Origin of the sequence: Mesorhizobium sp. M0954, from assembly GCF_040319155.1 — a bacterium.
GTDB lineage: Bacteria > Pseudomonadota > Alphaproteobacteria > Rhizobiales > Rhizobiaceae > Mesorhizobium.
This window is the reverse complement of sequence record NZ_JAMYNR010000010.1, coordinates 1-55,890: the sequence shown is the minus strand read 5'-3', so window position 1 is coordinate 55,890 and position 55,890 is coordinate 1. Positions and strand designations below refer to the sequence as shown.

General features: G+C 62.9%; 54 protein-coding genes, 1 other RNA gene and 1 pseudogene (1 of these 56 only partly in view). 16 read left to right on the top strand and 40 right to left on the bottom strand.

Annotated elements, in window-relative coordinates; translation table 11 throughout:
• The 12 genes in view from murB to mraZ are tightly spaced (at most 54 nt apart) and all read right to left on the bottom strand, a layout consistent with a single transcriptional unit that may run on beyond the window.
• Positions 1-358, bottom strand: partial view of a UDP-N-acetylmuramate dehydrogenase gene (gene murB / locus NKH93_RS15650; protein WP_352471562.1) — the 5' portion only. 608 nt of this gene lie to the left of the window's left edge; the window shows 358 of its 966 coding nt (coding positions 1-358); the start codon lies at positions 356-358; its stop codon lies off the left edge, out of view.
• Positions 355-1,761 (bottom strand): UDP-N-acetylmuramate--L-alanine ligase, encoded by a 1,407-nt coding sequence (gene murC, locus NKH93_RS15645; protein WP_352471560.1) that lies wholly within the window; start codon positions 1,759-1,761, stop codon positions 355-357. The genes murB and murC overlap by 4 nt, the downstream gene beginning before the upstream one ends.
• Positions 1,758-2,885 (bottom strand): undecaprenyldiphospho-muramoylpentapeptide beta-N-acetylglucosaminyltransferase, encoded by a 1,128-nt coding sequence (murG, locus tag NKH93_RS15640; RefSeq protein WP_352453155.1) that lies wholly within the window; start codon positions 2,883-2,885, stop codon positions 1,758-1,760. The genes murC and murG overlap by 4 nt, the downstream gene beginning before the upstream one ends.
• A gap of 1 nt (position 2,886) precedes the next feature.
• On the bottom strand, positions 2,887-4,038 hold the full coding sequence (gene ftsW, locus NKH93_RS15635; protein ID WP_352456168.1) for a putative lipid II flippase FtsW: 1,152 nt from the start codon (positions 4,036-4,038) through the stop codon (positions 2,887-2,889).
• Complete coding sequence (gene murD / locus NKH93_RS15630) at positions 4,038-5,438, bottom strand: UDP-N-acetylmuramoyl-L-alanine--D-glutamate ligase (protein WP_352831208.1); 1,401 nt, start codon at positions 5,436-5,438, stop codon at positions 4,038-4,040. Before murD ends, ftsW begins: the two co-directional genes overlap by 1 nt.
• An 8-nt stretch (positions 5,439-5,446) precedes the next feature.
• Positions 5,447-6,529, bottom strand: coding sequence for a phospho-N-acetylmuramoyl-pentapeptide-transferase (gene mraY / locus NKH93_RS15625; protein WP_023676767.1), 1,083 nt, complete (start codon positions 6,527-6,529; stop codon positions 5,447-5,449).
• Between the two features lie 24 nt (positions 6,530-6,553).
• Complete coding sequence (locus tag NKH93_RS15620; protein WP_352471557.1) at positions 6,554-7,987, bottom strand: UDP-N-acetylmuramoylalanyl-D-glutamyl-2,6-diaminopimelate--D-alanyl-D-alanine ligase; 1,434 nt, start codon at positions 7,985-7,987, stop codon at positions 6,554-6,556.
• On the bottom strand, positions 7,984-9,438 hold the full coding sequence (locus NKH93_RS15615) for a UDP-N-acetylmuramoyl-L-alanyl-D-glutamate--2,6-diaminopimelate ligase (RefSeq protein WP_352614293.1): 1,455 nt from the start codon (positions 9,436-9,438) through the stop codon (positions 7,984-7,986). Before NKH93_RS15615 ends, NKH93_RS15620 begins: the two co-directional genes overlap by 4 nt.
• Positions 9,439-9,492: 54 nt before the next feature.
• Positions 9,493-11,220 carry a peptidoglycan D,D-transpeptidase FtsI family protein gene (locus NKH93_RS15610; RefSeq protein WP_352471555.1) on the bottom strand — a complete coding sequence of 576 codons (1,728 nt, stop codon included), beginning with the start codon at positions 11,218-11,220 and terminating at the stop codon, positions 9,493-9,495.
• Positions 11,221-11,234: 14 nt separating this feature from the next.
• A complete protein-coding gene (ftsL, locus tag NKH93_RS15605) occupies positions 11,235-11,612 on the bottom strand; it encodes a cell division protein FtsL (RefSeq protein WP_352501064.1) in 378 nt (125 codons plus the stop codon).
• A 4-nt stretch (positions 11,613-11,616) separates the two neighbouring features.
• The gene (gene rsmH, locus NKH93_RS15600; protein WP_352501065.1) at positions 11,617-12,648 is read right to left on the bottom strand and encodes a 16S rRNA (cytosine(1402)-N(4))-methyltransferase RsmH; all 1,032 of its coding nucleotides are present in this window, start codon (positions 12,646-12,648) and stop codon (positions 11,617-11,619) included.
• Entirely contained in the window at positions 12,645-13,103 is a 459-nt protein-coding gene (gene mraZ, locus NKH93_RS15595) for a division/cell wall cluster transcriptional repressor MraZ (protein WP_352456172.1), read from the bottom strand. The genes rsmH and mraZ overlap by 4 nt, the downstream gene beginning before the upstream one ends.
• Positions 13,104-13,507: 404 nt before the next feature.
• Between mraZ and NKH93_RS15590 the strand changes: the two genes are divergently transcribed.
• Entirely contained in the window at positions 13,508-14,623 is a 1,116-nt protein-coding gene (locus tag NKH93_RS15590; RefSeq protein WP_352831211.1) for a cystathionine gamma-lyase, read from the top strand.
• Positions 14,624-14,631: 8 nt separating this feature from the next.
• On the opposite strand, the gene NKH93_RS15585 is transcribed toward NKH93_RS15590, so the two are convergent.
• The 7 genes and pseudogenes from NKH93_RS15585 to NKH93_RS15555 all read right to left on the bottom strand — a co-directional run bounded on the left by NKH93_RS15585 (position 14,632) and on the right by NKH93_RS15555 (position 18,639).
• Positions 14,632-14,934, bottom strand: coding sequence for a type II toxin-antitoxin system RelE/ParE family toxin (locus NKH93_RS15585; RefSeq protein WP_352831213.1), 303 nt, complete (start codon positions 14,932-14,934; stop codon positions 14,632-14,634).
• A complete protein-coding gene (locus NKH93_RS15580; protein ID WP_352831214.1) occupies positions 14,931-15,206 on the bottom strand; it encodes a type II toxin-antitoxin system ParD family antitoxin in 276 nt (91 codons plus the stop codon). Before NKH93_RS15580 ends, NKH93_RS15585 begins: the two co-directional genes overlap by 4 nt.
• A gap of 153 nt (positions 15,207-15,359) precedes the next feature.
• An RNA gene (rnpB, locus tag NKH93_RS15575) (RNase P RNA component class A) lies at positions 15,360-15,758 on the bottom strand.
• Between the two features lie 59 nt (positions 15,759-15,817).
• A complete protein-coding gene (locus NKH93_RS15570; protein ID WP_352471549.1) occupies positions 15,818-16,567 on the bottom strand; it encodes a lytic transglycosylase domain-containing protein in 750 nt (249 codons plus the stop codon).
• Positions 16,568-16,751: 184 nt separating this feature from the next.
• Positions 16,752-17,519, bottom strand: a pseudogene (locus tag NKH93_RS15565) (N-acetylmuramoyl-L-alanine amidase).
• Positions 17,516-18,235: a TerB family tellurite resistance protein gene (locus NKH93_RS15560; protein ID WP_352471547.1), complete on the bottom strand. Its 720-nt coding sequence runs from the start codon at positions 18,233-18,235 to the stop codon at positions 17,516-17,518. The pseudogene NKH93_RS15565 and the gene NKH93_RS15560 overlap by 4 nt, the downstream one beginning before the upstream one ends.
• A 197-nt stretch (positions 18,236-18,432) precedes the next feature.
• A complete protein-coding gene (locus tag NKH93_RS15555) occupies positions 18,433-18,639 on the bottom strand; it encodes a hypothetical protein (RefSeq protein WP_023676780.1) in 207 nt (68 codons plus the stop codon).
• Positions 18,640-18,820: 181 nt separating this feature from the next.
• Between NKH93_RS15555 and NKH93_RS15550 the strand changes: the two genes are divergently transcribed.
• From NKH93_RS15550 to NKH93_RS15530, 5 genes are all read left to right on the top strand, one after another.
• On the top strand, positions 18,821-22,774 hold the full coding sequence (locus tag NKH93_RS15550) for a hydantoinase B/oxoprolinase family protein (protein ID WP_352919563.1): 3,954 nt from the start codon (positions 18,821-18,823) through the stop codon (positions 22,772-22,774).
• An 82-nt stretch (positions 22,775-22,856) separates the two neighbouring features.
• Positions 22,857-24,101 (top strand): BtaA family protein, encoded by a 1,245-nt coding sequence (locus tag NKH93_RS15545; RefSeq protein WP_352919565.1) that lies wholly within the window; start codon positions 22,857-22,859, stop codon positions 24,099-24,101.
• Entirely contained in the window at positions 24,101-24,766 is a 666-nt protein-coding gene (locus NKH93_RS15540; RefSeq protein WP_352919567.1) for a class I SAM-dependent methyltransferase, read from the top strand. Before NKH93_RS15545 ends, NKH93_RS15540 begins: the two co-directional genes overlap by 1 nt.
• A 135-nt stretch (positions 24,767-24,901) precedes the next feature.
• On the top strand, positions 24,902-25,198 hold the full coding sequence (locus tag NKH93_RS15535) for a type II toxin-antitoxin system RelE/ParE family toxin (protein ID WP_352919570.1): 297 nt from the start codon (positions 24,902-24,904) through the stop codon (positions 25,196-25,198).
• A 12-nt stretch (positions 25,199-25,210) separates the two neighbouring features.
• A complete protein-coding gene (locus tag NKH93_RS15530; protein ID WP_352453138.1) occupies positions 25,211-25,519 on the top strand; it encodes a HigA family addiction module antitoxin in 309 nt (102 codons plus the stop codon).
• A 24-nt stretch (positions 25,520-25,543) separates the two neighbouring features.
• On the opposite strand, the gene NKH93_RS15525 is transcribed toward NKH93_RS15530, so the two are convergent.
• On the bottom strand, positions 25,544-26,923 hold the full coding sequence (locus tag NKH93_RS15525) for a serine hydrolase domain-containing protein (RefSeq protein WP_352919573.1): 1,380 nt from the start codon (positions 26,921-26,923) through the stop codon (positions 25,544-25,546).
• Positions 26,924-27,328: 405 nt separating this feature from the next.
• Between NKH93_RS15525 and NKH93_RS15520 the strand changes: the two genes are divergently transcribed.
• Positions 27,329-28,126: a glycoside hydrolase family 25 protein gene (locus tag NKH93_RS15520; RefSeq protein ID WP_502896455.1), complete on the top strand. Its 798-nt coding sequence runs from the start codon at positions 27,329-27,331 to the stop codon at positions 28,124-28,126.
• Between the two features lie 80 nt (positions 28,127-28,206).
• Complete coding sequence (locus tag NKH93_RS15515) at positions 28,207-29,379, top strand: lytic murein transglycosylase (RefSeq protein ID WP_352471540.1); 1,173 nt, start codon at positions 28,207-28,209, stop codon at positions 29,377-29,379.
• Positions 29,380-29,499: 120 nt separating this feature from the next.
• On the opposite strand, the gene NKH93_RS15510 is transcribed toward NKH93_RS15515, so the two are convergent.
• Entirely contained in the window at positions 29,500-30,720 is a 1,221-nt protein-coding gene (locus NKH93_RS15510) for an alanine racemase (protein WP_352919576.1), read from the bottom strand.
• Between the two features lie 225 nt (positions 30,721-30,945).
• On the opposite strand from NKH93_RS15510, the gene NKH93_RS15505 reads away from it, so the two are divergent.
• Entirely contained in the window at positions 30,946-31,863 is a 918-nt protein-coding gene (locus NKH93_RS15505; RefSeq protein ID WP_352767723.1) for a DMT family transporter, read from the top strand.
• A 36-nt stretch (positions 31,864-31,899) separates the two neighbouring features.
• Here the strand turns inward: NKH93_RS15505 and NKH93_RS15500 are convergent, their stop codons facing one another.
• From NKH93_RS15500 to NKH93_RS15485, 4 genes are all read right to left on the bottom strand, one after another.
• On the bottom strand, positions 31,900-32,415 hold the full coding sequence (locus NKH93_RS15500) for an RES family NAD+ phosphorylase (RefSeq protein ID WP_352970819.1): 516 nt from the start codon (positions 32,413-32,415) through the stop codon (positions 31,900-31,902).
• Between the two features lie 174 nt (positions 32,416-32,589).
• Positions 32,590-33,027: an antitoxin Xre/MbcA/ParS toxin-binding domain-containing protein gene (locus tag NKH93_RS15495; RefSeq protein WP_352501077.1), complete on the bottom strand. Its 438-nt coding sequence runs from the start codon at positions 33,025-33,027 to the stop codon at positions 32,590-32,592.
• Between the two features lie 605 nt (positions 33,028-33,632).
• Complete coding sequence (gene metF, locus NKH93_RS15490; protein ID WP_023676795.1) at positions 33,633-34,550, bottom strand: methylenetetrahydrofolate reductase [NAD(P)H]; 918 nt, start codon at positions 34,548-34,550, stop codon at positions 33,633-33,635.
• Positions 34,550-35,572: an ArsR/SmtB family transcription factor gene (locus NKH93_RS15485; RefSeq protein ID WP_352501078.1), complete on the bottom strand. Its 1,023-nt coding sequence runs from the start codon at positions 35,570-35,572 to the stop codon at positions 34,550-34,552. The genes metF and NKH93_RS15485 overlap by 1 nt, the downstream gene beginning before the upstream one ends.
• 142 nt (positions 35,573-35,714) lie before the next feature.
• Between NKH93_RS15485 and tsaA the strand changes: the two genes are divergently transcribed.
• Together tsaA and NKH93_RS15475 are read left to right on the top strand one after the other, a co-directional pair.
• Positions 35,715-36,233: a tRNA (N6-threonylcarbamoyladenosine(37)-N6)-methyltransferase TrmO gene (gene tsaA, locus NKH93_RS15480; RefSeq protein WP_352769080.1), complete on the top strand. Its 519-nt coding sequence runs from the start codon at positions 35,715-35,717 to the stop codon at positions 36,231-36,233.
• Entirely contained in the window at positions 36,233-36,544 is a 312-nt protein-coding gene (locus NKH93_RS15475; protein ID WP_352769083.1) for a DUF2293 domain-containing protein, read from the top strand. Before tsaA ends, NKH93_RS15475 begins: the two co-directional genes overlap by 1 nt.
• 293 nt (positions 36,545-36,837) lie before the next feature.
• Here NKH93_RS15475 and NKH93_RS15470 read toward each other — a convergent pair whose 3' ends face one another.
• Complete coding sequence (locus NKH93_RS15470; RefSeq protein WP_352681828.1) at positions 36,838-37,455, bottom strand: MOSC domain-containing protein; 618 nt, start codon at positions 37,453-37,455, stop codon at positions 36,838-36,840.
• Between the two features lie 206 nt (positions 37,456-37,661).
• Between NKH93_RS15470 and NKH93_RS15465 the strand changes: the two genes are divergently transcribed.
• Positions 37,662-38,228 (top strand): methyltransferase family protein, encoded by a 567-nt coding sequence (locus tag NKH93_RS15465; RefSeq protein WP_352471529.1) that lies wholly within the window; start codon positions 37,662-37,664, stop codon positions 38,226-38,228.
• 85 nt (positions 38,229-38,313) lie between these two features.
• Here the strand turns inward: NKH93_RS15465 and NKH93_RS15460 are convergent, their stop codons facing one another.
• The 6 genes from NKH93_RS15460 to ettA all read right to left on the bottom strand — a co-directional run bounded on the left by NKH93_RS15460 (position 38,314) and on the right by ettA (position 42,995).
• Positions 38,314-39,435: a beta-ketoacyl-ACP synthase III gene (locus NKH93_RS15460; protein WP_352919582.1), complete on the bottom strand. Its 1,122-nt coding sequence runs from the start codon at positions 39,433-39,435 to the stop codon at positions 38,314-38,316.
• Positions 39,436-39,556: 121 nt separating this feature from the next.
• The gene (locus NKH93_RS15455; RefSeq protein WP_352970816.1) at positions 39,557-39,892 is read right to left on the bottom strand and encodes a hypothetical protein; all 336 of its coding nucleotides are present in this window, start codon (positions 39,890-39,892) and stop codon (positions 39,557-39,559) included.
• A 108-nt stretch (positions 39,893-40,000) separates the two neighbouring features.
• Complete coding sequence (tam, locus tag NKH93_RS15450) at positions 40,001-40,792, bottom strand: trans-aconitate 2-methyltransferase (protein ID WP_352919588.1); 792 nt, start codon at positions 40,790-40,792, stop codon at positions 40,001-40,003.
• Positions 40,789-41,133, bottom strand: coding sequence for a type II toxin-antitoxin system RelE family toxin (locus NKH93_RS15445; protein ID WP_352919590.1), 345 nt, complete (start codon positions 41,131-41,133; stop codon positions 40,789-40,791). Before NKH93_RS15445 ends, tam begins: the two co-directional genes overlap by 4 nt.
• Entirely contained in the window at positions 41,054-41,287 is a 234-nt protein-coding gene (gene relB / locus NKH93_RS15440) for a type II toxin-antitoxin system RelB family antitoxin (protein WP_352471524.1), read from the bottom strand. Before relB ends, NKH93_RS15445 begins: the two co-directional genes overlap by 80 nt.
• A gap of 58 nt (positions 41,288-41,345) precedes the next feature.
• A complete protein-coding gene (gene ettA / locus NKH93_RS15435) occupies positions 41,346-42,995 on the bottom strand; it encodes an energy-dependent translational throttle protein EttA (RefSeq protein WP_352453385.1) in 1,650 nt (549 codons plus the stop codon).
• A 344-nt stretch (positions 42,996-43,339) separates the two neighbouring features.
• Between ettA and NKH93_RS15430 the strand changes: the two genes are divergently transcribed.
• The gene (locus NKH93_RS15430; RefSeq protein WP_352919593.1) at positions 43,340-44,635 is read left to right on the top strand and encodes a GGDEF domain-containing protein; all 1,296 of its coding nucleotides are present in this window, start codon (positions 43,340-43,342) and stop codon (positions 44,633-44,635) included.
• 27 nt (positions 44,636-44,662) lie between these two features.
• On the opposite strand, the gene NKH93_RS15425 is transcribed toward NKH93_RS15430, so the two are convergent.
• From NKH93_RS15425 to NKH93_RS15410, 4 genes are all read right to left on the bottom strand, one after another.
• Positions 44,663-45,277 carry a hypothetical protein gene (locus NKH93_RS15425; protein WP_352820350.1) on the bottom strand — a complete coding sequence of 205 codons (615 nt, stop codon included), beginning with the start codon at positions 45,275-45,277 and terminating at the stop codon, positions 44,663-44,665.
• Between the two features lie 73 nt (positions 45,278-45,350).
• Positions 45,351-46,364 carry a ribonuclease T2 family protein gene (locus NKH93_RS15420; protein WP_352919596.1) on the bottom strand — a complete coding sequence of 338 codons (1,014 nt, stop codon included), beginning with the start codon at positions 46,362-46,364 and terminating at the stop codon, positions 45,351-45,353.
• A 120-nt stretch (positions 46,365-46,484) separates the two neighbouring features.
• A complete protein-coding gene (locus NKH93_RS15415) occupies positions 46,485-46,934 on the bottom strand; it encodes a MarR family winged helix-turn-helix transcriptional regulator (protein ID WP_352681842.1) in 450 nt (149 codons plus the stop codon).
• A complete protein-coding gene (locus NKH93_RS15410) occupies positions 46,931-47,716 on the bottom strand; it encodes an alpha/beta fold hydrolase (protein ID WP_352539492.1) in 786 nt (261 codons plus the stop codon). The genes NKH93_RS15415 and NKH93_RS15410 overlap by 4 nt, the downstream gene beginning before the upstream one ends.
• 267 nt (positions 47,717-47,983) lie before the next feature.
• Here NKH93_RS15410 and NKH93_RS15405 point away from each other — a divergent pair, with 267 nt between their 5' ends.
• From NKH93_RS15405 to NKH93_RS15395, 3 genes are all read left to right on the top strand, one after another.
• Complete coding sequence (locus NKH93_RS15405; RefSeq protein ID WP_352539491.1) at positions 47,984-48,919, top strand: alpha/beta fold hydrolase; 936 nt, start codon at positions 47,984-47,986, stop codon at positions 48,917-48,919.
• Positions 48,920-48,997: 78 nt separating this feature from the next.
• Entirely contained in the window at positions 48,998-50,173 is a 1,176-nt protein-coding gene (locus NKH93_RS15400) for a CaiB/BaiF CoA transferase family protein (RefSeq protein ID WP_352505567.1), read from the top strand.
• Positions 50,170-51,819, top strand: coding sequence for a thiamine pyrophosphate-binding protein (locus NKH93_RS15395; RefSeq protein ID WP_352919599.1), 1,650 nt, complete (start codon positions 50,170-50,172; stop codon positions 51,817-51,819). Before NKH93_RS15400 ends, NKH93_RS15395 begins: the two co-directional genes overlap by 4 nt.
• Before the next feature lie 40 nt (positions 51,820-51,859).
• Here the strand turns inward: NKH93_RS15395 and NKH93_RS15390 are convergent, their stop codons facing one another.
• The 4 genes from NKH93_RS15390 to NKH93_RS15375 form a co-directional block, all read right to left on the bottom strand.
• Positions 51,860-52,303 carry a CHRD domain-containing protein gene (locus NKH93_RS15390; protein ID WP_352851539.1) on the bottom strand — a complete coding sequence of 148 codons (444 nt, stop codon included), beginning with the start codon at positions 52,301-52,303 and terminating at the stop codon, positions 51,860-51,862.
• Between the two features lie 147 nt (positions 52,304-52,450).
• Positions 52,451-53,422, bottom strand: a complete 972-nt coding sequence (locus NKH93_RS15385) for an ABC transporter substrate-binding protein (RefSeq protein ID WP_352471510.1) — start codon at positions 53,420-53,422, stop codon at positions 52,451-52,453.
• Between the two features lie 40 nt (positions 53,423-53,462).
• Complete coding sequence (locus NKH93_RS15380; protein ID WP_352851540.1) at positions 53,463-54,599, bottom strand: ABC transporter permease; 1,137 nt, start codon at positions 54,597-54,599, stop codon at positions 53,463-53,465.
• Positions 54,596-55,474: an ABC transporter permease gene (locus NKH93_RS15375; RefSeq protein ID WP_352919603.1), complete on the bottom strand. Its 879-nt coding sequence runs from the start codon at positions 55,472-55,474 to the stop codon at positions 54,596-54,598. The genes NKH93_RS15380 and NKH93_RS15375 overlap by 4 nt, the downstream gene beginning before the upstream one ends.
• Positions 55,475-55,890 lie beyond the last annotated feature (416 nt).

Sequence of the window (55,890 nt, the reverse complement as noted above, 5' to 3'; positions counted from 1 at the left end):
AGGCAACGGCCGCAAGGCGCTTGTCGGGTGTCGCGGCGCCCGCCTTGATCGTGGTCGGCGCAATCACTTCGGTCTCGGCAAAACCCTTGGCCGAAAGCCGGATGACAAAGCCCGCAATGCCGCCGTCACGGACAAGCAGGTTCGAGCCGACGCCGACGATGGTCAGCGGAATTTCCTCCGGCACCGCCTTCAGGAACGTGGCAAGATCGTCCTCGTCGGCCGGCTGGAACAATGCGTCCGCCAGCCCGCCGGCTCGAAACCAGGTGATCTTGTCCATCTCGGCATTGGGCATGATGCGGCCGCGCAGTCCGGCAAGCCGGTCGCCGAGCTTCTCGATCAACGCCTGGCCGCGCATCATGAGATGGTCCCACCGAGTTCCCTGGGCAGCGCATAGGCCCATTGCGTGATGTTGCCGGCGCCGAGGAAGACGACGAAATCGCCCGGCTTCGCCACCTCGCGCACAATCGGCGCAATCGCCGCCGGACCTTCGATGTAGCGTGCGTCGCGATGGCCGCCGGAGCGGATGCGCGACACCAGTGCGTCGGACGTAACGCCGTCGATCGGCTCCTCGCCGGCCGCATAGACGGGCGCCACCATTACCGTATCGGCATCGTTGAAGCAGACGGAAAACTCGTCGAACAGATCGCGCAGCCGGGTGAAGCGATGCGGTTGGGTAACGGCGATGATGCGACCCTTGGTAGCGCTGCGCGCAGCCTTTAGTACCGCCGTGATCTCGACCGGATGATGGCCGTAATCGTCGAACACATCGACACCGTTCCACGAACCGGTATGGGTGAAACGGCGCTTGACGCCGGCGAAGGACGACAGGCCCTTCTTGATTGCCTCAGCCGAAAGGCCGAGCTCATGCGCGACGGCAATCGCCGCCGTCGCATTGGAAACATTGTGGCGCCCGGGCATAGGCAGCCGCAGGCCTGATATCGTTATCTGGCCGTGCGTCTTGCGGTCGCGGATCACCACGTCGAATTCCGAGGTCGGGCCGTCCATGCGGTGATTGGTGAAGCGCACGTCGGCCTGCGCATTTTCGCCATAGGTGATGACGCGCCGGTCCTCGATGCGGCCGACCAGCGCCTGCACCTCGGGATGGTCGGTGCACATCACACCGAAGCCGTAGAACGGCACATTCTCGACGAACTGACGAAACGCTTCGCGCACTTTGTCGAAGGAGCCGTAATGGTCGAGGTGCTCGGGGTCGATATTGGTGACGACGGCAATCTCGGCCGGCAGCTTGAGGAAGGTGCCGTCGCTCTCGTCGGCCTCGACCACCATCCATTCGCCGTCTCCCATGCGGGCATTGGTGCCATAGGCATTGATGATGCCGCCATTGATTACCGTCGGGTCGAGCCCGCCGGCTTCGAGTAGCGTCGCCACCATCGAAGTCGTCGTCGTCTTGCCATGCGTGCCGCCGATCGCCACCGCTTGCCGGAAGCGCATCAGTTCGGCCAGCATTTCGGCGCGCCGCACGATCGGCAGCAACTTCTCTCTCGCCGCCTTCAGCTCCGGATTGGATTTCTTGATTGCGGTGGAGACGACGACCACTTCGGCCTCGCCGAGGTTTTCGGCCTGATGGCCGACGAAGCATTCGATGCCTTTGTCGCGCAGCCGCTGCACATTGGCGCTGTCGGCCTGATCGGATCCCTGCACCTTGTAGCCGAGATTGTGCAGCACCTCGGCGATGCCGCTCATGCCGATGCCGCCAATGCCGATGAAATGCACGAGGCCGATCGTCTGTGGCATCTTCATGCGTGCGTCTCCTTCCTGAATTCCGAAACGGATTTCCTGGACGCAATAGCCTCTGTCAGATCGGCGAGCAACCGCGCGGCATCCGGTTTTCCGGACGATTTCGCCGCCGCGGCCATTGTCGCCGCCTTGCCTGGATCATCCATCAGCCCGCCGACAAGCACGGCGATCCGCTCCGCCGAAAGCGTGGATTGCGGATGCACCTCGGCGCCGCCCGCTGCCGCAAGGGCCGCCGCATTCGCCGCCTGGTCGTGGTCGAGCGCGTGCGGATAAGGCACCAGCAGCGCCGGCCGGCCGATCACCGCGATTTCCGATACGGTCGATGCGCCGGAGCGCGACATCACCAGATGCGCCGCCGCCAGCCGCGCCGCCATGTCGGTGAAGAAGGGCGACACCTCGGCCTCGATGTCAAGCGTGGCATAGGCCGCTTTCACCCGCGCCACATCGTCGGCGCGCGCCTGCTGGGTGATCGCCAGCCGCCTGCGCTGTGCATCGGAAAGCCGGGCGATCGCCGCCGGCACCGCATCGGAAAAGAACTGCGCGCCTTGGCTGCCGCCAAACACCAGAAATCGGAACGGCTCTTCACCGGCCGATGCGGCATAAGGCGTCTTCGCCGCTTCCAGCACTTGCGGCCTGACCGGATTGCCGGTGGTCACCGTCTTGACGCCTGTAGCACTTGTGTCTTCCGGTAGGAAACCACCGGCAATAGCGTCGACGCGGCCGGCGAGCGCCCGGTTGGCACGGCCCATCACAGCGTTCTGCTCGTGGATCAGCGTCGGCACCTTGCGCCGGGTCGCGGCATAGAGCGGCGGCAGCGTCGGATAGCCGCCGAAGCCGACCACGATGGCGGGCTTGACGCTGGCGATGACGGCCGATGCCTGCCGCACCCCGCGCCAGATTTTCCAAAATGCGGCGAGCACGGCAAAAGGATTTTTCGACCCCATCGTCGCCGACTGGATCGGATGGATGGCGGCCGCCGGGAACTGCCCGGCAAAGCGCTCGGCGCGTTCGTCCGTCGCCAGGTGCACCGCCCAGCCGCGCCCGGTCAGTTCGTGCGCCAGCGCCTCGGCCGGGAACAGATGTCCGCCGGTTCCGCCTGCCGCCAGAAGGATGACCCCCTTCGCCATCTCACTCCGCCGGCATCGCACGCGGCGACGGCATGAAGCCCAGCTGCTTGCGCTTTTCCGGGCGCTTGCGCGTCAGCGCCAGCACCATGCCCATCGAGATGGCGATCGCGATCTGCGAGGAGCCGCCGTAGGAGATGAACGGCAGCGTCATGCCCTTGGCCGGCATCAGCTGCAGATTGACGGCCATGTTGATGACCGACTGCAGGCCGAAGACCGTGACCAGGCCGCCAACCGCGTAGCGGGTGAAATCGTCCTGCTCCCTGAGCGCCGTGTTGAGACCGCGCAGCACGATGAAACCGAAGATGGACATGATGAAGAAACACATGATCAGCCCGAATTCCTCGCCGGCGACGGAGAAGACGAAGTCGGCGTGGCTGTCGGGGATGACCCGCTTGACAGTACCCTCGCCCGGCCCGACGCCGAACCAGCCGCCATTGATCAGCGCCTCGCGGCCCATGTCGACCTGGAACGTGTCGCCCTCGCCGGTCATGAAGCGGTCGATGCGGCCGGCAACGTGCGGGAACACCGCATAGGCAGCGAACACGCCGCCGACGCCGGCAGCACCCAGCGCGACGATCCACAGCCACGGCAACCCGGCCATGAAGAACATCACCCCCCAGGTGCCGAGCACCAGCATGGTCTGCCCAAGGTCAGGCTGCGCCACCAGCAGCGAGATGACCAGCGCAAGCAGCAACATGGCGAACAAATTGCCCGGAATGTCCGGCTGGCGCTTGTGCTCGGCGAACAGCCAGGCGCAGATGATGACGAAGGCCGGTTTCAGGAACTCGGACGGCTGGATCGAGAGGCCGGCAAGCGACACCCAACGCCGCGCGCCCTTCACCTCGACGCCGATATAGAGCACGGCCACCATCAAAAACAGCATGATGCACAGCATGACCAGCGCCATGCGCCGGATCTGCCTGGATTCAAGGAACGAGACGGCCAGCATCACCCCAAGTGCCGGAATGGTGAAGATAATCTGGCGCGTCGCGAAGTGGAAACTGTCTAGCCCGATGCGCTCGGCCACCGCCGGGCTTGCGGCGAAAGACAAAACGATGCCGAGCCCCATCAGCGACAGGAACGCCGCCAGGAACCACCGATCGATCGTCCACCACCAGGTCGCCACAGGGCTTTTGTCGAGACGGCTTTGCATTATCGTGTCCCTCCGATGGGCTTCACGCCATCAATGGCGGTTGCGGCTTGCCTGAACGCCTCGCCGCGGACTTCGAAATTCTTGAACTGGTCGAAACTGGCGCATGCCGGCGACAGCAGCACCACTGCCTCGCCGCTACTATCCCTGGCCGCATCGCGGGCGGCGTGTTCGACTGCCGCCGCCAACGTGCCTGATATCTCGTAGCGCACCGCTTCGCCCAGCGTCGCCGAAAAGGCCGGTGCGGCTTCGCCGATCAGATAGGCCTTGGCGATGCGCGGGAAGAAGCCGCGTAATGGCTCGATGCCGCCCTCTTTCGGCAGGCCGCCGGCAATCCAGTAGATACGCGCAAAGCTCGACAGCGCCGGTGCAGCGGCATCGGCATTGGTCGCCTTGGAATCGTTGACGAACAGCACATGCCCTTTGCGGCCGACCTGCTCCATGCGGTGCGCCAGCCCAGGGAAACTCTCCAGTCCGGATTGGATCTCGCCGAGCTCGAGCCCGACCGTGAGGCAGGCGGCGGCGGCGGCCAGCGCGTTCTGCGCATTGTGCTGGCCGCGCAACGAGCCGATGCCTTCGAGGAAGGCGACACGGCTGTAGCGGCCGTGCACGGCTTCCATTAAGTTGGTGCCGTCAGCGAAATAGCCGTCGGTCAGCGGCAGCCGCTTGGAGATGCGGATGACCTGCCGGCCGGCCCGCTCCAGCCGATCGGCGATCTGGGCGCACCAGGAATCGTCGACACCGATGATTGCCGTCTCGCTGCCGGCCACCAGCCGCTCCTTGATCGAGGCGTAGTGTTGCATCGTGCCATGGCGGTCGAGATGGTCCGGCGTCAGGTTGAGCAGCACACCGGCCGTCGGGTTGATCGAAGGGGCAAGATCGATCTGGTAGGAAGAGCACTCAACCACATAATGCCGTTCAGGCTGCGGCGGATCGAGCGTCATCACTGCGCGGCCGATATTCCCGCCCATCTGCGTGTCGCGCCCAGCCGATTTTAGGATGTGCGCCGTCAGTGCCGTGGTCGTCGACTTGCCGTTGGTGCCGGTAATGGCAATGAAAGGTGCTGCCGGTGCCAGCAGCATCCGCTCGCGGCAGAAAAGCTCGATGTCGCCGATGATCTCCACGCCTGAGCCCCGCGCCAACTCGACGGTCCAGTGTGGCTTGGGATGCGTCAGCGGCACGCCGGGCGACAGCACGAAGGCGGAAAACCTCGCCCAGTCCGCACCGCGCAGGTCCGCTGTCGTGATGCCGACCGCGCCGGCCTTGGCGACGCTGTCGGGATTGTCGTCCCAGGCCAGCACATCCGCGCCGCCCTCGATCAGCGCGCGCGCCGTGGCAATCCCCGAGCCACCGAGCCCGAAGAGCGAAACGCGCTTGCCTGAAAAGGATGCGGCGGGGATCAAGCGGCCTCCTATCTGAGCTTCAGGGTCGACAGGCCGACCAGCGCCAGGATGACGGCGATGATCCAGAAGCGGATCACCACCTGGCTTTCGGTCCAGCCGAGCTTTTCGAAATGATGGTGGATCGGCGCCATCAGGAAGACGCGCTTGCCGGTCATCTTGAAGTAGCCGACCTGGATGATGACCGAGAATATCTCGACGACGAACAGACCGCCGACGATGACCAGCACGATCTCGTGCTTGGTCGCCACCGCGACCGTGCCGATCAGCCCACCCAGCGCCAGCGAGCCGGTGTCGCCCATGAAGATCGCCGCCGGCGGCGCATTGAACCAGAGGAAGCCGAGACCGGCGCCGATCACCGCTCCAAGGACCACCGCAAGTTCGCCGGTGCCGGGCACGAAATGGATCTGCAGATATTCGGCGAACACCGCGTTGCCAGAGAGATAGGCGATGACGCCGAAGGATGCGGCCGCGATCATGATCGGCACGATCGCCAGCCCGTCGAGACCGTCGGTCAGGTTCACCGCATTGCCGGCGCCGACGATGACGAAGCACGAGAACGGGATGAAGAACCAGCCGAGATTGACGAGAAACTCCTTGGCGAAAGGGAATGTCAGCGATGACGAGAACGGCGCCTGGCCGTTATGCATGATCACCCAGGCGGCGATGCCGGCGATAACGAATTCGAGCCCCAGCCGCGCCTTGCCGGAAAAGCCGAGATGCGATTGCTTGGTTACTTTGAGATAATCGTCGTAAAAGCCGATCGAGCCGAATCCCAGCGTCACCAGCAGGACCACCCAGACGTAGATGCTCGACAGGTTCGCCCACAGCAGCGACGAACCGACGATGCCGGACAGGATCATCAGTCCGCCCATTGTCGGCGTTCCCGCCTTCTTGAAATGCGTCTGCGGCCCGTCGGCACGGATCGGCTGGCCCTTGCCTTGCCGCAGCCGCAGCGAATTGATGATGGTCGGTCCGAAGATGAACACGATCAGCGCCGCTGTGATCAGCGCTCCGCCGGTGCGGAATGTTATGTAGCGGAAGACGTTGAAGACCGAGATCTTGTCCGCAAATTCGACGAGCAGTGTTAGCATGCGCTTGCGTCCCCCGGACCGATCCTAGGTCTGTCTGCTGGTTGTGGCTTCCGCCGGAAACTTGCCGAGCAACGCCTCGACCAGCTTTGAAAAGCCTATGCCCTTCGACGATTTGATCATGACCACGTCGCCGGGCTTCAATTCCGATAGAAGAACCGGTTTCAGATCTTCCGCACCGGCGCGGTATTCCGTCTTGATCTCGTCGGGCAAAACGTCGGCCAGCGCCCGCATTTCCGGGCCGCCGAGAAAGACCGTGCGCGTGTCGGTGCCGACGATCAGACCGGCAAGCGCGGCATGCAATTTCGCCGAATGGCTGCCGAGCTCGAGCATATCGCCGAGCACGGCAATGCGCCTGCCCTCGCCCGACACCGGCGTCGTGTTGAGCAGTGCCATTGCAGCGCTCATCGACGCCGGATTGGCGTTGTAGCTCTCGTCGATCAGTGTGATCGGCCCGTTGGGGTGACGCAACACATAGCGCTTGCCGCGTCCGCGTTCGGGCGAAAGATCGGCCAGCGCCTGCGCAACCCTGTTAACGTCGGCACCGACCAGATGCGCGGCACCAAGCACCGCGAGCACGTTCTGCACCATATGGCGGCCCGGCGCGCCGATCCTGGCGACAATCTCGTGCCCGCCAATCTTGGCGGTGATGACCGAGTGATCGGCATTGAGCTCGCATTTGATCAGTTTGAAGGTCGCCCGGGCATTCTCGCCGAACCCGTAGACATGCTCGACGCCGGCCTCTTTGGCCATCTTCTCCAGCAGCTTCCAGCGCGCATCGTCGCGGTTGAGAAGGGCGGCGCCACCGGGCTCCAATCCCTCGAAAACCTCTGCCTTGGCCTTGGCGATCTCGTCCAGGTTGCGGAAGAAGCCGAGGTGAGCGGCCGCGATCAACGTGACGATGGCGACATGCGGCCGGACCATCTTGACCAGCGGCCGGATCTCGTCGGGATGGTTCATGCCGATCTCGAAGACGGCATAGTCGCAATCCTGCGGCATGCGCGCCAGCGTCAGCGGCACGCCCCAGTGATTGTTGAACGACTGGGCCGATGCATGCACCGTACCGACCGCGGAGAGAGCGTGGCGTAGCGCTTCCTTGGTGGTGGTCTTGCCCGCCGATCCGGTCACGGCAATGACCCTGGCCTTTGAGCGTGCGCGCGCCGCAACGCCGAGCTTTTCCAGAGCGACAAGCACGTCCTCCACGACGATCATCGGTGCCGTCAGCCGCCCCAGCGACGGCAGCTTGCCCTCGGCGACGACCAGCACGCCGGCGCCCGCCTTGATAGCGGCGGTGACGAAATCATGGCCGTCCATGGCCTCGCCCTTGATGGCGAAGAAAGCGTCTCCCGGCTGCAGGCTGCGGCTGTCGATGGAAATGCCGGCGATGGCTTCAGGCATCGGACCGAGCGGCCGGCCATCCATGGCGGCAACCAGCGCCTCGGAGGTCCACAGATAGCTCACGCCGCTTGCTCCCGCAGCGCCGAGCGAACTTCCTCATGATCGGAAAAATGCAGCGTCTCGGTGCCGATGGTCTGGCCTTCCTCATGGCCCTTGCCGGCCACGATCAGCGTGTCGCCAGCGTGAAGCATCCCGACCGCCTCGTGGATGGCCTTGCGCCGGTCGCCGATCTCGATGGCGCCAGGTGCGGCTTCCAGGATCGCGGCGCGGATCGTCTCGGGTACTTCCGAGCGGGGATTGTCGTCGGTGACGATGACCACGTCGGCCAGTCTTGTGGCGATCTCGCCCATGATCGGCCGCTTGCCTCGGTCCCGGTCGCCGCCGCAACCGAATACGACGATGACGCGGCCGGTGGTAAAGGGGCGCACCGAAGCCAGCACGTTTTCCAGCGCATCCGGCTTGTGCGCGTAGTCGACATAGACCGGCGCGCCGTTGGCGGCCGTCCCGACAAGGTCGAGCCGTCCCGGCGCGCCCTTCAATTTCTCCAGCGCCATCAACGCTTTGGCAACAGATGTTCCAGTCGAAATGGCGAGTCCGGCCGACACCAGCGCATTTGCAATCTGGAAGTCGCCGGCCAGCGGCAAGTCGACTTCGTGGAGAACGCCGTCCGCTTCGACCTCGGCGCGCTGGCGGTGGCGCTCGTGCTCGACCCGCTTCAGCCGCAGGAAATCGCCGTGGCGGCCGACCGTCAGCACGTTCAGTCCCGCTGCCCGCGCCGCCTTGATCGTCGGCTCCGACCACGGGTCGTCGGCAAAGATGACCGCCGGCGCGCCCTTCGGCAGCAGCGCGTCGAACAGACGCAATTTGGCGCGATGATACTCCTCGACCGTCGGATGATAGTCCATATGGTCGCGGCCGAGATTGGTGAAGCCGCCGGCCGCGAGCTTGACGCCGTCGAGCCGGCGCTGGTCGAGGCCATGGCTGGACGCTTCCATCGAGGCGTGGGTGACGCCGGCCTCCGCCAGCTCCTTGAGCAGCCTGTGCAGTGCCACCGGATCCGGCGTGGTCAGCGAGCCATATTCGTTGCGGCCCGGCGCCACCACGCCGGTCGTGCCGATCGAGGCGGCGGCAAAACCCGCCTGCTCCCATATCTGCCGGGTGAATGCGGCGACCGAGGTCTTGCCGCTGGTTCCGGTCACCGCGACCATGGTTTGCGGTTGCATGCCGAAAAAACGTGCAGCACTCAGCGCCAGTGCAAGGCGCGGATCGTCTACGACAAGAACCGGGACTGGCAGCCCGGCGACCGCACTGCCTTTGCCGACCACGATCGCTGCAGCGCCGCGGCTTGCGGCATCGGCTGCGTAGGCTGCGCCATCCGCCTTGGAGCCGGTGAGCGCGAAAAAGACGACGCCCCGTGTTACCTGGCGGGAATCCGACGAAATCCCTGTAACCTCCATGTCGAAGGAAGCTGTCCCCTCGACAGGCAGGATACCGGCTAGATTTTTCAGCTTCATCGAACCCCGTTCATCGCAACAAAATAGCGCGCAGTTGCCGGCGCGCCCCAAGAATCACTGATAGGAAACCAGCGTTGCACCATTTTCATGGCTGAAATCTGGCTTCACGCCAAGCATGGAAGCCGCACGTCGGATGATGTTTGCAGCCATGATGCCCGCGTTCGAGGCGGCCGTACCACCCATGCCGGGCTTTTCCGGCTTCGGTTCGTCGGCGATCGTAAGCACTATGTATTGCGGATCGTCCATCGGAAAAGCCGCAACGAAGGCATTGAAATTCTTTTCCTTCGAGTAACGGCCGTTGACAACCTTCTCCGCCGTTCCCGTCTTGCCGCCCACCCGGTATCCTGGCACCCGTGCATTGCGGCCGGATCCCTTTTCGGCATTGAGGGCATAGAGATAGCGCATGCCCTCGACCGTCTTGTCGCTGACCACTTTCTTGGCCACCGCCATCGCCTGCTCCTGCGTGCGCGGCAGGAAGGTCGGGTCCATCAGATAGCCGCCATTCATCAGCGCGGCGCAGCCGACCGCTGTCTGCAGCGGCGTCGTCGACACACCGTGGCCGAAGGCGATGGTGATCGAATTGACCTGCTTCCAGACCTTGGGCTCGGTCGGCCGAGCCACTTCCGGCAGTTCGGTCTGCATCTTCTCGAGGATTCCCAGGCGATGCAGGAATTCGCGGTGTCCGTCGATGCCAACCGCTTCGGCTTCCTTGGCAGAGCCGATATTGGAGGAGTAGATGAACACTTCCGGCACCGACAGTACCCGGCCCTTGCCATGGAAATCATGGATGGTTTGATGGCCGATCCTGATCGGGCGCGACGCGTCGAAGCGGCTTTGCAGCGTTATCTTGCCGGAATCGAGCGCCATAGCGGTGGTGAAGCTCTTGAAGGTCGACCCCATTTCATAGAGGCCGGCCGACATACGGTTGAGCCTGTCCTTGTCCTGCGCGTTATAGGGGTTGTTCGGATCGAAATCCGGAACCGACGCCATCGCCAGCACCTCGCCGGTCTTGACGTTGAGCACGACGGCGCCCGCCGCGATCGCGTGGTACTTTTCCATACCGGTGGCGACCTCATCGCGCACGATATGCTGGACGCGCAGGTCGATCGAGAGCTGCACCGGCTTCAAATCCTTGGCCACCGCCAGACCCGACGCCTGAAGGTCGCTCAAGCCTTGTTCGTCGATGTATTTCTCCATGCCGGAGATGCCCTGATTGTCGATGTTGGTGAGGCCGACAATGTAGGACGAGGTTTCGCCGGCCGGATAGAACCGGCGCTTTTCGGTGCGAAAGCCGAATCCGGGGATGCCGAGTTGCATGATGTCGGCCTGCTGCTTCGGCGTCAGTTGCCGCTGCAGCCAGACGAACCCGGCGCCGCTCTTCAGCTTGTTGTATGTCTGCTCGTAGTCGATCTCGGGAAGCACCGTCGACAGCTTTTCGATCGCCTCGTCGGCATCGACGATGCGGCGCGGTTCGGCAAACAGCGACGCGGTCTTGATGTCGGTCGCCAGCACTTCGCCGTTACGGTCGACGATGTCGGGTCGCGATGCCGTCACCCGGCTCTGCGGGCCGCCCGACAGGTCGGGATTCTGGAAACCCAGATAGACCAGCCGCCCGGCAATGGTCGAATAGATGCCGAAGAACACTGCCATCGTCATGACGATGCGGGTCCTGCCCTTGCCACCGGTCGCCTTGCGGGCACCTTCGACCACGATTGATCCGCCTGCACCGGGCTTCGAACCGCGCTTCAGCAGCCTGCCAATCTTTGGAAATCTGGCAGCCATTGGAAATCCGGTGATCATTGGACGACGCCTCCGGTCACCACGGGATCCTTGCCGCCGATATCGGCCATGCCGCCCAGCCGCTGCGATGAAAGGTCCTCGATATTGACGGGTTTCGCCGGCAGATCGTCCAGCCCGACGATCTGCCGCGCATTGACCGGCTCGAGTCCGAGTTGCGATTTGTAGATTTCGGTGAGCTTCTGCAGGCGCGACGGCTGGGTAAGCAGGCTCCAGTCCGCCTTGAGCAGGTCGATCGTGTCCTCCTCATAACGGATCTGCGCCTGGATCTTGTGCACTGCCGCCAGTTGCTCCTCGGCCTCGCGCTTGGTCTTGTAGGTCAGGGCGGCCGCCGAAACCATCACGGCGATCAGGACTATGTCGCTGGTACGAAACACGTGCTCACCTCTCTCCCGGTCGATCGGCGCCGGGAAGCTTTGGGCCAGGCAGTTTTGGCAGGCCGAAAATCGAAAAATCGCCGGCGCGCGCCGGCGCCTCTGTACGGATCGCAGCGCGCAGCCTTGCCGAGCGCGCCCGCGGATTTGCCGTTATCTCGGCATCGCCAGGCGTTACGCCGCCGCCCTTCTTGGTGAAGGTGGCGGTGCGCGCCTGCGCCTCGGGCAGGTGCCGCGATCCGGTCGCTGAATCGGCTCTGTCGGCGATGAAGCGCTTGACGATGCGGTCCTCCAGGGAATGGAAGGTCACCACGACAAGCCGCCCGCCCGGTTTCAGCACGCGCTCTGCGGCAAACAGTGCCTTGGCCAGTTCACCGAGTTCGTCATTGACGAAGATGCGCAGCGCCTGGAAAACGCGGGTGGCCGGATGGATCTTGTCCTTTGGCGCGCGACCGATATGCGTCTCGATGGCATCGGCAAGATCGAGCGTGCGCTGGAAGGGGCGTTTTTCGCGACGGCTCTCGATCATGCGGGCGATGCGCCCGGCATGGCGTTCCTCGCCGAGAAAACCGAAGATGCGGGCAAGATCGCCCACCTTGAAGGTGTTCACGACGTCGGCGGCGCTCAGGCCCGCCTGCGCCATGCGCATGTCGAGCGGCCCATCGGCCCGGAACGAAAAGCCGCGCTCCGGCTGGTCGATCTGCATGGAGGAGATGCCGATGTCGAGCACGACGCCATCGGCACTTTCAACCTGTTCGTCGAGCGTCGAGAACGGTGCCTGGACAAGCCTGAGCTTGCCGCCGGACTGCTGTTCAAGGGCCCGCCCCGCCGCGATCGCATCCGGATCGCGGTCGATGGCGACGACCGAGGCTCCGCTTGCCAGAATGGCCTTCGTGTAGCCGCCGGCACCGAACGTGCCGTCGACGATCACCTCGCCTTTTGTCGGCGCCAGCGCCTCCAGAACTTCGGCAAGGAGGACCGGAATGTGACGGGCTGGTCCGCCAACGGCATGAACTTCATCGCCGTCGCCCGCCATCATTCCGGCCGCTCCTCGGGCTTCGTCCCCTGCCGAAGCTGCAAAAGCCGGGCGCGTGCTTCCGTCCCATAGGCGCTGAGCCGTCCCGGCTCCCAGATCTGAAAGAAATTGCCGCGGCCAACGAAGGCCACTTCCGCTGAAATGCCGGTATGCTCGCGAATGAAATCGCTCATCGTGATACGGCCGTCCTGGTCGAGCTTCAGAAACGTTCCATCGCCATGGCAGAAGAACGACATGTCGTCCGCCGTCTGCAGGAACGGGTCTTCCTGGGCGATGCGCTGCTCGTAGCGATCGAGCAGGTCGAGCCCACCGACATCCATCGCCGGGCGATCCAGGCAGCGTAGCGCATAAAGTTCCGAATAGCCGCGTTTCTGCACAACGGCACGGAAATGCGCCGGCACGGACACCCGTCCCTTCGCATCGATCCTGTTCACCGCGTTCGACAGAAACCGGTCCATTACGCGTTACGGCCGCTTGCGCCGCCGCACCCCTCTGCATCTTCCTGTCCGCGCCGCCCCGGCCCGGTCGACGTCCAAAACCCGCTTCGTTGTGACGGGCGAACGCAGGCAAACGCGCAGCCGCCGCGGCTGCCCGATTGGCGTACGCTTCACCCTGACACGGAACGAAGGCTCGAGTATCGGAATGGGATATCATGGGGTGTTATGGGCGTCAACGGGAACAGTTTTCAAAACGCGCCTGCCACGACTGGGGAGAGCAGCTTTGACGGCACTCCCGTCTTTATCCTCTATTAAGCCTAACGAAGCGTTTAGAGCCGTGTGGCCCAACCGGAGCCGACTTGCTGCGGATCGCTGCCGCGCATAGCCTCGGCATCCCTTTTCCGGTCAGTAACGAGGTTGAAACCATGTCCGAAACAGCCAAGTCACGCGCCGCGGCACTTCCCCATCTGCGCCGCGGCGGGCTGGCCAAGGGCGACCCGATCCCCTTGCCCCTGACGATGGCCGCCATCTTTCATGCGCCCGGCGACGCCACCGGCTTCGATCAATATGGCCGCTTCAGCAATCCAACCTGGGATGCGGTCGAGCACATGCTGGCGCATCTGGAAGACGCCCCATGCGTCGCCTTTCCCTCGGGGATGGCTGCCATCTCGGCAGTATTTTTAGGCCTGCTCAAAGCCGGCGACCGTATCCTGCTGCCGTCCGACGGCTATCACACGACGAGAGCGCTGGCAGAGCGCTTCCTGAAGTCCTTCGGCGTCGCTTATGATGTCCGGCCGACGTCGAGCTTCCTCGACGGCGGCTTCGACGGATACCGGCTTGCCTTCGTCGAAACGCCCGCCAACCCGGGACTGGATATATGCGACATCGCAGCCGTCGCCGAAGCCGTGCACAAAGCGGGTGCGGGGCTTGTGGTCGACAACACGACGATGACGCCTTTCGGCCAGCGCCCGCTCGATCTCGGCGCAGACATCGTCATTGCCGCCGACACCAAGGCACCAAACGGCCATTCCGATGTGCTGTTCGGCCATGTCGCCAGCCGCGACGCGGACATTATCTCGAGGGTGACCGACTGGCGCGAGACGTCGGGCGCCATCCCCGGGCCGTTCGAGGCATGGCTGGTGCATCGCGGCCTCGAAACGCTGGACGTGCGCTTCGACCGCATGTGCGCTTCCGCCGAAATGATAGCGCGACGACTGAAAAACCATCGCGCGATCAGCGGCTTGCGCTTTCCGGGACTGGAGAGCGATCCATCGCACAATCTTGCCCGCGCCCAGATGGAGCGCTTCGGTTTTCTCATCTCCTTCGTGCTCGCCTCGGAGGACAAGGCCGAGGATTTCATCAACAACTGCGCCTTGATGCAGGCAGCGACTTCGTTCGGCGGCGTACACACTTCGGCCGAACGGCGATCAAAAAGGGGAGATGCCGTTCCCCCCGGCTTCGTTCGCCTGTCGATCGGCTGCGAGCCGGTGGAAGAGCTTTGGCAGGCGATCGAGGCGTCGCTGGACGCAATCGGTGGCTGAATCGGCAATCACGAACTTAGATCGTCGGCGTCGATCTTGCGCCGGCCGTGCAGCACGCGAATGATTTCGATCGCCTCTTCGCGGACACGATACAAGGTGAGGTATTCGCCGACGATCAGGTGACGGATTCCGGTTGCGATGTCTTCGCGCGGGGCACCTGAGAAGGGATAAGTGGCCACTTGCTGCCAGCGGGCTTCGATCCGATCGAGCAATCGATCGGCTGCAGCCTCGTTGTCTTGCGCAACATGAAGCCAGATCGCGATCAAATCCTCTTCCGCATTTGCGGTTCGGATGATGGGCAGCAAATTCATGCCGCGCTGTCGGGTTTCAATCGTCTCCGCGCTTCGGCCTTTATTTCGTCGATCGACGCAAACCGTCCCGGCCCGCTGTCGATCCCTTCCTGCACCAGCTTGCGCAATTCCTCGACCGTGTAGCCGAGCAGGTCGCGCCGGTCCTTCCATTGCCGCAGCGCGTCGCGGATCACCTCGCTCGCCGAGGCATATTCGCCGGCGGCGACCACGTCGTCGACCACCGCCGCCAATTCCGGCGACAGCGTGATGCTGCGTTTATCGACCTGTCCCATGACGCGCTCCTGAATACCGTCATCCAAATGGTACGATTTAATCGCACCATTTTCAAGGAATGCCGCGCTTAATTGCGGGTCGAAAACTGAACCAACGGCTGCGCCCGAAGACGCAACCTGCTGATATCAGGAGATTTCCTTTTATCGGGGAAAACTGCCAGCTGGCCTGTAAGCCGGGTTCTGTATGGCCCTCGCCGCTTACACGGCGAGAACGTGGCGGCCATTCATCTTGGGCGCATGTTGCCATACGCCTCACGCAACCTACCCGGACGGTGAGCCGGAAACAGCCCTCGAGGGTTTCCCCTCGCACCGCCCCTATTCGGTCTTGCTCCCGGTGGGGTTTACCGTGCCGCTCCTGTTGCCAGTCGCGCGGTGGGCTCTTACCCCACCCTTTCACCCTTGCCACGATTGGATCGTGGCGGTTTGCTTTCTGTGGCACTTTCCCTGGGGTCGCCCCCGCCGGCCATTAACCGGCACCGTGTCTCCATGGAGCCCGGACTTTCCTCACCCGCAGCCTTTCGGCTTCGCGGGTGCGGCCGCCCGGCCAGCTGGCAAGGCGTATAAAGGGGTTCAGGCCCGAAAACGCAAACGAAAAAGCAAGTTGTCGCTTGTCAGGCGGGCGCTCCAAGTGCAGCCAGTTGGACCTTGACCTTGCCGCAATAGGCTGCGGACACCGGGTTCATCCGTGTGGCGGCATGGCCGGCATTGTATTTCAGGATCGTGCCGCAGGTCGTGCCGCCGCCGAGATCCCGCGCCATGGCGAGGTACTTCATGCCGTATTTGATGTTGGTATCTGGATCATAGAGGCCCTGAACCGAACCGCTATAGCCCATCATCCGCGCCGTCGCCGGCTTGATCTGCATCAGGCCGATCTCGCCGGCGCTGCCGACCTGGTTCGGTTGGTAGTTGCTTTCGATCTTGATGACGGCGTTGGCGAGCGACACCGGGACGCCATAGCTGGCGGCATAACGCGCAATGATCGCCGAATACTGTCCGCTGGCGCCGACTACCACCGCCTGAGGCGCTGGCCTGCTCTTCGGAGCGACTGACGCCGTTGCCATGTGGTCGATGCTTTTGCGGTTACGCTTCACATAGTGTTTTGAGATTGTCTTTCTTGCAGCGGTTGGCTTTTTCGCAGGGGCCGGCTTTTTCGTCCTTACCGCGGTTGCTTGTTCCACTTTTGCGGTGGCGGTCTTCTCTACTTTTGCACCACGGGTGGCTTTCGGCACGGCGGTTTTGCCGGCTGCGGCACTGAAGCCCTGATCGGCCCGCTGGCTCAGCGGTGCGCTGTTTGCCGCACTGAAGGCAAAAGTCATTACGCCGGCAGCAATGGCTGCCGTTAAAACGGTCAATTTCTGCATGTGATCCTGTTCTGTTTGATCTGCACAAAGAACTTCGCGCAGATACCCTCAATCAACATCGGAACATTTGGGGGATAGACGTCCGACAATCTGTACGGATCGCCTTTGACGACGGAATTGGCGCCAAAGAAGGCGACGCAAGTCACTTTGAGTAACAGATTGTAATTTTCAAGCTGGCAAAAGATTATTTGAGAGAGGCTATCCTTACGGAAGCGAGCAGCCTTTCCAGCGTGCGGATCGTCGATCCATCAGCCATGCCATCGACCAGGCGCTGCCGGAAATGCCGCTGAAATGCCTCTACCACGATTTCGGTCTGCCGATCGAAGGCGCCGGTGATCTCGACGCCTTAACCATAGAGCGCCAGCATCGACTGCAGCGCCTCTACCTCGGCGCCGGTATCGCCTGGCTTCAGCACGGCGCCGCGCCGGATCGGTGCTGCCGGCACAACATGGCCGATACCGACGGCAAACAAGGCCTTCCATGGAAATTTCTCGCCTGGATCGACCTTGCGCCCCGGTGCCACGTCGGAATGGGCAAGCACCCGCTGCGCCGGAATGGAATGGCGCTCGATGATGCCGGCGCACAGGCCGATCACCGCACCGATCTGCGGTTTTGCAAAGTTGCGATAGCCGAGCGTATGCCCCGGATTGACGATCTCGATGCCGATCGAACAGGAGTTGATGTCGCTCTGTCCGAACCACGAGCTCTTGCCGGCATGCCAGGCGCGGTCGCTTTCCCTTACCATCTGAACAATGCGGCCGTCCTCATGGACCAGGTAGTGCGACGAGACCTCGCTTGCCGGATCGCACAACCATGCCTCGGCACCGGCGCCGGTAGCCATGCCGGTGTAGTGCAGCACGATCATATCGGGTCCGAGCGTCCCGCGCCGTGGTCCGAAATTCGGCGATACCCTGACCTCGGCGCTCGGCTCATCGGGCGGAAAGCCGCTCATGCGTGCCGCAGGCCTCGCTCGATCATTTCATAGGCCGCGTTGATCGCCGCCAGCCTGGTCGTCGCGATCTTGATGAATTCCTGCGGCAGGCCGCGTGCGATCAGCCGGTCCGGATGATTGTCGGAGACCAGCTTGCGGTAGCGCCTGCGGACCTCCTCGAACGGCTTCCCGCGCTCGATGCCGAGCACAACATAGGGATCGGCGGCACCCAGATCGACATGCCGGGCCAGGATGCTCTGGTAATGCGCCTCATCGATGCGGAATATCTCGGCGATGCGATGCAGGAATTCGCCCTCGCGCTCATGCACCAGCCCGTCGGCCTTGGCGATGTGGAACAGCCCGTCGAGTATATCCTCGAGCATCAGGCAGTTCGAATGGCCCGAACCGCAAAGCTGCGCCATCCGCTCGGCATAGGTCTCGAAACCGGCAATGTCGCGTTTGGCCAAATCGTAGAGCCGCGCCACATTGCGCCTCTGTTCCTTCGGCACCTCGAATATTTCCTGGAAGGCGCGCACCTCGTCTTGCGTGACGATGCCGTCTGCCTTGGCCATCTTGGCCGACAGGGCGATCATCGCCACCGAGAAGGCGACGCGCCGGCGCAGATCGGCATCGCCGGAGAAAACCGTGCGCACGGCCTCGACCACTTCGGCGACGCCTGACGACGCTGAAGATGAAACGCGTGTGACGAAGTCGCCAAGGCGGTCCCAAATCGACATGGGGGCTTCATAGGACCAACCACCCATCGCTATCAAGCCAAGACAGTGCCGCAGGGGCTGGCCCAATCGATTTGGCGCAATGCCTGAGGCGGCTGGCGCCAGCGCTCACGTCGTCGCACTCGGCCGCCAGGCGCTGGTATCGTAAGCAGCAGAAAGGCCGGCCTGTGAGGCCAGCCTTTCCTTGGCTGTCACATTGACTACTGAGCCGGAGCAGCCGGCGCAGGTGCCGGAGCCGGAGCCGGCTCGGCAGGCTTGTTGGCGTCAGGAGCAGCCGGCTTCATCGTCTGGTCGGATGCCGGCGGGTTGGTGCTCTGCGTCGTGGTGTTGTCGGTGCCGCTGTTGCTGCAGGCGGCAAGGCCAAGCAACGCAAGCGCCGACACCGACGCAAGAATGAGTTTCTTCATGATATCTCTCCTCTAATCACGCCTCCGTTACCAGCGGCGGTCGAGGACACAATGCGTAAGCTGCGCATGAGTTTCGTAACGTTGCATTTCTGCCTGTAACATATTCCAATCACTTGACGATTGCCGGTCAGGGCCTCGCGAGCTAACAGATCGAACAGGGAAAAATCCCGGGAGCGCCGCTGTGACTGCAAAATGGGATTTCTGGATCGACCGCGGCGGCACCTTCACCGATGTCATCGGCCGTGACCCGCAAGGCGCGCTGCACCCGCGCAAGCTGCTGTCCGAGAATCCCGAAGCCTATGCCGACGCTGCCATCCAGGGCATTCGCGATTTGCTCGGCGTCCAACCCGGCGCTCCAATCCCCTCCGCTCTGATCGGCGATGTCAAGATGGGCACCACGGTTGCCACCAATGCGCTTCTCGAGCGCAAGGGCGACCGTGTGCTGCTGCTCATCACCAAAGGCTTCCGCGATGCGCTGAGGATTGCCTATCAGGCCAGGCCAGATATCTTTGCCAAGCAGATCATCCTTCCCGAACAGCTCTATGAGCGCGTCGTCGAGATCGACGAAAGGGTTCGCGCCGACGGCAGTGTCGAGCGCCTGCTCGACATTGCTTCGGTACGCCCGGCTATTGAGCAAGCCAAGGCGGACGGCATCGATGCGGTCGCGATCGTCTTCATGCATGCCTGGAAACATCCCGATCACGAAAAGGCAGTTGCGAAGGTCTGCAGAAAACTCGGATTTTCGCAGGTCTCGGTCAGTCACGAGGTCTCGCCGCTGATCAAGCTGGTCGGCCGCGGCGACACCACCGTGGTCGACGCCTACCTGTCGCCGATCCTGGCTAGGTATGTGCAAAGGGTGGCAAAGGAACTGGGCGTCCTCTCCCCCCTTGAGGGGGAGATGTCGGCGGAGCCGACAGAGGGGGTCGTTGCGGCAGTGCTCGACGCCCCTGTGGTGCCTTCTGACAGGACCCCCTCTGGCCGCTTTGCGGCCATCTCCCCCTCAAGGGGGGAGAGTAGGTCGAACCCAGTCGAGCCGACCCCACCCGGCGGCTTCGCCGCCACCCTCCCCTCAAGGGGGAGGGAAAGCCCTCGCCTCATGTTCATGATGTCGTCGGGCGGCCTCACCGCCGCCGACATGTTCCAGGGCAAGGATGCGCTGTTGTCCGGCCCGGCCGGCGGCGTCGTCGGCATGGTCGAGACGGCAAAACTCGCCGGTTTCGGCAAGGTCATAGGCTTCGACATGGGCGGCACCTCCACCGATGTCGCCCATTACGATGGCGACTACGAGCGCGCCTTCGACACCGAGGTCGCCGGCGTGCGCATCCGCGCGCCGATGATGCGCATCCACACCGTCGCTGCAGGCGGCGGCTCGATCCTGCATTACGAGGCCGGCCGCTTTCGCGCCGGGCCGGATTCGGCCGGCGCCAATCCCGGCCCGGCCGCCTATAGGCGCGGCGGCCCGTTGGCCGTCACTGACGCCAATGTCATGCTGGGCAAGCTGCAGCCCGAGTTCTTCCCGGCTATTTTTGGACCGGGCCAGGACGAACCGCTCGACGTCCAGACGGTTCGCGAAAAATTCGCGGCCCTTGCCGCCGAGATCGGCGACGGCCGCTCCCCGGAAACCGTCGCCGAAGGGTTCATCACCATCGCCGTCGAAAACATGGCCAACGCCATCAAGAAGATTTCGGTGCAGCGCGGCTACGATGTCACCGAATACCTCCTGAACTGCTTCGGCGGCGCCGGCGGCCAGCACGCTTGCCTGGTCGCCGATGCGCTCGGCATGGAGGCGGTGCTGATCCATCCCTTCTCAGGCCTGCTCTCGGCATACGGCATCGGCCTATCCTCTGTATTTGCGTCACGCCAGCAGGCGCTGCTGAAGCCGCTGGCGGACAATTCCGGGCCAGCGATCGATGAACTCATCGCAACGCTGCGCAAAGCCGTCATCGACGAACTCGCCGCGCAAGGCATCAGCGAAGACGCGGTCGTCTCGAGACCGGTGCTGCAGATCCGCTACGACGGCACCGATACCGCGCTGCCTGTGAACTTCGGGCACGGCTCGATTGCGCAGGCCAAGGCGGACTTCGAATCGGCGCACAAGGCACAGTTCGGTTTCGTCTACGACGACAAGCCGATGATCGTTGAGTCGATCGGCGTCGAAGGTACCGATACCGGCGGCACCGGCCGCGACGAAAGCGATTCAGTTGTTGAAGACATGGCCGCAAGTCCTTCCGGGAACCGGAAAATCTTTGTCGACGGCGTCTGGCGCGACGCCGGCATTTTCCCTCGCGAAACGCTGAAGCCTGGTAACAAGATCGCCGGCCCCGCTTTGATCATCGAGCCAAACCAGACCATTGTCGTCGAGCCGGGCTGGCAGGCCGAGATCACCGCCAAGGATCACGTGTTGATGCGGCGCGTCGAGAAGAAGCGCCGACACGCCGCACTCGGCACCGAAGCCGATCCGGTGATGCTGGAGGTCTTCAACAACCTGTTCATGTCGATCGCCGAGCAGATGGGCGTGACGCTGCAGAACACCGCCTATTCGGTCAATATCAAGGAGCGCCTCGACTTCTCCTGTGCCGTCTTCGACCGGAATGGCGCGCTGGTCGCCAACGCGCCGCATATGCCGGTGCATCTCGGCTCGATGGACCGCTCGGTGGAAACCATCATCCGGTTGAACTCCGGCGACATCCATCCCGGCGACGTCTTTGCGCTGAACGCACCTTACAATGGCGGCACCCATCTGCCTGATATCACAGTGGTGACGCCGGTGTTTTCCCTCCCCCTTGAGGGGAGGGTGGCCGCGAAGCGGCCGGGTGGGGTCCTCGCAGAAGGCACCACAAGTGCGTCGAGCACTGCCGCAACGACCCCCTCCGGCGGCTTCGCCGCCACCTCCCCTACAAGGGGGGAGATCGGCCAATCGCCGAAGATCCTCTTCTACGTCGCCTCGCGTGGCCATCATGCCGACATCGGCGGCACCGCGCCCGGCTCGATGACGCCGCTTGCCACAACCGTCGACGAGGAAGGCGTGCTGTTTGACAATTTCCGCATCGTCGATCGCGGCCGGTTCCGCGAGAAGGACCTGGAGACGCTGCTCACCGACCACCCCTACCCGGCGCGCAATCCGCACCAGAACATCGCCGACCTCAAGGCGCAGATCGCCGCGAACGAAAAGGGCGTCGCCGAGCTGCGCAAGATGGTCGCCCATTTCGGCCTCGATGTGGTCGAAGCCTATATGGGCCATGTCCAGGACAATGCCGCCGAAAGCGTGCGCCGCGTTCTGGAGCGGCTGCCCGACAGTTCCGAATACGAATACCCGACCGACACCGGCCAAATGATCAAGGTGAAGATATCGGTCGACCGGCGGAAGCGCGAAGCGACCGTCGACTTCACCGGAACGTCGCCGGTGATGAAGAACAATTTCAATGCGCCAGAGCCGGTCGCCCGAGCCGCTGTGCTTTATGCCTTCCGCGTCATGGTCGAAGACAACATCCCGATGAATGCCGGATGTCTGCGGCCGATCAACATCATCATTCCCGACGGCTCGATGCTGAAACCCGCCTATCCCGCGGCAGTCGTCGCCGGTAATGTCGAGACCTCGCAACACGTCACCAACGCGCTATTCGGCGCCATGGGCGCGATGGCCAATGCGCAGGGCACGATGAACAATCTCACCTTCGGCAACAAGCAGTATCAGTATTACGAGACGATCTGCTCGGGCTCGCCGGCCGGCCGGATGAACGACGGCCGCGGTTTTGCCGGCACCTCCGGCGTCCACACCCATATGACCAATTCGCGCCTGACCGATCCGGAAGTGCTGGAACTGCGTTTCCCGGTATTGCTGGAGGATTTTCATATCCGCGAAGGCTCCGGCGGCGAAGGCAAATGGAATGCCGGCGACGGCACCAGGCGCACCATCCGCTTCCTCGAAAAAATGGAATGCGCCATCCTGTCCTCGCATCGCAACCGCCCGCCGCGGGGACTGGACGGAGGCGGCGATGGCGAGGCCGGTTCGACCAAGGTCCGCCGCAAGACCGGCGCGATCGAGACGCTGAAAGCCTGCGATCAGACCATCCTCGACGCCGGCGAGGCGGTCATCGTGACGACGCCGACCCCAGGTGGATTTGGCAAGGCCTGAACTCGCGTCAACAGGTTGTCACTGGCCTGTCATCACCCTGCGCTACCCGCTTGCGGCAAAGCAAACGGGGAATCGCCTTGCCATGACGGACATTTCTGGAGAACTGGTTTTTCGCCGCGGCAAGGAAGTCGGCAAGGCCGTCTACCAGAACCGCCCGCTGTCGAAAGCCGGCATCTCCGAGCGCCTGTTCGCCTTCCTGTTCTCCGGCCTCGTCTATCCGCAGATCTGGGAAGACCCCGAAATCGACATGGACGCGATGCAGCTCGGGACGGGCCACCGCATCGTCACCATTGCCTCCGGCGGCTGTAACATCCTTGCCTATCTCACCCGCTCGCCGGAAAGGATCGATGCCGTCGACCTCAACGCTGCCCATATCGCGCTGAACCGCATGAAGCTCGAAGCCGTCCGTCACCTGCCCTCGCAGGGCGACCTGTTCCGTTTCTTCGGCGCGGCTGAGACCGGGCACAATTCACAGGCCTACGATCGCTTCATCGCACCGCATCTCGACCCGGTCAGCCGCCATTATTGGGAGCGCCGCAACTGGCGCGGCCGTCGCCGCATCGCTGTGTTCGACCGCAATTTCTACCAGACCGGCCTGCTTGGCCTGTTCATCGCCATAGGCCACCGCACGGCAAAATTCTTCGGCGTCGACCCGGCCGGCATCATGGACGCCAAGAGCATCGCCGATCAGCGCCGCTTCTTTGACGAAGAGCTGGCGCCGGTCTTCGAAAAACCGCTGCTGAAATGGGCGACCTCGCGAAAAGCCTCGCTGTTCGGCCTCGGCATTCCGCCGGCCCAGTACGATTCGCTGATCACCTCGGGTGACGGCACCATGGCCAGCGTGCTGAAGGCACGACTGGAAAAGCTCGCCTGCGATTTTCCGCTGAAGACCAATTATTTCGCCTGGCAGGCTTTCGCCCGCCGCTACCCTGATCCGGGCGAGGCCGCCCTGCCCGCCTATCTCGAAAAGTGCAACTACAAGACGATCCGCAACAATGTCGATCGCGTTGCCATCCACCACGCCAATCTGATCGAGTTCCTTGCCGGCAAGGATGCCGGCTCGGTGGATCGCTTCGTGCTGCTCGATGCACAGGACTGGATGACCGACCACCAGCTCAACGGGTTGTGGGCCGAGATCACCCGAACCGCCTCAACCGGCGCCCGCGTCATCTTCCGCACCGCAGCGGAACCCAGCCTGCTGCCCGGCCGCGTCTCGAATTCGCTGCTCGACCAGTGGCGCTACGAGAACGACGCTTCGCGCGAGTTTTCGGAGCGCGACCGCTCGGCCATCTATGGTGGCTTCCATCTCTATGTGAAGCGGTCCTGATGAGCACGACCGACTTGCCGGCCAGCCATGCCGAGCTGATGGACGGCGTCTACCGCTGGCAGCGTCATATCTACGACCTGACCCGCAAATACTATCTGCTCGGCCGCGACCGGCTTATCGCCGGACTGGATGTGCCGGCCGGCGGCACCGTGCTCGAGCTCGGCTGCGGCACCGGCCGCAACATCATCCTCGCCGCCCGCCGCTATCCCGCCGCGCGCTTCTTCGGCCTCGATATTTCGGCCGAGATGCTGGAGACGGCCACTGCCGCCCTCGCGCGCGAAGGCCTCTCCGGCCGCGTCACGCTGGCGCGCGGCGACGCCACGGATTTCGACGCGAAAGCACTGTTCGGCGTCAAAAGTTTCGACCGCATTTTTGTCTCGTATTCGCTGTCGATGATTCCCGGCTGGGAGAAGACAGTGTTCGCGGCTCTTGCTGCCCTGTCACCGGGCGGCTCGCTGCACGTCGTCGATTTCGGCCAGCAGGAGGCCCTGCCCGGCTGGTTCCGCACGCTGCTGCGCGGCTGGTTGAGAAAATTCCATGTCCAGCCGCGTGAAACCCTGCGCGACGTTCTGGAATCGGAATCTGCGAGAGTTGGTGCAAGCCTTCGATTCAGAACACTTTATCGCGGCTACAGCTGGCTCGCCGTGATCAAGATCGCCATCTAATATCAATTTTGGCGTGGAAGGTTTTGGGGCTCCAATCCTAAATGGGGGCCGTGGCTGAAATCAGTTAATTGGCTAAATCACACATTGCCATGTGACCCAATGAGTGGTACATTATCTCCTCGCCGGAAGCATGGGATGATCATCGGATTTAGAGATGGATGGCTGCGGGCTTTCTTCGTGGACGACACCCATTCCCGCAATATTCCATCCGATCTCGAAAGCCGTTTGTTCCGCAAGCTCCAGATGATTGACGACGCGGCGATCGATCAGGATTTGCGTGTGCCGCCGAGCAACCATTTCGAGAAGTTGCGCGGCAATCTCGAAGGCTTCCATTCGATCCGTGTCGACAAACAATGGCGGCTGGTCTTCCGCTGGGACGGGGGCCGGGGCGAGGCGTCGGACATCTATCTCGACGACCACAGTTATATATAAGTGAGGTGAGACATGTTGATGACCGCACGCAAGCCAGCAACGGTTGGCGAAATTCTTACGGAAGAATTCATGCAACCACTCGGCCTGACACAGGCGGCTTTGGCCGAAGCTATGAGCGTCCAGCGCAAGCATGTGAACGAATTGTGCAACGGCCGCCGCAACGTGACGGCGGCTACCGCGCTCATTCTGGCGCGGGTGTTTGGCAACAGCCCGGATTTCTGGTTGAACGTCCAGCGCCGTAATGATCTTTGGACGGTTATGAACTCACCCGACGAGCGGGCGCGTGTTGATCGCGCCAAGCCTTTGGCGACAGCCGCATAGACAAGACTGCGACCGCCGCATTCCTCAGTGTAGCGCCTTGACCAGCCCCGCCACCATCACCTGCGGCCGATAGCCGAGCCTGGCCGGCGTCAGCCCGAGCCGCACCACAACCAGCTGCTCCGAGGGGATGATGGCAACCGTTTGCCCATCATGCCCCTCCATCCAATAGGTGTCCTTGGGCAGGCCGGCGGTAGTGCCGGCGCCGGGGTTTTCTTCGTCGCCCGGTCCTTCTATCCATAATTGCCCCTTGCCGTAGACTTTCGAGGCAGTTGCCGGTTCCCGCATCCAGTCGACGAAGCCGGCGGGCAGCATCTCCTTGCCGTTCCAGACGCCGCCCTGCAGCAGGAACTGGCCGAAGCGCGCCCAGTCGCGTGCCGTGGCGTAGAGGTAGGACGAGCCGACGAAGGTGCCGTGCTCGTCGGCCTCCAGCACTGCACTCTGCATGCCGAGCGGATAGAACAGCGCGGTCCTAGGCCACGCCAGTGCCTTGTCCTTGTCGCCGATCGCGTCCTGCCACAATCGGGACAGCATCACCGCCGTGCCGCTCGAATAGGAAAACACCTTGCCGACCTCGCCGGTCAGCGGCTTGGATCCGGCAAAGCCCGCCATGTCCGGTTCGAGATAGAGCATGCGCGTTACGTCGGCGACGTCGCCGTAATCCTCGTTGAATTCCAGCCCGCTCGACATCGCCATCATATCGGCGAGGCTGATCACGGCGCGGCCATCTCCCTTCCAGGGACCGAACAGACCCTGGTTGGTCATCGCCAGCTTGCCCTCCTTCACCAGCGTGCCGACGATCGCCGCATTCACCGTCTTGGTCATTGACCAGCCCAATAGCGGCGTCTTTTCGGAAAAGCCGTCGCCATAGCGCTCAGCGACGATGCGGCCGTTCTTGACCACCACCACCGCCCGCATGCCGGCGCCGGTCATGGCTGGATCGTCGAGGACTTTCGCGACATCGGGATCCTGCGAGGCATCGGCCTTGTCGCCCTCCGGCCAGATCAGATCGGGCAGCGGCGCCGGCGTCGGTGCAGCTCCGGCGACAGCCTTGGCGGCGGCAATATCGCCGTCGGGAACCGAGGCGCAGCCGAGCCCGTCGCGGGCGACCGCGACACTTTTGCCGAGCGCGCCGAACAGGCCCGCCGAAACCGTTCCCTTCTCCTTGTCCACCGACACTCTCATCAGCTTCAGCAGCGGATGACCCGGCGCCTGCACATCGACGGCGAGCACGTCGTTGGCGTCTCGCCCGGCGATGAAGACGTTCGAGCAGACGATCTTGGCGGCATAGCCGGAACCGACGCGGATCAGTTCCGGCGGCGCGAAATACAGCCAGCCGGCGAGTATCGCAGCGGCCAGCACAGCCAGGCCGAGCAGCCATTTGACGAACTTCAGGAGGATCTGCATTTTTTCGAATTCCCCTGAGCGCGATCTATGTCATCGATTTGCCGCCATTGTTTCGGCAAAATCGCGGCTCTTGTCGAGCGCCGTCAACCGAATATCAACCATGATCGGCGATCACAGGTGCATGTCGCCCAGAAGTGCGCAGCGGTTTTGGGACAACGACATGCATAGACAAAAGAGCTAAGCGCGTCGAAGCGACGCGCTTGGGACAGACCGGGCGATCCTGTGGGGTGACCGTCCGGCGGGGCTTGAATGCATGCGTCCCAAAACTGCGTAACGGTTTGGGAATGCATGAAACGAAGATCCAGGTGCGTCGCGTAAGTCGGTTTCAGACACGCTGCGCCCGGTCGAGGGGCACCCGCGGAAAGACCCATCAGCGGCCGGCTGAAACCGGCTCGGGAAGTAGCGATGCGCCGTTTCGCGGTTCTCATCACGCTGACGCTGCTTGGTGCCTGCTCGACGGTCGAGGATCTGACGCCATCGCTGTCGTCGTCCAGCGCCTCGATGGTTGCGGTACGCGCGCCGCGTTTTGCCGATTCCGACCCGCATGAATGGGACAGCGGCGCACCGTGGAGCTATGCCGTCCACGGCACCGACGTTTCCAAATACCAGACCTCGATCGACTGGCCGGCGGCCAGGGCCAGCGGCATTTCCTTCGCCTTCATCAAGGCAACCGAGGGCGGAGACCGGTTCGATGAAGCTTTCAGCGAGCATTGGAGCCGCACCAAGGCCTCGGGCATTCCCCGCGCCGCCTATCACTTCTTCTACTTTTGCACGCCGGCCGCTACCCAGGCGCGCTGGTTCATCCAGAACGTGCCCAAAGACAGCTCGGCGATGCCGCCGGTTCTCGACATGGAATGGAACCCGAAATCGCCGACCTGTAAGCTGCGGCCCGATCCGGCCACGGTACGCAGCGAGATGAGCACGTTCCTCGAAATCGTCGAAAAATACTACGGCAAGAAGCCAATCATCTACACGTCTGTCGATTTCTTCGAAGATAACGGTTTATCGGGCTTCCGCAATTACCCCTACTGGCTGCGCTCCGTCGCCGGGCACCCGCGCCAGAAATACGGCAGCCATCCCTTCACCTTCTGGCAGTATACCGGAACGGGTGTCGTGCCGGGCATGGCCGGAAACGCCGACATCAGCGTCTTCAACGGCTCCGAAGCCGCGTGGAAGAAGTGGTTGCGGCAGAACACCCGTTGACACCAGGCCTGCCGCCTGCTTTTCGACACAGCCAACGACGAATGCCTGCAACCGCCGGTAATCTTCTTGGAAGGATAGCGATGCGATTGCGCTTTGGACTTCTCGCGGCGCTGCTCCTGACCGCCGTGCCGGCCGCGGCACAGCAATGCGGCGGGGATTTCGAGTCATGGAAGCACGGCGTGGCGGCGGAGGCCAGGGCGGCCGGCGTCGGCGCTGCCGGCCTTGATGCGCTGGAAAACGCCACCCTCGATGAGAAGGCGTTGGCACGCGACCGCGCCCAGGGCGTCTTCACCCAGACCTTCATCGAATTCTCGAACCGCATGATCTCGTCCCATCGGCTGAAGCAAGGTGCGGCCAATCTGCAAAAATATGCCGAGGTCTTTGTCCGCGCCGATCGCGAATACGGCGTGCAGGCGCCGGTCATCGCCGCCTTCTGGGCCCTGGAGACCGATTTTGGCGCCGTGCAGGGCGATTTTCATACGCTGAACGCGCTGGTGAGCCTCTCGCATGACTGCCGCCGTCCGCAGCTGTTCCGGCCGCAGATCGTGCCGCTGCTGATGTTGATCGATCGCGGCGTGGTGCCGGCCGACGTCACCGGTGCCTGGGCCGGCGAGATCGGCCAGACCCAGATGTTGCCTTCCGACTATCTCGGCCACGGCGTCGACGGCGACGGCGACGGCCTGGTCGACCTGCGCGGCAGCGCGCCGGACGTGATCATGAGCACGGCCAGCAAGATCCAGTCGCGCGGCTGGAAGCGCGACCAGCCCTGGATCGAGGAAGTCCGTGTGCCTGACGATTTGCCGTGGGAGCAGACGGGACGCACCAACAAGCTGCCGTTGACGCAATGGAGCCAGTGGGGCGTTACCAGGCCCGACGGTACGCCGCTTCTCGACAACGGCCTGAAGGCCGGCCTGGCGCTGCCCATGGGTCGCAAGGGGCCAGCCTTTCTGACCTACGACAATTTCGACGTCTATCTCGAGTGGAACCAGTCCTTCACCTATGCCCTGACCGCGGCAAATCTTGCCGCCCGACTGGGGGGCGCGCCGCGATTCGATCCGCGCAACCCCGAACCCGGCCTCGACGCCGACCAGATGAAGGCGCTACAGACCAAGCTCGAGGCGAAAGGCTATGACGTCGGCACCGTCGACGGCATCCTGGGCACCAACACCCGCGAAGCGATCCGCAAGGAGCAGAAGCGGCTGGGCCTGCCGGTCGACGGCTGGCCGACGCCGGAGCTGCTGGCGAGACTGTGAATGGTGAATGGTGAATGGTGAAAAGAATAGCACCGGAGCCGCATTGAGCACCAGAATTACCACTATTCATTTATTCACTATTCACTATTCACCATTCACCATTCACTATTCCACCATCCACTAATCCGCCATCGTCTCCAGGCTGGCGAACCCCTGCGGCGCATCGCCTTCGTCGAACGGCGTCGCCACCTCGACGAATGTGTCGGGATAGAAGCCGTTGAACCGTGTTCTGAGCGACAGCGAATAGGCGCCGATATGGCCGATCTCGATCCAGTCGCCGGTATCGACTGTCTCGGGCAGCCAGAACGGCCGCGACAATATGTCGACGGAATCGCAGGTCGCGCCACAGACCTTGAACGGCACGATGGTCTTGTCCTCGCCATTGCGCGAGCGGATCGCCGGATCGGGGATGAAGCGTGCCGGCAGCGTGATCTTGCCGGTCCATGAATCCGACAGCGATGCCCAGATGCCGTCATTGATGTAGAGCCTTTTGCCCTTGCGCAGCAGCACGCGCACGATCAGCGACAGGCAGCGCGCCACGATCACCCGGCCGGGCTCAGCCACCAGCGGCAACTGGTCGAACTGGTACTCCTGGAGGTCGCCCGACAGCCGCGACATGATCTGGCCGAGCGACGGCATTTCCGGCTTGCGGCTGTTCGGATCATGACCGTATTCGGCGGGAAAGCCGCCGCCGACATCGAGCCCGGCAACGTCGAAGCCGACGCGGTTGCGCACCCAGTCGGCGGAGGCCAGCGCCCGCTCATAGGTGTCGGGATCCTCGATCTGGCTGCCGACGTGAAAGCACAGCCCGACCTTGTAGCCCGTCCGGTTCAGCCGTTCGGCCAGTTCGACCGCATTGGCCGGTCCGGCGCCGAACTTCTTCGACAGTTCGTAGGCCGCCGAGCCTTTCGTCTGGATGCGCACGAACACGGTGATGGCGCCCGGATCGATGTCGAGCGCCCGCACCACCCTGGTCAGCTTGGTGACCTCGTCCTCATGGTCGAGCGAAATGACGCGGATGGCGTATTTTTCCAGCGCCAGCCTGATGTCCGACTGCGCCTTCACGGGGTGCATGTAGAGCATCTCGGCGTCCGGCGAGACGGCGCGCACGGCGGCGAATTCGCCGGGCGAGGCCACATCGAAGGCACCGACGCCGGCCTCGACCAGGGCGTTGAGCACGATCTGCTCGCCATTGGTCTTGACCGCATAGGCGGTCTTGCCGGGAAACATGCCCATGAACTGTTTGGCGTCCGCCTTCAGCACCTGCGGGCGGAAGCAATAGATCGGATCGTCCGGGCGAAGCGCCAGCGCTGCCTCGCGGGCATTTTCGAATCGCTGCATGGACGAATCCCTTGACTGAGGCTGCGCACAATTAATCCAAGCTAGCGGCTAATGAAAACAATTCTATGTCTCGCCGCCCTGGCTTCGCGGCGCTACGCCGGTGCTGCACGCCGGTTATGAGCGAGCTAGGCCATCGCTCAGGTTTCGGGTGGCCCTTGCGGCCGGATCGGGTATGGCGTGAACAGACGCCTGAAGAGGAAGGCATCTCGTCTGGGAGGACGACCAATGGCGATAGCTGCCACCACCACGATGCGCGGTCCGATGGTGCTCAAGGACTGGGCGCAGCTTCTGCTGCTCGGCGCCATCTGGGGCGGCTCGTTCTTCTTTGCCCGTATTGCGGTAGCGGAACTTCCGCCGCTGGTGCTGGTGCTGTTCCGCGTCACCATAGCTGCGATCGCGTTGCAGCTCTATCTTGCGGTCCGAGGCCCGTCGTTTCGCCTCGCCTTGCCGCATGCCGGCCTGTTCTTCCTGCTGGCGCTCGCCAACAACGTCATCCCTTTCTCGCTGATCTTTGCCGGCCAGACCAAGCTTGGCGCCGGTGTCGCCTCGGTGCTCAATTCGACGACGCCGTTCTGGACGCTGATCCTCGCCAACGCCCTGACCAGCGACGAAAAGCTGTCGTGGAACAAGCTTGCCGGCATCGCCCTCGGTATCGCGGGAACGGCGGTGATGATCGGCCCCGGCCTCGTCGCCGGGCTCGGCGGTCCGGTCTGGGCGAAATTCGCGCTCATCGGAGCATCGCTATCCTATGCGGTTGCGCTGATGATCGCCCGCCGCTTCAAGGGTGTGCCGTCACCGGTCATTGCCACCGGCCAATTGACCTGCTCGACCATCATTATGATCCCGGTCGTTCTGTTCACCTATGATGCCGCCAATCTGTTTTCGGCCTCGCCGCCGGTCTGGGCGGCGGTGCTGGCACTGGCGCTGCTGTCGACGGCCTTCGCCTACATCCTCTATTTCAATCTCGTCGCCTCGGCCGGCGCCACCAACGCCTCGCTGGTCACGCTGATCGTGCCGGCCAGTGCCATCCTGCTCGGTTTCCTGTTCCTGGGCGAGCGGCTCGAACTGTTCGAACTCGGCGGCATGGCGCTGATCGCCCTCGGCCTCGTCACCATCGACGGTCGCCTGTTCGGGCGGCGTTAGAGATGGCGCAGCGAAGTTGTCGCTCCCGATCGTGCGCTATATGGGCGTGATCGCGGGAACAGATGAACCCTGCCATTCCAGACGCCAGATACCGCCTTGCCTGAGATTCTGAACGAGATCGGGAAGGAAGGCGGCAAGGCAGGTCCCGCCGACATGTCTCACGGAAGGATACACAAGACCGGTCGCGGCGTCTTGCTTGCGGAGTTGCTTCGCCAGCGCCTGACCGGCAGGATAGGCTAAGGCGGTATCCGGATCGAGCACCGGGTCCTTGCTGAACTCAGCACCGCGCAGATCGTGAAACGAGCCTATGAAGTCGGCAACGAGCTCCGCGTAGTCGGTGACGTTTTCAAACCGTTCGATTGCGGCAAGCTCGCGCGTCAGATGAAAAGAGACCTCGCCGAGCGCGGTTTCCGCATCGAACCCACAGTACCAGACGCCCCTGGCATCATCGTTGAAACGATTGCCGCCCGGACGGGTGTAAGCGAAAGCCGCATTGATGAAGGTGTAGCCCGGCCTCCCGAAAACCAGTTCGCGCGGATCGAGGTCGGGCAATCCCCCTTGCTGCGCCTGAAGACGGCCGCTGGTGGCCCCTTCGAGCTCCGCAAGGTCCTCCAAATCTCCATGATTCCTGGCCAACGGCATCAGGACCGGTTCCTTGAGCCTGCCTGTCGAAATCAGCCGGATCGTGTCGCGCTGGGAAATGTCAGCGCGCGGCGGGATCTGCATTCAAAGTCCACCGCGCAAAGCGTCGATGTGTTGGCGAACCTGCAGCAGCTTCGGAATGCCGCCCTCGATCATCACGTCCAGGGGGCGCCGGCCACCATAAAGCGGCCCTTTGTTCGGCAACCGCACCCATTCATCGGCAAGCGCTTCGGAGAACAGAAGCCGCAGTCCCTTGAAGATGCCGATCAGGGCGCTGATGCGTGTCAGCGAATCCTGGGAGAGAACGCCCTCCCACTCGCCTTTCTTCATGCGGAACCAGGTTCTCTCCGACACGTCGCCGATCAAGGTACAGATCTCGGTGCTGGTCAGATGCCAGATGTCTGCGAGCCTGACGATGCCGGCAACAGCCGCTGGCGTGAGCCGCGCCCGTGCCGAGGCATCCGCCAGATTTGCCGGCAAAGCCTGATTTGCAGGATCGCGAACCGCATAACCGACACTCATTCCGGCCTCCATCACTTGGCAGACAATATACTGCCAATTGGCAGAAAATTCAAGTCCTGGCTATCTCACAACGCTGCCGGTTGCCCACCGCATTCGTATAGCGTGCGTATAGCGTGCAGCATCCGGTTGGATGCGCAAAGGATGCGTCGAATCTTCAGTCGTTCCGAAAATCGATTCCGATTTCCGCCGCGGTAGCGCTGCCATTCTCGCTGCTGCCACGGCTTTGCCACAAATTATTCACAGGTCCCGGGCCGGCTTTTGACAAAGAGTTTCAATGCCTAACGGCAAACGGCAGGTCGCAAATTCCACAATCTCGTCGCATTGCAGCAAAGTTTCTGCTTGCCTGTGGCACAAATGACCCTAGACTCTCGCCATAGCTCTTTAAGAGGAGGCTATGACATGGGACTGACGAGGCCGATCAACGCATTGATGATTTGTGCTGCGTTTGCATTCATCGGCGCCCTCATTATGGGCGTCCTTCCATAAGGCCGCTGAGCGGGGGAAGACCAGCACCGAATACTCCAAACCATTTGAAAAGGCCGGGCATTTTGCCCGGCCTTTTGCATTCCCCCGATCTTTGACATTTCAAAAAGGAGCTTGCCGCCTTACGCCGCGGCTGATCCCGCCGCCTCGACTTCGTGCGACCTGATGCCGATCATGTGGCAGATGGCGAAGACCAGATCGGCTCGGTTCATCGTGTAGAAGTGGAAATCGCCGACGCCGCGCTCGACAAGGTCCAGCACCTGCTCGGCGGCCACGGCAGATGCCACCAGCGCATGCGTTTGCGGATCGTTCTGCAGCCCATCGAAACGCTCGGCCAGCCATGCTGGCACCAAGGCGCCGCACCGCGCCGAGAAGTTGGCGACCTGGGTGAAATTGTGCACCGGCAATATGCCCGGCACGATCGGTATGTAGATGCCGGCCCGCCGTGCCCGCTCGACATAGCGCTCATAGAGATCGTTGTCGAAGAAGAACTGGGTGATCGCCCGCGTCGCTCCGTTGTCGGCCTTGCGCTTCAGCATATCGAAGTCGGTGGCGAAATCCGGGCTTTCCGGATGCTTTTCCGGATAGGCCGAGACCGATATGTCGAAATCGCCGGCGCCCTTCAGCGCATCAACCAGTTCGGCGCCATTGGCATAGCCTTCCGGATGCGGCCGGTAGGCCGCGCCGACGCCCTCGGCCGGATCGCCGCGCAGGGCGACGAAACGCTTGACGCCCATATCGGCGAACTCCCGGATCACCGCATCGACCTCGTGACGCGCCGCATCGACGCAAGTCATGTGCGCCGCCGGCGTCAGCGTCGTTTCATTGAGGATGCGCTTGACGGTGCGGGCCGTCCGCTCGCGGGTCGAACCACCGGCGCCATAGGTGACCGAGACGAATTTCGGCTTGAGCGGCTCAAGCCGGGTGACCGTGTCCCACAGCCTTGCTTCCATCTCATCGTTTTTCGGCGGAAAGAACTCGAACGAAACCCTGACCTTGTCGCCGATGTCGGGGCGGCGGGAGAAGCGGAACTGGTTCATCAGGCGGTTTCCCCTATCGGATACGCATTGGCCGGTTGTCTGTCGTTGGAAGGCTCGGCAATCAGCATGCGCCGATCGCGGCCGAGCCAGAGTTTGACGGTGAGCTTGGCCTCGTTGCCGCCGCGCGGCTCGAATTCCTGGCTGTCCTCGAGGTCGAGGCCGGCCTCGGAAAACCAGTCGCCAATCTGCCGGTCGGAAAAGCCGAGACGCATATGCGCGTGCTCGTCGCGCAAGAACTCCAGCGTGTGCGGCGCGAAATCGACGATCACCAGCCGGCCGGCCGGGCGCAGCAGACGCGCTGCCTCGCGGATGGCGCGGGCGGGATCGTCGAGATAGTGCAGCACCTGATGGATGGTAACGAGATCGAAGGCGTCGCGTTCGACCGGAGGCGCGAAAATGTCGCCCTGGCGCACCTGCGCATTCGAAACGCCGGCCTTGTCGAGATTGGCGCGCGCCACCGTCAGCATCTCGCGCGACATGTCGATGCCGACACCGCGCCGATAGAGCGGCGAAAATATCTCGAGCAGCCGTCCGGTGCCGGTGCCGAGATCGAGCATCGACTGGAACGGCCGCTTGCCGACGAGCTTGATGAGGGCTGCTTCGACGGCGCGATCCGGCACGTGCAGCGAGCGGATATGGTCCCAGCTTGCGGCGTTGACCGAGAAATATTCGGCGGCCCGGTCCTGCCGCTTGCGCTTGACTGCGGCCAGCCGTTCGAGATCACGCTCGACCTGCGGATCGGCGCCGCGGATGCCGGAGACCAGCCTAAGCACGAAATCGCGCGACGCATCGGAATCCGATAGCCGGAAGAACGCCCACGAGCCCTCCTGGTAGCGGCCGATCAGCCCGGCCTCCAGCAGCAATTTCAAATGGCGCGAGACGCGCGGCTGCGACTGGCCGAGGATTTCGGTGAGATCTGAAACGGTCAGATCGCCGCGCGACAGCAGCGCCAATATGCGCAGCCGGCTGGATTCCGCCGCCGCCTTCAATGTATCTACCATCGTGTCGAGAGCGACATGCATGCGAGCATTCTCTTTGAAAAGATATAAACATATGTTTATGTCGGTTTGGATAGGCTTGCAAGCGCTATGTCGCTTCCGGACAAGAAAATGACGCATGCGTGGCGGATCGCGCAAAAACGGACGCATGATCGGGGCGAGAACCATGTTCGAGACGCGCAGCGGCGAAAAGCTCCTGGAAACCGACCCGGCAACGATGCCGCCGGATGGCCATGTCGTCTTCATCGGCCGCATCGCTTCGCCTTGGATCACGCGGGAGACTTGCCCCAAAAACATGAAGGCGGCGCGGGAGACGGAACAGCCGGCGCACTTGGTCATCGACCCGCTTTATCGGGACGGCTTGCTTGGGCTGGAACGCGCCAGCCACGTGATCATCCTGTCCTGGCTGCACCATGCGCCGCGGCAACTGATTGTCCAGAAACCCCGCCATGCGGCTGAACCGAAAGGCGTCTTTTCGCTGCGCTCCCCTGCCCGGCCGAACCCAATTGGGCTGCATGTCGCAAAGCTGGTTGCCGTCGACATCGACACCGGCCGCGTCGATCTCGATGCCATCGACGTGCTCGACGGCACGCCGGTCATCGACATCAAGCCTTATTTCGCCTCGACTGATGCCTTTGCCGATGCGACCATCGCTGGGCGGGACGAGCCAGGGCCGGTGGAGTGATGAGCGCGCCGACCGGCCGCCGCCGCGCTATCGCCAAGGCGCTGACAGCGCTGCTGCCGCTGGCGCCCTATGCCGACATGGAGAAGATCCGTGCCGATGCCGGCGCCGTGCACATGAAGACCTTGCCGCCGAGCATTGCCGTGTGGCTGGCGACAATAGCCCACATCCGCCATATGCACACCGACTACGAAAAGCTGCTGGCCGAAGGCTATGACCGCGATTCCGCGCGCTTCTTCGTCATCGAACAGACCAACAATGTGCTCACCCGCTGGCGCGCCACCCGTCTGCTCGACGATGAGGATGAGGCGTAGAGAATGGCAGGCACACGCGTCGAGTTCTACGGCGCTTCACCGTTGTGATTGGCGAAATTGAAAGGTGACGGCCAATCTCCCCCCTCGTGGGGGAGATGTCCGGCAGGACAGAGGGGGGCGCTGTCCCGCCGACCTCAGGTCGGCAGCATCGGAACTTTCAAAGCCTGAAATAAAAAACCCGCCTCGCGGGCGGGTCGTTGGAGCCCAATTGGCACCATACCCAAATTAGTAGCATAGCTGCCGGCACAAAGCAAGAACAAAATACGCCGTGACTAGAGGTCGCCTTGCCTGGACTAGGCCCGGTAAATCCACTGCTCGGGCACGCGTACCGATATCTCCTCGCCGGCCGCGATCGTGCCGGGCTTCTCGACCCAGGCGACGAGCCCGCGCAACCGCTTCGCCGCCTTCGGGAACAGCAGCGCGCCGGCCTCATGGTCGGCCATCCCGGCATTTTCGGCGACCGATCGCCCGGCGATCCGGCAAGGCCCGTTCTGCGCGTCGACCTTGACGGTCGCGCCGCCTTTGAAGAACAGCAGCGTGCCGGACGGCAGCATGGAGAGGCGCGGCAGGCCTTCGATCAGGAGATTGGCGCCGATCCATTCCGGCTTGATCTCGGCGATGCCCATCCGTTCGGCGACGATTGCCAGTTCGTCCGCAGCCACGATCGACAATTGCCGTTCGTTGCGCATCTCGGTGCCGCGCCGATACCAGGGTTCCCGCCCGCCGGAGCGCCGCGTCGTGCCGGCATGGAAATCGCCGTCGATGCCGTCGAAACCGAGTTGCAGCGTATCCACCGCTCGTGTCTCAAAACGATCGAATGATGCGAGATAGAGCGCCGCCACCCTGGCGGCGAGTTTTCGCGACGGGACGATCTCGACCGGAGTTTCGGCTTCGGGAAACATATCCGGCATTGGTTTCATTCCTAGCTGCCGGATGCAGTTAGCCGAAGTCGATTCATAGGGTCCAGTCGAAAGCGTTGATGCTCCAATCAAGACGGCTGATACGGGTCGGCACCACCAGCGTCCTGGTTGAATCAGCCTCGTGCAAAGCGTGCCGCATTGCTGCCGCGCTGCATCGGTTGATAATATCGATCAGGTCAAGCCCGCGGAGGTTTATCATGCATCCCGCATCGGCAATCGCACAGCTCTGGCTGCTCTGGGTGGTTTCATGGGCCGCGGCCGCCTTCTGGGCCGACCGGGCCGAAAAACGCGCCGGCTTCGGGGTGGAGCTTCCATCCCGCGCCGTCATGGTGCTCGGCACGATCCTGCTCTTCATCCCGGCGCACGGTTATGCCGGCCCGCTGAGGCTTTGGACGCCGAACCTTGCCGAAGCGTGGATCTGCGTGGCGCTGATTGCCGCCGGTCTGGCATTTGCCTGGTGGGCGCGGCTGCATCTTGGCCGCCTGTGGTCGGCCACGGTCACCGCCAAGGCCGCGCATCGCGTCGTCGACACCGGCCCTTACCGGCTGGTCCGCCACCCGATCTATACCGGCCTGCTTCTGGCGATCCTCGCCACCATGGCGGCGAAAGGCACTGTCTGGGGCGTTGCCGGCGCCATCCTCATCACCGTCGGCATCGTCATGAAGGCAAGGCTGGAGGAGCGTTTTCTGCGCGGTGAACTGGGTAGCGCTTACGACGACTATGCCAGGCGCGTTCCGATGCTGGTGCCGTTCGCGCCGGGCTAATGCATGTCGCCCAAAAGCATGCCCTCGGGCTTGAACCGAGGGTGTGCAGTGGTTTTGGGACAACGACATGCGTAAAACAAAAAATCTAAAGCATGCGCAATAGCGCGCCGCCGATCGAGTAGCCGGCGCCGAAGGCGCAGAGCAGGCCGTAGTCGCCGGCCTTCATGTCGGCATGATTCTCCGACAGGGCGATGATGGCGCCGGCGGCGGCGGTGTTGCCGAGGCGCTCCAGCACCATCGGCGCGCGGTCGTGGTCGACGTCATGGCCGAACGACAGTTTCAGGATCATGGCGTTCATCCGCGCATTGGCCTGATGCAGCCAGAAGCGCCGGATCGCTTGCGGCGTCAGCCCGTGCTCGGCCAGGAATTCGACGATGAACTTGTGGCCGGCGACGGTGACTTCCTTGAACACCTTGTTGCCGATCTGCTTGATCAGATTGCCTTCCAGATCGATCATGTACGGATCGTCCTGGGTGGCGCGGGTATAGTAACCGAGATTGGTGCGGATGCTGTTCGACATCTGCGTCCAGGCGCGCGTATCGAGCACCTCGAAGCGGCCCGGCCGCTTCTCGCCCTGGGCGAGCCCTTCGACGACCATCGACACGGAAGCGTCGCCGAAGATGAAATGCGTCTGCCGGTCGCGAAAATTGAGGTGACCGGTGATGATCTCCGGCGTCGTCACCAGCACGCGTTTATGCGCCCCTGCCCGTACCAGATTGACGGCGATGTGCAACGCCGCCGCTGCCGAAGAGCAGCCAAGCCCCATATCGAAGCCGGCGCCTTTCGTGCCCAGCGCCTGCTGCATTTCGATGGCGATCGCCGGATAGGGCCGCTGATGGTGCGAGGCCGAGCAGATCACCAGGTCGATGTCGCCAGGCTTCAGCCCGGCATGATCGAGCGCCTTGCGGGCCGAAGCGATGCCGAACTCGGCCTCCAGCGACAGCGCATCGTCGGGCCGCGCCGCGAAACGCGGCGCCATGCGGGTCGGATCGAGGATGCCTTCCCGTTCGATGACATGGCGGGTCTGGACGCCCGAGGCATGGACGATGAAGGCACTGTCCGATTTCTGTACCAGCGGCTCGCCCGACACCTCGCGGCGGACGTTCTCCATGTCCACCCAGGCGTTGAAGCTGGCGACGAGTTCCTCATTGGTGATCAAGGCTTCGGGGATTTCAACGCCGATGCCGCTGATGATGACGCGATGCATTTCCAGTTCGTCCCGTGCGCAGGCGTTGCGGCTTCATGTCGACGCCGCAAAAAGCTCGGCGCAACCTCTTTTGCACCTAGCCAGTTTATGCCCGTTTAAATCAAGTCCCTGGGACGGGTCTTTACCAGGCGCAGAGCTTGGTATTGGTCTGCGGGTTGTTCCAGCAGGCACCGTCATCGCCGCTGCGCACGAATTGCCCGGGCAGCGGCACGTTGCGGCGGCCGAGATTGACATAGCCATAGGCAAAACCCGGTCCGTCGATTTCCAGGACGTAGGTCGGATAACCCGGCGCCGAGATGCGAAAGCTGCCGGCATCGTCCAGCGCCCGATAGCTGCACGAGAAATAGCCGTCGTCGCTGGTGAAGCAGCGCGCTCGCTTGGCCTCCGCCGATAGAGACAAGGCAAGCACAGCGGCCGCACAAATGCTGCCGCCGAAACCCATCTTTTTCAGTGTCATCATCCACCCCCATGGCCCATAAAGGGCCGTGCCCCAGCGAGATGCGCATGACGGCGAAAGCCGGTCAAGCATCCGCTGCTGGCTGTTTTTGGGTGTAGCTAAGCGTTTCTAAGCGGAACGCCGCGCCACGATGAAGAGACGGGGAAAGCGCAGCAACACCTTGCCGCTTGCCGTTTTCGGATAGGCTTCGCTGATCCCGGCCGCGTAGCGCTTCAGGAAAAGCTGCCGCTCGTTTTCGTCGAGCGGATCGAGGAACGGCTTCAGCCCCGTCGATTTCACCCACTCGACGATCGCCTCGGCATCGGCCAGCGGATGGTTGTAGATCGTGTGCCAGATATCGAGCCGATCCGAGAATGGCGACAAAAGGTCGTAATAGAACGCGACCGGCGGCAGCGGCGCGCGGGCCGCGCGCTCGAGCTTTTCGGCAGACGGCATCTCGGCCGCGGTCTCCCGCATCAGCCGGTGCGAAGGTTCGGCCATATTGTCCGGCATCTGCACGGCAAGCGCGCCGCCGGGCGCCAAAAATCCCATCAGCCGCTGGAAGACCGCCGGATGCTCCGGCAGCCATTGAAACACCGCATTGGCAAAGATCACGTCGACCGGTTCGGTCGGCTGCCACGCCGCCGCATCCGCCAAGGCAAAGCTGACACCGGGCAGGCGCGCCCTGGCCTTCTCGATCATGTCGGGCGAGGTATCGAAGCCGCTGATCTGCGCCCGCGGCCAGCGCTCGACCAGCAATTCGGTCGAATTGCCCGGCCCGCAGCCAATGTCGACCACCCGGCGCGGTTCCGGCACCGGCACCTGCGCAACGAGATCGCGCGCGGGGCGGGTGCGCTCGTCCTCAAACTTCAGGTAGAGGGCGGCGGACCAGTCGGGTCTCACCTTCGCGACTGTATTCATCGATAGACCTCGCGACGGTCGCCTACTTGAACCACCCAAATCGCGACAGCGCTATCATCGATCCTTGTCAGAATTCGGAATGAGCCCACACGATATTTCCAGAGACCTGCCAGTGGTCCTGTTAGCGCTTCGCCAAGTTCGCGTGGATTATCGCGCGAGGCGAGCCTGTTTTCCAGGAAGTCCACAATCCGACGCTGATCGGACCTTTGCAATTGGAGATATCCTTCAGTGCACGCTTCTCGACACGAATTGTCCACACGATCAACCGTCACTGCGGTCGCTTGCGTCCAATCCCAGTCGTTCCTTAGCTTCGGCCAGAGAAAGCCATTCACCTTCACCATCGTTAAGGCGCTCGAGGGCGATTAGTCCGTCTTCCAGATCCTGAATTTGCTCGACAATGGCCTCAACGACTACGTCATGTTTTGTCCGGCCAGTTTTCCTTGCGACGATCTCGAGGCGTTTTTCCAGCGCGGTAGGAAGCTCGACATTAAGCATGTTTATCTCCTTCCGGTAATTCTACGAGCAGCCTGGGGCGCTTGCAACCAATCCGTTGTTACCGCGTCAGCCGCTTATACGTCATCCTATGCGGATTGACCGCCTCAGGCCCAAGCCGGCGGATCTTGTCCTGCTCGTAATCCTCGAAATTGCCTTCGAACCATTCGACGTGGCTGTCGCCCTCGAAGGCGAGGATGTGCGTCGCCAGACGATCGAGGAACATGCGGTCGTGCGAGATGATGACGGCGCAGCCGGCGAAGCTCTCGAGCGCGTCTTCGAGTGCGGCCAGCGTTTCGGTATCGAGATCGTTGGTCGGTTCGTCGAGCAGCAGCACATTGCCGCCGGTCTTCAGCATCTTGGCCAGATGCACGCGGTTGCGCTGGCCGCCGGACAGGTTGCCGACCTTCTGCTGCTGGTCGCCGCCGCGGAAATTGAACGACGCGCAATAGGCGCGGGTGTTGGCTTCGAACTTGCCGAGCTTGACCACTTCGGCGCCGCCCGAGATCTCTTCCCAGACCGTCTTGGTCGGGTCGAGCGCGTCGCGGCTCTGGTCGACATAACCGAGCTTGACCGTCTCGCCGACGCGAATGGTGCCGGCATCGGGCTTTTCCTGGCCGGTGATCATGCGGAACAGCGTCGTCTTGCCGGCGCCGTTCGGGCCGATGACGCCGACGATGCCGCCCGGCGGCAGCTTGAATTCGAGATCGTCGATCAAAAGCGTGTCGCCAAAGCCCTTCGACAGGCCCTCGACCTCGATCACCACATTGCCGAGCCGCTCGCCATGCGGAATGACGATCTGGGTGTCGCTCGGACGCCGCTTGTCGGCTGCATCCAGCAGATCCTGGAAGGCCTGGATACGGGCTTTCGACTTGGTCTGCCGGGCTTTCGGGCTGGACTGGATCCACTCGCGCTCGCGGCCGATCGCCCGCTGGCGCGCATCGTCCTCGCGGCCTTCCTGCTTGAGCCGCTTGGCCTTGGCTTCGAGGTATTTGGTGTAGTTGCCTTCGTACGGGATACCGCGGCCGCGATCGAGCTCGAGAATCCAGCCGGTGACATTGTCGAGGAAGTAGCGATCGTGGGTGATGATCATCACCGCGCCCGGATAGGCGCGCAGATGCTTTTCCAGCCACGCCGTCGTCTCGGCGTCGAGATGGTTGGTCGGCTCGTCGAGCAGCAGAAGGTCGGGCTGGCGCAGCAAGAGCTGGCAAAGCGCGACGCGACGGCGTTCGCCGCCCGACAGCTTGGTGACATCGGCCTCCTTGGGCGGGCAGCCGAGTGCCTCCATCGCCATCTCGACCTGCTGTTCGAGATCCCACAGGTTGAGCCGGTCCATCTCGTCCTGCAGCTTGGCCGACTCGTCCGCCGTCTCGTCAGAATAGTTCATCATCAATTCGTTGTAGCGCTCGATGATGGCGGTCTTGGCGGCGACGCCTTCCATGACGTTTTCGAACACGTTCTTGTTCGGATCGAGCGCCGGCTCCTGCGCCAGGTAACCGACGGTAGCACCCTCGGCCAGCCAGGCCTCGCCGCTCCACTCCTTGTCGATGCCGGCCATGATCTTGAGGATCGTCGACTTGCCGGCGCCGTTGGGGCCGAGGATGCCGATCTTGGCGTCCGGGTAGAAGGACAGATGGATGTTCTCGAGCACCTTCTTGGTGCCGTAGGCCTTGTTGAGGCCGGCCATGTGATAGATGAACTGGCGTGCCACGCGCGCTTTCCCTGAAAAGTCGACTGATGTCGGATTGGATGGAAGTTGGGGGCTATGTAAGCGATGCGGCCCCGAACGGCAAACAGTTTTGGCCCTAAAGCAATTCCAGGAAAAATGTGAAACGGTTTTCCGTCCGGAATTGCGTCAAAACAAAAAAGATGGAGCGGTTCAGCGGTTCCGTGAAACGATGACCCGCTCCAGGCGGATTTGGTCGCACCCGCAAACGCTTAGCCGCTTCATTTCGTGCCGGCGCCCAGGCGAAAGCTCCGGTTAATCATTCCGCGTCAAACAATGTTGGATGGGAAATCGCTGGCAGCCGCGATTTCGGGGAGAGAGATCGGGCCGTGTTGAACAGTTTCCTGCTTTTTGCCGAAGCGGTTCTCTATTTCGGCATCATGGTCACGCTTTTCCGGTTCAGGGGCCGCATCGGCCTCGGCGTCTTTGTTTGCGCCCTTGGCGTCATGCATTTCCTGGAAACCTATCTCGCCAGCGTCTTCTACGTCGCGCTGCCGTTCGGCATGGTATCGCCGGGTTCGGCCGTGCTGTTTTCCGGCAAGCTGGTGATGCTTCTCCTGCTCTACATCAAGGAGGACGCGGCAACTGTCCGGCAGCCGATTTACGGCCTGCTGCTCGGCAATGCCCTGATGGTCGGGCTCGTGCTGATCCTGCGCCTGCACGACATCGCACTGCTGCCCGACGGCAAGCTTCCCGACATCGGCTTTATCGATGAGATGGGCTGGCTGATGGTGTGGGGCACGACACTGCTGTTCGTCGACGCCATCCTGATCATTCTGCTCTATGAAAAGCTCGGCAAATACCTGCGCAAGGCGCTTTTCACCCGCATCCTGGTCTCCGTCGCCTGCGTGCTCACCTTCGACCAGGCAGGCTTTTTCACGGCGCTGCATTTCGTCACCGGTGCGCCGGTCGCGGTGTTCTTCGGCGGCTGGTTCGCCAAGATGGCAGCGGCCCTGGTCTACAGCACCATGCTGGTCGCCTATATCAGGTGGTTCGAGGCGCGGCAGGTGCCGGCGCCGCGCGGGCTTTCCGACATTTTCGACACGCTGACCTATCGCGAGCGCTATGAGGCGCTGGTCGAGCATGTTGGTCGCGACGGCCTCACCGGCCTCCTGCACAGGGGGCGCTTCGACAGCGATGGCGAGGCCGCCGTTACCGCCAGCCTGCGGACCGCCAGGCCGCTCAGCCTGCTGATCATCGATGTCGACCACTTCAAATCGATCAACGACCGCTTCGGCCACGCCGAGGGAGACAAGGTGCTGAAAGCCCTGGCGATTTTGCTTGGCGAACTTGTCGGGACCGAAGATCAATTGTTCAGGATCGGCGGTGAGGAATTCGCCATCCTCGGCTGGCGTCCGCAGCCGCTCGCCAGGCTGCTGGGTGAAACCGTCAGGCAAGCGGTCAAGACGTCCGCGAGCACCAGCCGGTTCGACATTACCGTCAGCGCCGGCATCTCGACGGTCAGCGAGACGACCCGTTGCCTTGCCGATCTCTTTGCGCTGGCCGACCAGCGTCTCTACAAGGCCAAATCCACGGGACGCGATCGCGTTGTCGGGGAACCGGGCGGCAACGAAGCAGACGCCCGCAACACATGGACCAGGCCGGAGCGCAGCGCCGGCGCGTAACGCTGCCCAGGCCTGCGATTGGCTCAATCAGGATTGTTTGCGCCGCTGCCATCCGCCGATCGCAACCGAAACCGCCATCAGCGCGATCGCCAGCCATTTCAACGCGGTAATAATCGGGCCGGCTTCGATATCGTAGGCAATGAACAGAAGAATGCCCGGTACCAGCAGGCCGCAGAGCACGAGCGTGATCCGATTGATCTGCCATGACACTTTTGCCGCAAGCGCCTGGTCGCCGGGCACGGCGACAAGCGCGGCCCGCATTGCCTTCGGCGCCACGAGCGTGGTCGAAAGACGCAGCGAAATCGGCAGGCCGATGCCGATGATCAGGAAGGCGCATGCCGCCAGGAGCAGCGAAAACTTGAGCGCACTGGTTTCGGCCGGTACCGGGAACAGCAGCGCCGCCAGCGGCAGGAAGACACAGAACATCCCGAGCGCGGCGATGGCGATGAAGATCGCCGCGTTGACCAGCGTAAACAATTGGTAGGTGCCGCCGCCGACGGGTTTGGCGAGCGTGGTCATGCGAGCCCACTCCACTTCGGTGTAGGAAAAGCCCGGCCACTCCATATGGCCGTCGCGGATCGCCGTCATGCCCTTGGCCCAGAACGCCAGCCGCGCCAGCGCGCCGCTCGTCATACCACTCATCGCCACCCCCTATGAATGATGCGCCCGGGATCATACCATCCCCGGTGCAAAGCGACAGTCGCGTACGGCCTGTTTACTGGAACCCGACGGCATCGACCGCGCCCTTCGGGCAGCCGGCCTTGGCTGTCGGCGCCGAGGCAAGCAGCAGGGCACCGAGCGAAGCGTTCGGAGCGATCGGGCCGGTCAGGCCGAGCGTCAGTTCGCCGATCAGCCGCCTGCCGTTCGAAGGATCGACCACGCAGGACACGCGGACCCGGTCGCCCGCGCCTTTGCCGAAGGCACTGTCGAAGGTGCTGCGGATCTGATCGGATGTCAGTTGCTTGCCGATGTTCTTGATGAAGAGATCGCGCACCGGCGACGCATTCATCGCGCGCATCAGGTTCAAGGCGTCGGCGAAATACTCCTGCTGGCTCTTGCCGTAGCAGGTGCCGTGCTTGATCCACTCATGCCTTTCGAGGGCGGACGCGGTGCCCGGCATCACCTGGTCGAGTTCCGCTCGCGTTTTCGGGTCAAGGGTGACCGGCGGCAAATCCCGCCAGTGTGCCGGATCGTCGTTCGCCTTGTCGCTTGCCGCGACCTGGCAATAGAAATTTCCGTTCGGCTGCGGCCACAACCCATGCAAGGTGAAGTGGGTCGCATCGAAACCGGCGGCGGTCTGCGCACGGCATTCGGCCTTGCTGGATTTGGTCTCGCAGAAAGCCGGCTGCCAGCTCAGCGCGAAGACATATTCCGGCTTTCCGGACGCCGATGGCTTGTTCGGCTCGGCAGGCGCCGGTGCAGCCGGCATCGTCGACGCGCTGCCGCCCGAAACACGACCGCAGCTGATCTTGACCCAGCGGCGCTCCGGATCGGCGCCCGGCACGCGAATGAGGTAGTGGGTGGGCGCGTCCTTGTTGCCGGCCAGCAGATCATAACTCTGACCAGCCGCGGTCGAGACATTGCCGGGATTCTTGCCGCTCTTGATCGCCTGCGTTGCCGGACAGGCGGCATCGGCGACGAAAGAGCCGGTCATCTTCACATCGGCCCGCGCCGCGCTTGCGCCAGCAAACGCAAGAAACACCGCCCCCCATATCGCCCAAATCCGCATTCCGGCACTCCTCGTGATTCACGCCGCAAGCTAGAAACTTGCGACATGTCAGAATTACGATTTCTTTCGCCGGCCGTAAAAACAATCGCCAGCGCATTGAGACGGCTCGCGCGTGGTCGATCAGGATCCGCCCGCCTCCACCCGTTCCGTCAGGGTGCGCAGCAGATCAAGCGAGGCTTTCAGCACGTCGGCGTCCATACCCTCCGAAACGCGGTTCGCCCAAACATGCTGGCGTGTGCCGATATTCTTGACCGCTGCCCGGCCGGCATCGGTTATCGACAACAGCTTGGCGCGGCGATGCGCCGGGTTGTCGGCGTAGGCGGCAAGCCCCTCCGCAGCCAGTATGTCGGCCAGCCGCTGTACACTCTGACGGGCGAGACCCATGTCGCGGGCGATGTCGGCCACAGATTTCGGCTCCTTCAAAACTGCACCCAAAACCTGCCAGCGCGCTGCCGTCAGCCCGGTTGGAGCGGCCAGCCGGTCGGCCGCATCCAGAAAACTGCCGTTCATCCTGAACACGGCAAGCACCAGTTCGGTGAGCACATTTGCCGCCTCGGTCCTGGTCGTCATTTCTGACCGGCCTCGATGGTCGCGACGAAATTATTAACGGCTTCGGCTACGACCTCGGGCTTGTCAAGCATCACCCAATGGCCGCTGCCCGCCACGATCTGGCGCGGAATGTCCGTGCGCAGCCGGTAGAGCGCGGCTGGAGTGTCACTGGCCTCGGTAGCCAATACGAACATAGGCCCGCGATACGCATCGAGTGCCGGCTCCGGGTTCCATTCGGCCAGTGCCTTGCCGACACCTGCCCTCGCCGCCGGATCGACCACTGCCGCATCGGCCAGAACACGCTGGCGAACAACCGCGTTAGGGCCGGCAATCGACGTGTAATAGGCGTTCAGGACATCACGGCCTTGCGGACCGGCCAGATCGCGGACAAAGCCGTCACGAATCGCCTGCGGCAGCGCACGAGGATCGGTCGCCGGGTCGACGAGCAAGACACCGGCGACCCGGTCGGCATGGCTGGCGGCATAAGCGAGCGCCACGCCACCGCCGCCGCTGTGCGCGACAATGAGAAACCGCTTCAGGCCAAACGCGTCGGCCACGGCACCGACATCCATTGCACGACCGTCATAACCATAGTCACCGTCCTGCGCCGGCGCGGAGGCGCCATGACCGCGAAAATCGAAGGCTACCGCCTCGCGGCCTTCGACGGAGAGCTGCATCACCCGGTCCCAGTGGGAAGCGCGGCTGCAATCTCCATGCAGGAACATGATCGGCAGGCCATTGCCGGCGTTGATCCTATAAGTGGCAAGCTGGCCTTGCGGGCCTGGAACAGTGGACGTCATCATGGTCATCTCCCTGGTTTCCTGACTGAACGCAGCAATCCCTGACAACAGAGTGGCCGTCGTGAAGGCGAAGCCCGCCAGCAAGATTGCACGCCGCGAAATGGCCCCGGTGGTTTTCATAGTCTTACCCCCAATCTGCCGCTGACCATTTGACAGCATGCTGTCATGTAATCACATTGACAGCATGCTGTCAACTACCGTCGAATGGGTACCCTACGTCCCTTGACGTCGATCGCTGCGTCGCCCAACAGTCGCCGACGGGAGCGAGACATGCCATTTGACAAGCAGAGGATGCTGGCATCGCCGACCGGCGCCGAGCTCAACCTTTATGTGAAACACGCCATCGGCCAACCGCGCGCCATTGTCCAGGTCAATCACGGGTTGGCCGAGCACGCGGCGCGCTATGCCCGTTTCGCCGATTTCCTTGGCGAGCGCGGCTATCAGGTCTACGCGCACGACCACCGTGGCCACGGCGCCACCAAGGCGCCCGACGCGCCACCTGGCAGGTTCGCCGATGCGGATGGCGGTGCCAAGGTCATCGCCGATGTCGCCGCCGTCCATGATCTCATCGCCAGGGAACAGCCGGGCCTGCCGGTCATCATCTTTGGTCACTCCTTGGGCGCGTCGGTCGCGCTGAACTTTGTCCTCCGCCACTCGGCGCGCATCCATGCCGCCGCGATCTGGAACGGCAATTTCTCGGCCGGACTGCTCGGCCAAATCGCGCTGGCCATGCTTGGTTGGGAAAAGTTCCGGCTTGGCTCAGACGTGCCGTCGCGCCTGCTGCCCCGGCTGACGTTCCGGGCCTGGGGCAAGGCGGTGCCCAATCACCGGACGCCGTTCGACTGGCTGTCGCGCGATGCCGCTGAAGTCGAGAAATACATCGCCGACCCGCTTTGCGGCTGGGATGCATCGGTGTCGATGTGGCAGGACATCGTCATGATGACGCTGCATTGCGGCAGCGACCGCAATTTTTCCGGCGTGCGGCGCGACCTGTTCGTCAATCTGGTCGGAGGCGAGCAAGATCCGGCCTCGGACGGCGGCAAGGCGGTCAGCCATCTTGCCGGCCGGATGCACATGATGGGTTTTTCGAATCTCGTTTCAAAGGTTTACGCCAAAACCCGCCACGAAAGCCTCAACGAGGTCAACCGAGACATCATCATGGAGGATTTTGCCGCCTGGGCCGACCGCGTGCTGAGGGCACAGTGATACTGGCCCATTGCAAGGGCCGTGACAGCGGCGCGCGGGATTGATAGAGGCTGCGCTTTCGATCAACCACGGTGATCCATGACTGAGCCTCCGCTCAAAGGCATCCGCGTCATCGAACTCGCACGCATCCTCGCCGGGCCATGGGCCGGACAGCTGCTTGCCGACCTCGGCGCCGACGTGATCAAGGTCGAGAGCCCGGACGGCGGCGACGACACCCGCAAATGGGGACCGCCCTTCGTCATCGGCCATGACGGCGAGAACCTTTCGGCCGCTTATTACCATTCCTGCAACCGCGGCAAGCGCTCCATCGCCATCGACTTCTCGACGCCCGAGGGTGCCGAGACGGTGCGCCGGCTGGTCGCGACATCGGATGTGCTGATCGAAAACTTCAAAGTCGGCGGACTGAAGAAATACGGCCTCGACTATGACAGCCTGAGGAAAATCAACCCGCGGCTGATCTATTGCTCGATCACCGGTTTTGGCCAGTCGGGACCGTATGCGCCGCGTGCCGGCTATGATTTCATCATCCAGGGCATGGCCGGCATGATGTCGATCACCGGCGAAGCCGGCCGCGAACCGCAAAAGGCGGGCGTCGCTATTTCGGATGTTTTCACCGGGCTTTATTCGGTCATCGCCATCCAGGCGGCGCTTCGCCATGCCGAGAAGACCGGCGAAGGCCAGCATATCGACATGGCGCTCTACGACACCCAGATCTCGACGCTCGGCAACCAGAACCTCAACTATCTCGTCTCCGGACAGTCGCCGGTGCAGATGGGCAATGCGCACATGAACATCGCGCCCTACGAAGTGGTGCCGGTAAAGAATGGCCACATCATCCTGGCGGTCGGCAATGATGGCCAGTTCGCAAAGTTCTGCGCTGCCGTCGGCCTCGACGAGCTGGCGTCGAACCCTGACTTCGCCACCAATCCCGCCCGCGTCGCCAACCGGGCGAAGCTGCGCGAGCACATGATCGAGGCGCTGAAAGCCTTCGATCGCGACCCGCTGCTGGCCAGGCTCGAAGCCGCCGGGGTTCCAGCCAGCCCGATCAACAACATCGGCCAGATGTTTGCCGACCCGCAGACCATCGCGCGCGGCATGCGGCTCGACCTCGATGACGGCCATGGCAATCTCTTGCCCTCGGTGCGGGCGCCGATGGTCATGTCCGGCACGCCGCTGGTCTATGAGCGCCCGTCGCCGCGTCTCGGCGAACACACCGAAGAAATCCTTGCCGAACTGGAGAGGTCAGGAAAATGAAGACCGGCGGACAACTCATCGTCGATGCGCTCGAAGCCAACGGAACGGACCGTATCTATTGCGTACCTGGCGAATCCTATCTGGCGGTGCTCGACGCGCTGCATGATTCACCGATCCGCACAATCGTCTGCCGCCAGGAGGGCGGTGCCGCAATGATGGCCGACTGCCACGGCCGCCTGACCGGCAGGCCCGGCATCTGCTTTGTCACCCGCGGCCCAGGCGCCACCAATGCCTCTGCCGGCATCCACATCGCGATGCAGGATTCAATCCCTCTCATCCTGTTCATCGGCCAGGTCGCCAGCCACGCCAAAGGGCGCGAGGCCTTCCAGGAGGTCGACTACGTCAGGTTCTTCGGCGATATTGCCAAATGGGTGGTCGAGATCGACGACGCCGCACGCATACCCGAATTCGTCACACGCGCCTTTGCGGTGGCGACGTCCGGTCGCCCGGGCCCGGTCGTCATCTCGCTGCCCGAAGACATGCTGACCAGCCTCGCGGAGGCACCGGACGCCCGGCATTATACCCCTGTTGAGACGCGGCCTGGCGAAGTCGAGCTCGACGCACTGGAACTGTTGCTCAACCAGGCAAAGCGGCCCTTCGTCATCCTCGGCGGTACGCGCTGGGACGCGCAGGCCGTTGCACGGATGCGGACGATAGCCGAAGCCTGGTCGCTGCCGGTCGGCTGCTCCTTCCGCCGCCAGATGCTGTTCGACCATCTCCACCCGAACTATGCCGGCGATGTCGGCATCGGCATCAATCCCAAGGTAGCAACCGCCATCAAGCAGGCCGACCTCGTGCTGCTGATCGGCGGCCGTATGGGCGAGATGCCGTCATCCGACTACACGCTGCTGAAGAGTCCCTACCCCGACCAGACGCTGGTCCATATCCATGCCGACGCCGGCGAACTCGGCCGCGTCTACCGGCCGGCGCTGGCGATCAATGCCTCGCCTGCCGCTTTCGTCGAAGCCTTTGCCGGACGCAAGCCGACCGCAACGCCGGTCTGGGCGGCTGAGGCAGCGAAGCTGCACGCCGCCTATCTCGACTGGTCGACGCCTCCGGAGAGCGGCCCCGGCGCCGTCCAGATGGGGCCGATCATGAATTATCTCGAAACGATGCTGCCGGACGACGCCATCCTCACCAACGGCGCCGGCAACTACGCCACCTGGGTGCATCGCTACCATCGCTTCCGGCGTTTCGGCACGCAGGCAGCACCCACATCCGGCTCGATGGGCTACGGCACGCCGGCGGCGGTCGCCGCCAAGCAGCTTTTCCCCGACCGCGACGTGATCGCCTTCGCCGGCGACGGCTGTTTCCTGATGAACGGCCAGGAATTCGCCACCGCCGTGCAATACGGGCTGCCGATCATCGTCATCGTCGTCAACAATGGCATCTACGGCACCATCCGCATGCATCAGGAGCGCGAATATCCCGGCCGTGTCGTCGCCACGGACTTGAAGAATCCCGACTTTGCTGCTTTGGCTCGTGCCTATGGCGGCCATGGCGAGACGGTGGAAAAAACCGCCGACTTCGCGGCGGCCTTCGAGCGAGCGCGGGCCAGCGGCAAGCCGTCGATCGTAGAGATCCGGCTCGACCCTGAAGCCATCACGCCGACCCGCACGATGTCCCAGATTCGCGACAAGGCCTGACAAAACAGGATGATTGCCCTGTTTTGTCGTCGTGATCTGCCTATTTGGCCTTCTCGATCTGGCCGCGGATCTCGCCGTCCGCGTGGGCCGCGGTGTGGATGTTGACGTAATATTTGCCAGCCTCAAGATCGGTGGCCTGGGCATCGGTCAATGTCGCCGAACCCTTGATCGGGCTCTTCAGCTTGCCTTCGAACGGCACCACCGGATCGGCGTTTTGACCCTTTGCCGCCGGGCCGTGAATGTGTGCGGCCTTCGCCGGCCCGCTGAGGCCGGAATATCTCACGGTCCAGCTGAGTTTCTTGGTGGCGGTGTTGAACCTGAGCGTGGCGGTGCCCTTGCCCTTCGTGGTGACGGGCGGGTTCTGCTGAGCACCATCGAGCGCCGCCGTCATCCTTATGGTTTCGGCCAAGGCCGGTGAAGCAGAGAAGATGGCTGCAGAAATGGCCAGCGCCGAAAGCATCGGCGTGAAGGACTGGATGCGCATGGAAACCTCCGTTGTGACACCCTTGAGGCGGATGCACCGGCACAACGATTTTGCGAGCGGATGTTTCCGCCGGTAACGTTTATTTTACCTCCCACTAAAAAGGGGCGGTCGCCCGCCCCTTTTCCGCTACAAGCCAGTTTGACAGCCCTATTTGATGGCCTTGTCGGTGATCGCCGTCGTGTAGGCGCCGGTAGGCTCCTTGCTGATGATCTTCTGGTCGAGCAGCGCTTTGGCGGTGCGCTCGTAGGTCGCCGGATCGAGCTTGCCATCGGCATTGTCGATCAGCTTGGCGACTTCGCCCATCATGCGCTTCTGGTGGTTCTCGTCCTGGCCGCCATTGTCCATGACGATGCCGGCCGCTTCGTCGGAATGGTCGACGGCGTATTTCCAACCCTTCATCGAAGCGCGCACGAAACGCACCATCTTGTCCTCGAAGGCCGGATCCTTGAGCTTGTCCTCCAGGGCATAGAGCCCGTCTTCGAGCAGATCGTTGCCCATGGCGGAATAGTTGAAGACGGTCAGCTCTTCCGGCTTATAGCCGGCGTCGATGAGCTGCCAGTACTCGTTATAGGTCATGACCGAAATGCAATCCGCCTGCTTCTGGATCAGCGGCTGCACGTCAAAGCTCTGCTTGAGCACGGTGACGCCGTCCGGCCCGCCATCGGTCTTGAGGCCAAGCTTGTTCATCCAGGCATAGAACGGATACTCGTTGCCGAAGAACCAGACGCCGAGCGTGTGGCCCTTGAAGTCGGCTTCCGTCTTGACCGGCCCGTCCTTCGGGCAGACCAGCTCCATGCCGGCCTTCTTGAATGGCTGGGCGATGTTGACCAGCGGCACGCCCTTCTCGCGCGCAGCCAGCGCACCGCCCATCCAATCGACGATGACGTCGGCGCCGCCGCCGGCGATGACCTGCTCGGGCGCAATGTCCGGGCCGCCGGGCTTGATGTCGACGTCGAGGCCCTCGGCTTCATAGAAGCCCTTGGCCTTGGCGACATAATAGCCGGCGAACTGTGCCTGGGTGACCCATTTCAGCTGCAGCGTCACCTTGTCCGCGGCCATCGCCTGGAACGCGGCAAGCGACATCGCGCCGGCCAGCATCGAAACAACAAGTCTTTTCATGTTTTTACCCTCTGAAGTTAGCGCCCTAAACCCACCGCCCCTATCCACCACGGACAGAGGGATGCCAAAACGTGACTGCTCTCTCGAAAAGAGCGACCACGCCATAAAAGACCGAACCCGCAAGTGCTGCAACTGCGATTTCCGCCCACACCATGTCGATGTTCATCCGCCCGACTTCCGTCGAAATGCGGAATCCCATGCCGACCACCGGCGTGCCGAAGAACTCGGCGACGATGGCGCCGATCAGCGCCAGCGTCGAATTGATCTTCAACGCATTGAAGATGAAGGGTGCCGCCGCCGGCAGCCGCAGCTTGAACAGCGTCTGCCAGTAGCTCGAGGCATAGGTGCGCATCAGGTCGCGCTCCATATGGCCGGAGGCGGCAAGCCCGGCGACGGTGTTCACCAGCATCGGGAAGAAGGTCATGATGATGACCACCGCTGCCTTCGACTGCCAGTCGAAGCCGAACCACATGACCATGATCGGCGCGACGCCGATGATCGGCAGCGCCGACACCATATTGCCGATCGGCAAGAGCCCGCGCCGCAGGAACGGCACGCGGTCGGCGGCGATGGCAACAAGGAAGCCGGCGCTGCTCCCCACCACATAGCCGAAGATAACCGCCTTGAAGATGGTCTGCCTGATATCGGCCCCCAGCACCGGCAGCGAGCCGACGATGCGTGCACCGATGGCGCTTGGCGGCGGCAACAGGATGAAGGGAATGCCGGCACCACGCGTCACCGCCTCCCAGATGATCAGGATCCAGGCGCCGAAGATGGCCGGAATGATCAGGCGCAGGGCGGTTGACGCCCAGCGCGACGTCGGGCGAAACGACGACAAGACCGTTACGCAGCGCCAGGCCAAAAACCACGCCGCGACGAGCAGCAGATAGAAGGATGCGCGAGCGCTGCCCTCATTGCCGGTTATGCCGGCGAGCAGCATCCACGCTGCGCCATTCGCGCCAAGGAACAGCAACACCACCCCGATCATCGGTGGAAAGTTGTCGGCCTCGATTGCCACGAGCAGCAAAATGAAAATCAAAACCGCAGTTGCCATGCCGTAACCGGGCGTAGCGCTGACGAGCGGCCAAAGAAGCAGCGCGCCGGCAAGCAGGACAAGCGCTGCATACCCCTGCCAGGATCGAGGCGTGATTGAGGAAAGGTTCAGGATGGAGCTCATGCCGGCCTCCCGCCCATGGCGCGGTCGACAAGGCGCCCGGCGATGCCGACGACCATCACCAGCAGCGCCGCGACCACCGACCCGGCAACCAGAGCCGACCAGATGTCGATGGTCTGGCTGTAGTAGGCGCCGGCGAGCAATTTGGCGCCGATGCCGGCGACGGCGCCGGTCGGCAACTCGCCGACGATGGCGCCGACCAGGCTGGCGGCCACCGCCACCTTCATCGAGGTAAACAGGAACGGCACCGAAGCCGGCACCCGCAATTTCCAGAAGGTCTGCGAGGCACTGGCATTATAGGTGTGCATCAGGTCGAGATGGGTAAGCTCGGGCGAGCGCAGTCCCTTCACCATGCCGACTGCCACCGGAAAGAACGACAGATAGGTCGAGATCAGCGCCTTCGGGATAAGCCCGGTGATGCCGATCGCCGCCAGCACGACGATGATCATCGGCGCCACCGCCAGGATCGGAATGGTCTGCGAGGCGATGATCCACGGCATCAGACTGCGGTCGAGCGTCGCCACATGCACGATGCCGACGGCGATGACGATGCCGAGCGCCGTGCCGAAAGCAAAGCCGAGCAGCGTCGACGACAGCGTCACCCACGCATTGTAGACAAGGCTGCGGTTCGAGGTGATGCTGCGCAGAAAGGTGTTTTCGAAAAAATTCACCGCCACCTGATGCGGCGCCGGCAGCGTCGGCTTCGGCTGTACCAGCGTCTTGCCGATGAATTCCACAATACCCGGTGTCTGATTGGCGCGGCGGTCGAGATCGCGCTGGAACGGCGTGTTGAGGATGACGGCCATGACGTACCAGACGACGACCACGCCCAGGAGGATCGAGGTCACCGGAACGATCTTGTCGCGAAACGAGTCCATCTAGCAGGCCTCGCCGGGTAAGCGCCCTCCTCTCCCCAACGGGGAGAGGGTGACTGGAGCGAAGCGGAGGCCGGGTGAGGGTGACCGCGCTTTTGTCATCCTAGGGCGGAACCGCCGCGAAGCGGCGTGCGTATCGGGAGCGCCCCACCACGCTTTCGTCATCCTAGGGCGAAGCAAGGAGCGAAGCGACGCGGCGCAGACCCTAGGATCCATGCCGTAACCTCCCCGCTCCGCAACGGTGCTGAAAATGGCTCCCTCCACACCGCTCTGGCCGGCGAATATTCTGAACCGCTTGCGCCTTTCGGCTAATGTCACGGCATGATGGGGTGGACGGCGCCCGACGGCATCGGATGTGCCAGAATGAGTTCGTTGAGATCTCAAACAAGGGAGCCGTCCGTGGAACACCTTATCCGTAT

What these genes read in the sequence shown, in the direction of transcription:
- rsmH (WP_352501065.1), bottom strand. Translation starts at nt 12,648, where the DNA reads ATGATGGCGGGCGACGGCGATGAAGTTCATGCCGTTGGCGGACCAGCC.
- tam (WP_352919588.1), bottom strand. Translation starts at nt 40,792, where the DNA reads ATGAATACAGTCGCGAAGGTGAGACCCGACTGGTCCGCCGCCCTCTAC.
- NKH93_RS15590 (WP_352831211.1), top strand. Translation starts at nt 13,508, where the DNA reads ATGTCCGAAACAGCCAAGTCACGCGCCGCGGCACTTCCCCATCTGCGC.
- NKH93_RS15495 (WP_352501077.1), bottom strand. Translation starts at nt 33,027, where the DNA reads ATGAGTGTCGGTTATGCGGTTCGCGATCCTGCAAATCAGGCTTTGCCG.
- NKH93_RS15405 (WP_352539491.1), top strand. Translation starts at nt 47,984, where the DNA reads ATGCCATTTGACAAGCAGAGGATGCTGGCATCGCCGACCGGCGCCGAG.
- NKH93_RS15420 (WP_352919596.1), bottom strand. Translation starts at nt 46,364, where the DNA reads ATGCGGATTTGGGCGATATGGGGGGCGGTGTTTCTTGCGTTTGCTGGC.
- NKH93_RS15460 (WP_352919582.1), bottom strand. Translation starts at nt 39,435, where the DNA reads ATGCATCGCGTCATCATCAGCGGCATCGGCGTTGAAATCCCCGAAGCC.
- ftsW (WP_352456168.1), bottom strand. Translation starts at nt 4,038, where the DNA reads ATGCAAAGCCGTCTCGACAAAAGCCCTGTGGCGACCTGGTGGTGGACG.
- NKH93_RS15525 (WP_352919573.1), bottom strand. Translation starts at nt 26,923, where the DNA reads ATGCAGATCCTCCTGAAGTTCGTCAAATGGCTGCTCGGCCTGGCTGTG.
- relB (WP_352471524.1), bottom strand. Translation starts at nt 41,287, where the DNA reads ATGCTTAATGTCGAGCTTCCTACCGCGCTGGAAAAACGCCTCGAGATC.
- NKH93_RS15515 (WP_352471540.1), top strand. Translation starts at nt 28,207, where the DNA reads ATGCGATTGCGCTTTGGACTTCTCGCGGCGCTGCTCCTGACCGCCGTG.
- NKH93_RS15390 (WP_352851539.1), bottom strand. Translation starts at nt 52,303, where the DNA reads ATGCGCATCCAGTCCTTCACGCCGATGCTTTCGGCGCTGGCCATTTCT.
- murC (WP_352471560.1), bottom strand. Translation starts at nt 1,761, where the DNA reads ATGAAGATGCCACAGACGATCGGCCTCGTGCATTTCATCGGCATTGGC.
- mraY (WP_023676767.1), bottom strand. Translation starts at nt 6,529, where the DNA reads ATGCTAACACTGCTCGTCGAATTTGCGGACAAGATCTCGGTCTTCAAC.
- NKH93_RS15545 (WP_352919565.1), top strand. Translation starts at nt 22,857, where the DNA reads ATGACGGACATTTCTGGAGAACTGGTTTTTCGCCGCGGCAAGGAAGTC.
- NKH93_RS15485 (WP_352501078.1), bottom strand. Translation starts at nt 35,572, where the DNA reads ATGCATGTCGCTCTCGACACGATGGTAGATACATTGAAGGCGGCGGCG.
- NKH93_RS15375 (WP_352919603.1), bottom strand. Translation starts at nt 55,474, where the DNA reads ATGGACTCGTTTCGCGACAAGATCGTTCCGGTGACCTCGATCCTCCTG.
- NKH93_RS15505 (WP_352767723.1), top strand. Translation starts at nt 30,946, where the DNA reads ATGGCGATAGCTGCCACCACCACGATGCGCGGTCCGATGGTGCTCAAG.
- NKH93_RS15465 (WP_352471529.1), top strand. Translation starts at nt 37,662, where the DNA reads ATGCATCCCGCATCGGCAATCGCACAGCTCTGGCTGCTCTGGGTGGTT.
- murG (WP_352453155.1), bottom strand. Translation starts at nt 2,885, where the DNA reads ATGGCGAAGGGGGTCATCCTTCTGGCGGCAGGCGGAACCGGCGGACAT.
- NKH93_RS15580 (WP_352831214.1), bottom strand. Translation starts at nt 15,206, where the DNA reads ATGGGACAGGTCGATAAACGCAGCATCACGCTGTCGCCGGAATTGGCG.
- NKH93_RS15455 (WP_352970816.1), bottom strand. Translation starts at nt 39,892, where the DNA reads ATGACACTGAAAAAGATGGGTTTCGGCGGCAGCATTTGTGCGGCCGCT.
- NKH93_RS15615 (WP_352614293.1), bottom strand. Translation starts at nt 9,438, where the DNA reads ATGAAGCTGAAAAATCTAGCCGGTATCCTGCCTGTCGAGGGGACAGCT.
- NKH93_RS15555 (WP_023676780.1), bottom strand. Translation starts at nt 18,639, where the DNA reads ATGAAGAAACTCATTCTTGCGTCGGTGTCGGCGCTTGCGTTGCTTGGC.
- NKH93_RS15570 (WP_352471549.1), bottom strand. Translation starts at nt 16,567, where the DNA reads ATGCAGAAATTGACCGTTTTAACGGCAGCCATTGCTGCCGGCGTAATG.
- NKH93_RS15445 (WP_352919590.1), bottom strand. Translation starts at nt 41,133, where the DNA reads ATGGTGAAGGTGAATGGCTTTCTCTGGCCGAAGCTAAGGAACGACTGG.
- NKH93_RS15530 (WP_352453138.1), top strand. Translation starts at nt 25,211, where the DNA reads ATGTTGATGACCGCACGCAAGCCAGCAACGGTTGGCGAAATTCTTACG.
- NKH93_RS15395 (WP_352919599.1), top strand. Translation starts at nt 50,170, where the DNA reads ATGAAGACCGGCGGACAACTCATCGTCGATGCGCTCGAAGCCAACGGA.
- NKH93_RS15415 (WP_352681842.1), bottom strand. Translation starts at nt 46,934, where the DNA reads ATGACGACCAGGACCGAGGCGGCAAATGTGCTCACCGAACTGGTGCTT.
- NKH93_RS15470 (WP_352681828.1), bottom strand. Translation starts at nt 37,455, where the DNA reads ATGCCGGATATGTTTCCCGAAGCCGAAACTCCGGTCGAGATCGTCCCG.
- mraZ (WP_352456172.1), bottom strand. Translation starts at nt 13,103, where the DNA reads ATGGACCGGTTTCTGTCGAACGCGGTGAACAGGATCGATGCGAAGGGA.
- NKH93_RS15560 (WP_352471547.1), bottom strand. Translation starts at nt 18,235, where the DNA reads ATGTCGATTTGGGACCGCCTTGGCGACTTCGTCACACGCGTTTCATCT.
- NKH93_RS15610 (WP_352471555.1), bottom strand. Translation starts at nt 11,220, where the DNA reads ATGGCTGCCAGATTTCCAAAGATTGGCAGGCTGCTGAAGCGCGGTTCG.
- NKH93_RS15385 (WP_352471510.1), bottom strand. Translation starts at nt 53,422, where the DNA reads ATGAAAAGACTTGTTGTTTCGATGCTGGCCGGCGCGATGTCGCTTGCC.
- NKH93_RS15535 (WP_352919570.1), top strand. Translation starts at nt 24,902, where the DNA reads ATGATCATCGGATTTAGAGATGGATGGCTGCGGGCTTTCTTCGTGGAC.
- metF (WP_023676795.1), bottom strand. Translation starts at nt 34,550, where the DNA reads ATGAACCAGTTCCGCTTCTCCCGCCGCCCCGACATCGGCGACAAGGTC.
- NKH93_RS15475 (WP_352769083.1), top strand. Translation starts at nt 36,233, where the DNA reads ATGAGCGCGCCGACCGGCCGCCGCCGCGCTATCGCCAAGGCGCTGACA.
- NKH93_RS15400 (WP_352505567.1), top strand. Translation starts at nt 48,998, where the DNA reads ATGACTGAGCCTCCGCTCAAAGGCATCCGCGTCATCGAACTCGCACGC.
- NKH93_RS15425 (WP_352820350.1), bottom strand. Translation starts at nt 45,277, where the DNA reads ATGAGTGGTATGACGAGCGGCGCGCTGGCGCGGCTGGCGTTCTGGGCC.
- NKH93_RS15520 (WP_502896455.1), top strand. Translation starts at nt 27,329, where the DNA reads ATGCGCCGTTTCGCGGTTCTCATCACGCTGACGCTGCTTGGTGCCTGC.
- NKH93_RS15540 (WP_352919567.1), top strand. Translation starts at nt 24,101, where the DNA reads ATGAGCACGACCGACTTGCCGGCCAGCCATGCCGAGCTGATGGACGGC.
- NKH93_RS15510 (WP_352919576.1), bottom strand. Translation starts at nt 30,720, where the DNA reads ATGCAGCGATTCGAAAATGCCCGCGAGGCAGCGCTGGCGCTTCGCCCG.
- NKH93_RS15380 (WP_352851540.1), bottom strand. Translation starts at nt 54,599, where the DNA reads ATGAGCTCCATCCTGAACCTTTCCTCAATCACGCCTCGATCCTGGCAG.
- NKH93_RS15585 (WP_352831213.1), bottom strand. Translation starts at nt 14,934, where the DNA reads ATGAATTTGCTGCCCATCATCCGAACCGCAAATGCGGAAGAGGATTTG.
- tsaA (WP_352769080.1), top strand. Translation starts at nt 35,715, where the DNA reads ATGTTCGAGACGCGCAGCGGCGAAAAGCTCCTGGAAACCGACCCGGCA.
- NKH93_RS15410 (WP_352539492.1), bottom strand. Translation starts at nt 47,716, where the DNA reads ATGATGACGTCCACTGTTCCAGGCCCGCAAGGCCAGCTTGCCACTTAT.